The organism is Parabacteroides distasonis, assembly GCF_004793765.1.
In the GTDB taxonomy this organism is placed as follows: domain Bacteria; phylum Bacteroidota; class Bacteroidia; order Bacteroidales; family Tannerellaceae; genus Parabacteroides; species Parabacteroides distasonis_A.
Genome location: NZ_SRYM01000003.1, coordinates 1 through 57,671, shown reverse-complemented (window position 1 = coordinate 57,671; position 57,671 = coordinate 1). Strand labels below are relative to the sequence as shown.

Sequence of the window (57,671 nt, the reverse complement as noted above, 5' to 3'; positions counted from 1 at the left end):
TGTTGTTCCTTGAAAAACGTGGCGTTCTTGCCGCCCACCATATCCAATAAGATCCCGTATTCCGCCGTATAATTAGGGACATGCGGATTTTTAGCCCAGAACTGGGTACCTAGGCACCAGCTATCCGGCGTATAATCGGTTACGAATTCCGGCGTACCATAATCTTCTGCGTCGAAGAAAATAATATCGATACCGATACCCGGGGCTTTTTGTCCGGTTTGGCGGGCGATTTCCAATAAGGCACCTACACCACTACCGCCATCGTCTGCCCCGTCCAATGGAGTCCGGTGCTTGGAGGGATCGGGATCGTGGTCCGAATAGGGACGGCTGTCCCAATGCGCAAATAGTAAAATACGTTTACTATTCTCCGGATCAAACGAGCCTATGATGTTTCTCGCTTCCAGCTTCGTTCCGTCGTAGGCGGTCAGTATTGCTTCTTGCTGGTAGACTTTGGCGCCAAAGCGCTTTAATTCAGACGCTAGGTAATCCCCGCATGCTTTATGAGCCGCTGTATTAGGTACACGAGGACCAAAAGCGACTTGGTTCGCTACATAGGCGTAAGCGCTGTCCGCATTGAAATCGGGAACAGCTGAAGTGGTCGGTTGTTTTTTGATCTCCGGCATATTACCTGTCTCTTTGGTTCCTTTGGCTCCACATGATAAAAGAGCAAAACTCAATAAAGCAAAAAATAATCTGATCATAAATCTGTTTTGTTTATAATGTTTTTACGGAGGCAGCCGCTTGAACCTCGTCTAATACACGCATCAAGTTTCCACCCCATATCTTGGCGATATCTTCTTCTGTATATCCTTTCTCTATTAATTTAACAGTGATCTGTATGAAATCGTTGTCACTTTCGCAACCGATAATTCCGCCACCGCCATCAAAATCAGAGCCGATACCTACATGGTCGATACCGGCGACTTTTACCATATGATCGATATGTTCGATCGCATCGGTAAGGCTTGCGTTTTTATAATCCTCATTGATATAGCGGTCGAGCAAGCAAACTTGCGCTACGCCTCCATTTTGGGCAAGGGCTTTTAGTTGATCGTCGGTCAGGTTACGGTCGTGCTTACACATCGCCATGGATGAGGAGTGTGAGCAGATGATCGGGGCCTTGGACAATTTGATAACATCCCAAAAAGACTTTTCTGAGGCATGAGACATATCCACCATGATACCTTGGCGATTCATCTCTTTCACGACCTCTTCACCAAACGGACTTAAACCGTCCCACTCTTTCTTGGTATGGGTGGATGAGTCGCAAATGTCGTTATCGTAGGAGTGGCAGAGCGTGATATAATTGACACCCATCGCCTTGAACTTAGCGATATTCGCCAAGTCCTTACCTATGCCGTATCCATTCTCTATACCGATAAAGAACGCTTTTTTTCCTTCATTCTTCAAGCGGATGAAGTCTTGGTTCGTAACTGCGATGCCACATAAATCCTTATTCAATTCAGCTTGCTTGCGAATACCCTCGATCAAGCCTGTTACTTTTTGTACGGCTTCTTGTAAAGAGACCTCATCACGTTTACCTTGTCCGATGAAGGCCGCAAGGAACACCCCGTCTAGTTTCCCTTCTTGCATCTTAGGGATGTTTACCCGGTTACGTTCCCGGTCGGCGATACTGAATCCTGCACGTTTAAACCAGAAAGGAGTATCGGTATGTGTATCTACGGAAAGGAAATGTTTGTGCATCTCTTTGGCTTGGTGGAAAGTCTCGGCCTTTCCTATCAGGTGGCGGAATATCTTTAACATCGTAGTGTCGTCTCCGTAAGTCAATGCTTCCGGATGCCATTGAACTCCCATGATGGATCGGTTCGGATAAGCGTCGATAGCCTCGATAATACTGTCGGGCGCATAAGCGGTAGCCTTAAAGATAGGCGCCAACTCCTTGATCGCTTGATGATGAAGAGAGTTTACAGCTAAGGTATCTTTCCCTAGAATAGTGGCTAGCTGTGAGTTCGCATCAACGAAGACACGATGTGAGCCATACGAACTGGGTAAATCTTGCCTATGTTTGACAGAACGATCGCCACGTTGTGAGGGGATGTCTTGGTAAAGCGTACCGCCAAACGCTACATTCAACAGTTGCAATCCTCGGCATATACCTAAGACCGGAATATTTTGGTCGGTAGCCATCTTGATTAGTTTCAACTCATACAAATCGCGTACCGGATCGACTTCTTCCAGCTTTTCCCGAGGCTCCTCCTCATACCATAGAGGGTTTACATCCGCTCCTCCTATAAGAACTAGCCCGTCTAAATTCGATACGATATTCCTGAGTACCTTACCGTCTGTAACAGCCGGGATGATAACCGGAGTTCCCCCTGCCTTTACGATGGATTGGATATAGCTGGCTCCTACTCGGGAAGCCCCATTTGAAATACTGGCAGAGATCCCGATCAAAGGGAAGAATTGCGCCCGCACGTTTACATCGCAAGAGTCTGTCAACTCATATAGCTTTTTTATGTTGGGTACTTCCGATCCGGGTGTCTGTGCCTGTGCTCCACATAAGATGCTGCAGGCACATATTGCTGTGTATAAGATCTTTTTCATAATATGTAGTTGTTTTCGTTTGCTATTTGTTTGGGGAATCTTGTATAGCGGTCATAACCCTTAGCAAGTTTCCACCCCATATTTTCCGTATATCTTCTTCCGTATATCCTTCTTCTAAAAGTCGGACGGTAATGTTAATCAACTCGTTGGTAGCCGAGCAACCGATCAGCTCCCCGTCTCCGTCAAAATCCGAGCCGATTCCTACATGATCGATACCGATTAAATCCACGATATGATTGATATGGCGGATAGCGTCGCTTAAAGAAGCTTTTTCCTCTTCCTTATTGATGAATCCTTTGTATAGGCAGATTTGGGCGACACCCCCTTGAGCAGCCAGTGCTTTCAGCTGATCATCTGTTAAGTTACGGGGATGATCGCAAAGCGCACGTGCGGAAGAGTGGGAGGCTATGATTGGCGTCTCGCTCACTTCCATTACCTGATAAAAGGTACTTTCCGCCGCATGCGAGATATCAACCATGATTCCTAACCGGTTCATCTCTTTTACCACTTCCTTACCGAAAGGACTTAGTCCTTTCCATTCCTGTTTTCCTCTAGCGGAATCACAAATATCGTTATCCCCATTATGGCATAAGGTGATATAAGAGACTCCCATCTCCTTAAACATCCGTAGGTTCTCGATCTGCTTTCCTAAAGCGTACCCATTCTCGATACCGAGACAGATCGCTTTTTTCCCTTGCGCTTTGATTGTTCGGATCTCTTGGGGGGTAGTTGCTATAGCCATCCGGTCCGGATGTAAGGTTTGCTGGCGTTTTACTTGATTCAGCCGTTCTATCGCATACGCTGTCGCTGCCTGTAAGGATGCCTCATCTCGTTTACCTTGCGGGATATAGGCGACCATAAAGGTTGCGTCGATACGCCCTTCTTCCATAAAAGGAAGATTCACTTTCCCACCTTCTTTTTCCCCGATATTAAATTCGCCGGGAAAGATCATTGGGGTATCTGTATGGGAATCGATCGTCATGATCCGTTGATGGATCGTTTTGGCTTTTGCGAAACGGCGGGCATTCTCGATATGGTAAGCGAATAAGGCTTTCATGTCCTCATCCCCTTGCGGAGCCATGGCCTCCGGATGCCATTGTACGCCGAATATCGTTTTCTCCGTATGTTCCATTGCCTCATTGATTCTATCTGGAGCGGTCGCTGTCGCCCTAAAACCGGGTGCGACCTCTTTTACCGCTTGATGGTGGAAAGAGTTGACAAGGATTTGTTCTTCTCCATTGAAAATGGTACGTAGGCGGTTCATTCCCGGTTCGAGTGTTACTGTATGCGACGGATATTCCCGAGCCAATGTCTGGCTATGTTTCAATAGAGCATGATTGGCTTGTGAATGGATGTCTTGATAGACACTTCCTCCGAACGCTACATTCATGATCTGATGCCCCCGGCAAATACCCATGATCGGAATTTGTCGGTTAGCGGCCAAGCGAAGCAAGATCAAATCGTATTCGTCGCGTAACGTATCTACGTCTTGCAATTGCGGGATAGGCTCCTCATGCAAATAGAGCGGATTGATGTCTCCACCCCCGCTCATAACCAATCCGTCTAGTTCGGATACCAGTACGGTCAATGCTTTCAGATCCGTGATCACCGGGATAAGTACCGGAGCTCCCCCCGCATCCAGCACGGCTTGCACGTAGGTCTCGGCTATACAGGAAAGTCCGTCTCTCCGGTTAGCGGATATTCCTATTCGGGGAGGTTGAAGGCTTTCTTTAGCCGGTATATAATTATCAACTTCTTTGTATAGGGTCTCTAGATTCGGACGACGGACTTTCATGATTTTAAGCATCTATGTTAGCATATGTAGCGTTTTCCTCGATAAACTCGCGGCGAGGGCCTACGTCTTCACCCATCAACATGGCGAAGATCTGGTCAGCCTCGGCTGCGTTGTCGATCGTGATTTGCTTTAATGTACGGTTTTCCGGGTTCATGGTCGTATCCCACAATTGGTGGTCGTTCATTTCTCCCAAACCTTTGTATCGTTGTGTATGGATCGAGTTCTCGTTGCCTCCTCCATATTTTAAGATGAACTGCTGACGTTGTTGCTCGGTCCAGCAATATTCCTCAACCTTACCTTTCTTACACAAATAGAGGGGAGGAGTCGCCAGATAAACATATCCGTTCTCGATCAAGGAACGCATACGGCGGAAGAAGAAGGTCAAGATCAATGTGGCGATGTGGCTACCGTCCACATCAGCATCGGTCATGATAATCACCTTGTGGTAACGTAGCTTCTCCATGTTCAACGCCTTCGGATCATCCTCCGTACCGACGGTCACGCCCATCGCACGATAGATGTTCTGGATTTCCTCGCTTTCGAAGATCTTATGATCCATCGCTTTCTCCACGTTCAAGATCTTACCGCGCAACGGTAGGATCGCTTGGAAGTTACGGTCGCGTCCTTGCTTAGCCGTACCCCCTGCGGAGTCTCCCTCGACAAGGAACAATTCGCAGATCGCTGCGTCTTTAGAGGAACAGTCCGCCAATTTACCGGGAAGACCACCTCCTGTCAGCGGAGATTTACGTTGTACCAATTCGCGAGCCTTACGAGCAGCATGACGGGCTTGCGCGGCCAAGATCACCTTGTCGACGATTATTTTCGCCTCTTTCGGATGTTCTTCCAAATAATAGCCTAACGCCTCGCCGATCGCCATATCCACGGCACCGGTAACCTCGCTATTACCCAGCTTCGTCTTTGTCTGTCCCTCGAATTGAGGCTCGGCTACCTTGATAGAGATAACGGCGGTCAAACCTTCACGGAAGTCATCCCCTTGAATCTCCACCTTGGCTTTCTCCAATAATTTGGAATCCTCGGCGTACTTTTTCAACGTACGGGTCAGACCCCGGCGGAAACCGGCCAAGTGTGTACCACCTTCTATCGTGTTAATATCATTTACGTAAGAGAATACGCTCTCGTTGTAAGAAGTATTATAAGTTAACGCCACCTCAACAGGGATACCCTGTTTCTCGGTTACGATATGGATTACGTCTGGAATCAGTTTCTCTTTAGAACGGTCGATATAGCGGACAAACTCTTTCAATCCCTCATCCGAATGGAATACCTCGGACTTGAAAGAACCGTCTTCTTTCTGAACCCGCTTATCTGTCAGGCGTAGCGTAATGCCAGCGTTCAAGAACGCTAACTCGCGCAAACGGGTAGCCAATATATCATACTTGTATTCCGTGACCGAGAAGATAGAACCGTCCGGTTTAAAAGAGATCGTAGTACCTGTCTTATCCGTATCACCGATCACTTGTACGTCGTGCGACGGCTTTCCGCAAGAGAACTCTTGCATGTGTATTTTCCCGTTTCTGCGAACTTCCGCTTTCAGATAAGTAGAGAGGGCGTTCACGCAAGATACACCCACACCGTGCAAACCACCGGATACTTTATAGGTTCCCTTGTCGAACTTACCGCCGGCGTGCAGCACTGTCAATACTACTTCCAAGGCTGATTTACCTTCTTTCTCATGAATATCTACGGGGATACCGCGGCCGTCGTCGGTAACCGTGATCGAGTTGTCCTCATTGATTACCACGTCGATGTATGTACAATATCCGGCTAGCGCTTCGTCTATGGAGTTATCTACGACCTCATACACTAAGTGATGGAGACCTTTCTCGCTGGTATCGCCAATATACATGGATGGCCTTTTTCGTACTGCCTCTAACCCTTCAAGTACTTGAATACTATCTGCGGAGTACTCTGTAGAAGTATTCTTAATTTCTTCACTCATGAGTTTATCTTTCTTTAAAATCTGTAATTATCTATGTCCTCAAAAAAATCTAACAAATGTAGTGGTTTTTATCGAGATAGCGAAGTGGGGGATGTGAAAATAGCGAAAAAAGGACAGGGATAATAAAAAAGGAGAAAGATAAGCCATAAACTTATCTCTCTCCTTTTTAGGTTGGTAGCCCATAGGGGAATCGAACCCCTCTTTCAAGAATGAAAATCTTGCGTCCTAGCCGATAGACGAATGGGCCATTAGGCCTAAAAAGCCGGGCTTGCTGAGAGTCCGGCTTTATACTTGTAAAAGTAATTACCTTCTGCTTATGCTAACGCATTAACGTGCTTAGCCAACTTGGATTTCAGATTGCCGGCCTTGTTCTTGTGGATAACGTTCTTTTTTGCAAGCTTATCCAACATAGAGCATACCTTAGGGAATAAAGCTTGTGCTTCATTCTTGTCTTCAGTAGCGCGCAAAACTTTCATAGCGTTTCTAGCTGTCTTTGCGTAATATCTGTTACGCAAACGTCTTGCGTTTGTCTGTCTGATTCTCTTGATTGATGACTTATGATTTGCCATTTCTAGATCTTCTCTTTATTGTTTTTTAATCCTGTTTATTGTAGCCCATAGGGGAATCGAACCCCTCTTTCAAGAATGAAAATCTTGCGTCCTAGCCGATAGACGAATGGGCCATTAGGCCTAAAAAGCCGGGCTTGCTGAGAGTCCGGCTTTATACTTGTAAAAGTAATTACCTTCTGCTTATGCTAACGCATTAACGTGCTTAGCCAACTTGGATTTCAGATTGCCGGCCTTGTTCTTGTGGATAACGTTCTTTTTTGCAAGCTTATCCAACATAGAGCATACCTTAGGGAATAAAGCTTGTGCTTCATTCTTGTCTTCAGTAGCGCGCAAAACTTTCATAGCGTTTCTAGCTGTCTTTGCGTAATATCTGTTACGCAAACGTCTTGCGTTTGTCTGTCTGATTCTCTTGATTGATGACTTATGATTTGCCATTTCTAGATCTTCTCTTTATTGTTTTTTAATCCTGTTTATTGTAGCCCATAGGGGAATCGAACCCCTCTTTCAAGAATGAAAATCTTGCGTCCTAGCCGATAGACGAATGGGCCAAAATGTCAAAGTTCTCACTTTTAACGTTCTAAGAAAATGATTTCCCGATTGCGTGTGCAAAGATAGACGATCTCTCTGAACTGGCAAAACATTTCGAAGGAAAATTTAATACTACTCACTGTTTTAACTTCTCTTTAGAACTTATATCTTCCAGATAAATTTCCAAGGCCTTAACGGAAATATTTATTTCCCAGATACATACACATAACGACGCCGCTAATAGCAATAAGGCTATGCCGAATATCCATGCGGCGAAAACCTGCCACGATACATAAATGAAGAACATTGCGATCACGCAGAGCAGCAAGCTGAGTATTCCTAATATTTGCATGGAACGGGTCAGATAGAGCCTTTTCCGCAGGTTCGCTATCTGGGCGATATCCTTGGGGTCATGGGTTTGCTGATGCTTTTCTTTCAAGGCACGCACTACGCTGGCGTATGAAAGGAAGCGATTCGTATAGGCCAACAGTATCAATGATATGGCGGAAAACAATAAAGAAGGGGTCGTTAAGTCCAACATAATTCTATACTTTAAATTATATGTATAACGTTAATTTGAGTATCTTTGTTCGTAATCATCGTCGCAAAGATATGAATTATGTTGTGTAAAACGAGGGGGATTGTCTTGCATACGATCCCTTACAATGATAAATATTCTATTATATATATGTATACGGAGGCGTTTGGCCGGGCCTCGTATCTGGTTAGTCGTAGCCGTGGGAAGAAAAGCACGGTATCGAAGGCTTTGTTTATACCTTTGTCCGTTCTGGAGATGGAGGTGGAGCACTTGAATAAGCGGGATTTGCACCGGATTAAGGAGACCCGCATTTGTTTTCCGCTGAATGATGTTTGTTGTGATCCGGTTAAGAATGTATTGGCGCTTTTCCTCTCGGAGGTTCTTTTTAGGGTTCTAAAAGATACGGAACCGGATCCTCGTTTATTTGATTACCTGTACGAGTCTATACATCTATTGGAGTATGCGGATAAAGGTATCGCTAATTTTCATTTGGTTTTCTTGTTAGGTCTTCTCCACTATCTCGGTATTTTCCCGAACGTGGAATCACATCGGGTGGGGTATTATTTCGATATGTTGAATGGGGTGTTTACGGATCATATCCCAATGCATCGGCATTATTTAAATAAGGTGGAGAGTGCTTTCTTTTCCCGTTTGCTTCGTATCAGCTTTGAGAATATGTCGCTTTATGGTTTTTCCCGTCAAGAGCGGGTCCGTATTATTCATCGTGTTCTTGAATATTACCGTCTGCATCTCCCGGATTTCCCGGAAATCAAATCGTTATCGGTGATGCAAAGCTTATTTGATTGATTTATATACATCTTTTGTAACCTTCTTATTTTATGAAGGATAATCGTGTATCCTTCGTTCGCTGTCACCGAACGATCGTTCACCGCCGCTGAATGGTCATTCGCTGGTGGTGAACGATCATTCAGCGGCGGTGAATATAGAATAGATAGGATCGTGATCGAATTTATATAAGGAGGGGATCGTGTTTGAATACGGAATGAATGTGAAATGATATAGGGTCGAGAGAGACAACAATGGTTGCGATGGCAGCTGGCAGATATGTGACCGTTGTTGCCGGGCATATAAAAACATTTGATAACGGTTGCCTATTTGAGGAAAAGATTATACTTTTGCGATCTCAAAAGAGTTGGTCTTGTAGTTCAACGGATAGAATAGAAGTTTCCTAAACTTTAGATCCGGGTTCGATTCCCGGCGAGACTACTTTTGTTTCCTCCCTTTTTTATCAAACTTGCTCAAAACAAGTGAGTTGATCTCCTTATTGTTAAACGTTTTTTTGTCTCTTGTATAAAGAGAGAGTAAATAAGTGTTTTCTTACCGCAGGTTGTTTCTTGTGGTGGGAATATTGTTTATATTTGCGCAAGGTAATCTCTAAAAGATGGAACAACAGCTTAATTAATAAGCTAAGAGGCTTTTTCTTTTTGAATCAATAGAGAAAGCATGGGTGTTTGGTTCCTATTCACGTGGAGAGGAGACGAAGGATAGTGATATTGATATTCTGGTTCGTTTTGACTCCCACGCTCGTATTACATTATTCAAGTATGAGGGTATGGTGGAAGCTCTAAGTCAATTGTCGCATCGTAAGGTTGATTTGGTGGAGGAAGGACAATTGAAGGATTTTGCCGTTTCTTCTGTAGATCGGGATAAAATATTGGTATATGAGAGAGAAGCCTAAAGACAATACACGCCTACGGCATATGCAGGAGGCGATCCAGGAACAAGATATTGCGTTTTGCGATCATCAAGGGATCGCATGGGATGAGGTCATAGGCATGCGCCATGTGTTGGTGCATGGATATATTATCAGATTCGGGATGAGATTGTGTGGGGAACCATTCAAACCGATCTATTTCCGCTTAAGGATAAGATAGAACGGTTACTCTGTAAATAACTCAATGTATTGTTTAGAAAATAACCCTTTATTGGGGGGGCCTATCAAATAAAGATCTATTTAATAGGCCTTAAATGTTACCCGTTCGCCATTATATAGGCATTTAAAAGTCCGGCCACTAATCCATACGTTCTCTAGTGTTGTTCGTCCGTCTTCATAGTCCATATAAAGTATATCGGTATAATAATTGTCCCAGTCCCAGTAGAATGGGATTTCCTCTCGATCTATGCGTCCGCTAGGGTAATGATAAATTCTTGTATCCCATCCTTTTCCATCTGGATTAAATGTAAGTTGCTGCTCACAATCTAAACCGTCTACGACAAACCAATCTGTCCATACGTAATTACATAAATCATAGGTGATTTCCTCATACGGATCATAATACGGATCTTCCTCGCAACTACTGAATCCGCATAAGACGGCGATCAATAAGCATATGTTTATTAAATATCTTTTAGCCATAGCTCTATACCTTAAATACTATTTGGAGGTAAAGATACAAATCTTACGGAAAGGATATTTCTTTTTTAGTATCTTTAGCGCAAAATTTTCGGATATATGCAAAAAATATTACGCATTAAGAACGATATTCATGAGCTTACCACGATGAATCAGTTCTTGGAAGAAGCTGTCTCAAATATAATTTTTTATGCGTATAGGGAAATGCTGAGGATGCCGTAGACGTTTACAAAAAAACGACGACTGCCCAGAAAGAGACTTTACGTTTGGTCGGTATGCGGGGGATGAGGTTCGTGAGACTTTTAGTTTGATGGAGATTTAACGCTCTCTTCAAGATAGAAGATATAAAATAAGTGTGAAGGTTAGGGAAAAGGTAGCTGGTGTGCCAAATTTGGCACACCGGTTTTGTGTTAATCATTTAGATCTTTGTCAATGGGGCTATCCCATTTGCCGCCGTTTAATATATCAAGGGTGAAGGTGTCGTCTGATTCCTTTGGAGCGTAGAGAATCCCGGTATAACGAATAATGTGATTTATGAGAGGCAGGATGTCATTAATCTCTCTTTCCCGGGTTACTTCGTTTATCTGATTTTTGGCCGAGAGGTGTGCTTTGAGCATGAATTCCGGAGCCGGGATAAACGTGAAGAAGGAATGGGTGAATTTTGTTTTCCCGATATCAGAGTCGTTAAAAGTGTTGGTTTGTGTATAAGGCGTGTTTTGCGAAATGCCATTCCCGGAGGTTAAGTCAATCTTGTTTTGATAGTTGGAGACATTTATCGTGAAGCTTTTTAGGGCTTTAGGTACGGTATCGGTGGATATGAACTCTATTTTACCGACAATTCTTTGTAAGGTGATATCTTTAATGATTCTTTCTCCCGCTTGTACCTCTTGAGTTAGAAAAAGATGAAACGTATCTGATACTTTACTGAATAGCGCGGTTTGTCCGGACACGGAGATATTCTTGTCTGAGTGGGCTAAGAAACAAAGATGATAGTTGCCGGAGGGCAGTGAATCATAAATGATTGTGAAATCCTGGTCTTGAGGCGTGAATTGCTTATGCTTTATCAGAATGTCCGGTTTTCCGCTTCGGTATACGATATAATCGATCCGGTTGTATAAATTATCCGGATCGATATCTGGTGTAGAAGGATCTTCCTCGGTATTGGGATTTTGGGGAATAGGCTCAGGGATATCCAACTCGGGGATGCTCTTGGTTACGGGAAAGGGTAATATTTCCTTTTGTAAATCGATCGTAAACTGTATGGGTGATAATTCCTCTTGCAGGTCGGGGCTAGGTATTTCCTTTTCCGTTCTATTACAAGAGCAAAAACAAAGCAGGCAGGCGATAGCCACTAATTCTTTTTTCTTCATAGTTACTGTGTTTGGTAAATGTTTTACGCAAAGGAACGATATATTTTGTGAATTAAAAAATATTAAGCTGTTAAATTGGCGTACACCGGGTTATTTTTCATAGTTTTGTGAATCAACAATGTAATTACCTTAGTTTAATAAAACGGAATAATACCATGAAACGAAAAATCAGAATGGGAATGGTCGGCGGTGGAAAAGGTTCGTTTATCGGGGCCGTTCATCGTATCGCCGCTAATTTGGACGGACAGATTGAATTGGTCTGTGGATGTTTTAGTTCTCGCCCCGATAATTCATTGGCTACCGGACAATCTTTATTTTTACCGGATAATCGTATTTACGCATCTTATCAGGAGATGATAGAGAAAGAGGTCGCCCTGCCTGAAGGTGAACGGATGGATTTTGTGTCTATCGTTACCCCAAATCATGTGCATTTCGGTCCGGCCATGATGGCGTTGGAACATGGTTTTCATGTCGTGCTGGATAAACCGATGACATATACCTTGGATGAGGCGAAACAATTACGTGACAAAGTGAAGGAAACCGGAAAATTGTTTATGCTGACTCATACTTATACCGCTTACCCGATGGTGAAGGAAGCTCGGGAAAGGGTGCGTAAGGGTGATTTAGGTAAGATACGCCGTATTTATGTGGAATATCCTCAAGGTTGGCTGTATAATGACTGCGCTGATGTTAATAAGCAGGCGGCTTGGCGGGTGGATCCCAATCGGTCGGGGAAGGCTGGTTGCATGGGGGATATCGGGACGCATGCGTTTAATCTGGCGGAATATATAACCGGGCTGAAGGCCGTGGAATTGTGCGGTGAATTGAACACCTTTGTGCCGGATCGTCTTTTGGATGACGATGGGGCGGCATTGATCCGTTATGAGGGAGGTGCGAAAGGGGTGTTGACCGCTTGCCAGATCGCCGTAGGCGTAGAGAATGGCTTGAATATTCGTGTGTATGGAGAGAAAGGTGGGTTGGAATGGCGTCAAGAAGAACCGAATACGATGATTATGCGTTGGCCGGATCGTCCGGCGGAGATCGTCCGTACTTCCAATGGATATATGTCGGGTATCGCCGCTCATAATTCCCGTACGCCGGGAGGGCATCCGGAAGGCTATATAGAGGCATTCGCTAATTTGTATCGGAATTTCGCTTTGGCTTTGCAATCGATTCTGGCGGGAGAGGAGCCGGCTCCTGAGACATTGGATTTCCCTTCCGCAGAGGATGGTGTCCGTGGCATGCGGTTTATCGAGACGATTGTAGCTACCGGATCGACAGAGAATAAATGGATAAAAATAATCGACTAAAAATAATACTATTATGGCACGTCCTGTAACATTGTATACCCTCCAGTGGGGAGATCTATCACTGGAAACAGTTTGTCAAAAAGCGAAAGAATTCGGATATGACGGTGTGGAATTGGGACTTCCCGATCACGTGGATGTCCGACGTACGGACACGGCTTATTATCAAGGAATCAAGGATCTGTTAAGGAGATATGACTTACGGCTTTATGCGATCTCTACCCATTTGGTAGGACAAGCTGTTTGCGATAATATCGATGAACGTCATAAAGCGATCTTACCGGATTATATTTGGGGAGATGGTGATCCGGAAGGGGTTCACCGACGGGCTACCGAGGAGATGATCCGGACCGCTCATGCGGCGAAGATGCTGGAAGTCGATACCGTTGTAGGTTTTACGGGTAGTTCTATTTGGCATTATTTGTATTCTTTCCCCCCGGTAACGGACACTATGATACAAAAGGGGTATGACGATTTCGCCCGTCGCTTTACGCCCATCTTGGATGAGTTTCAGAAATTGGGTGTGCGTTTTGCGTTGGAGGTACATCCTACAGAGATTGCGTTCGATACTTTTTCCGCACGCAGGGCATTGGAGGCGGTAAATAACCATCCTGCTTTCGGCTTTAACTATGATCCGAGTCATCTGGGATATCAAGGGGTGGACTATGTGGATTTCATCTATCAGTTCCCGGAGCGTATCTTTCATGTGCATATGAAGGACGTATATTGGAGTGATACCCCCAAGCAGGTGGGTATATTCGGCGGTCATGTTACTTTCGGCGATCCACGTCGATATTGGAATTTCCGTAGCTTAGGACGAGGTAAGATTAATTTTGAGGAGATTATCCGTGCTTTGAATTCAATTGGCTATCAAGGTCCGCTTTCCGTGGAGTGGGAAGATAGCGCTATGGATCGGGAACATGGGGCACGGGAATCTTGCGAACTGGTGAAGAAAGTGGATTTCCAACCTTCCACACATGCGTTCGACGCATGTTTCGGGAAGGAATAAATAATTATTAATTACAAAAAATACGAGATTCGATGAGTGTGAGAAAGTGGATGTTTGTCGGGGCCTTGTTATTGGCCGCCGGCTTGAGTTCTTTGGGATTTGCCCAAAAACCGGGGTTGAAGTTTAATCAGGATAAGAAGTTTAAGATCGTACAGTTTACGGACTTGCATGTAAAATGGCAAGATCCTCGCTCGGACATCGCTTTTGAGCGTATGAACCAAGTATTGGATGACGAGAAACCGGACTTGGTGATTTTTACGGGAGATATTATCTATAGCAAGCCTGCGTTGGAAAATATGCGGAATGTATTGAAAACAGTCTCCGACCGTAAAATACCGTTCTCCATTGTTTTCGGAAATCATGATAATGAGCAGGGGGCGACAAAAGAAGAGTTGCTGAAAGTAGCCGAAAGTCTACCGTATAGTTTGACGGCGGATGAGGTCCCCGAAATCTCAGGTGTTGGTAATTATGCCTTGACCGTACGTTCGTCCGATGGTAAGAAGGATGCTTGCGTTTTGTATTGCATCGACTCGAATACCTATTCAACAATCAAAGGAATCAAAGGTTACGATTATATTAAACGTGACCAGATCGATTGGTATTGTAAGAAAAGCGCTGAGTTTACCCGGAATAACGGGGGAGAGCCGGTTCCTTCTTTGGCTTTCTTCCATATCGCATTGCCGGAGTTTAATCAAGCGGCTTCCGATGAGAACGCTCAACTATATGGCATACGTAGAGAAAAGGCATGCGCTCCGGCCTTGAATTCCGGTTTGTTTACGGCTATTAAGGAGAATGGGGACGTGATGGGTATATTTGTCGGTCATGATCATGATGACGATTATGCGGTTTGCTGGCATGATGTCCTATTGGCTTACGGCCGTTTTACTGGGGGAAACACGGAATACAATCATTTGACGAATGGTGCTAGGGTGATCGAACTGAATGAAGGCACACGCTCTTTTGATACTTGGATTCGCACGAAAGCCGGTGTAGAGCAGCTTACTTCCTATCCGGATTCATTCGTGAAAGAGTGAAGATCTATATCATTCTGAAAATGATATAAAAACTGTATTCCTTATTGTTAAAGCTCTAAATTATATCTAACTTTGCGGTTGGTTGAAAAGTAAAAACTAGAATATGAAGAAAATTAGAGCTGCCATCGTAGGTTATGGCAACATCGGGAAATATGTGTTAGAGGCCCTTGAAGCTGCCCCGGATTTTGAGGTAGCAGGTGTTATTCGTCGTAATCCGAATGATATTCCGGACGAGTTGAAGGCATACACGGTTACTGATAGCGTCACCAAGTTAGATCAGGTTGACGTAGCGGTTTTGGCTACTCCTACACGCAGCGTGGAAGAGCATGCGAAAGAGATTTTGGCTTTAGGCATCAATACGGTCGATAGTTTCGACATCCACGGAGGTATCGTGGACTTACGTCGTTCTTTGGATGCTGTAGCGAAGGCTCATAATACGGTAGCTGTAATTTCTGCCGGTTGGGATCCGGGAAGCGACTCTGTGGTACGTGCTTTGTTAGAGGCGATGGTGCCGAAAGGTATTACTTATACGAACTTTGGTCCGGGAATGAGTATGGGGCATACGGTTGCCGTGAAGGCTATCGAAGGCGTGAAGGCGGCTTTAAGTATGACGATTCCTTTGGGAACGGGCGTGCACCGTCGTATGGTTTATATTGAGGTAGAAGACGGATACGATTTCAAGCAAGTGTCTGCCGCTATCAAGGCGGATGATTATTTCGCTCATGATGAGACTCATGTAATGCAGGTTGAATGTGTCGATAATCTGCTGGACATGGGACATGGCGTGAATTTGGTTCGTAAAGGTGTATCGGGTAAGACTCAGAACCAGTTGATCGAATTCGATATGAAGATCAATAACCCTGCCTTGACTGCTCAAATCTTGGTTTCTGTCGCCCGTGCGAGCTTGAAGCAACAACCGGGTGCGTATACGATGATCGAGTTGCCGATAATCGATATGCTGTACGGCGAGAGAGAGAACTTAATTAGAAGACTCGTTTAAATAATTGAAAATTGAGAATTGAAAATTCCATTTTCAATTCTCAATTAAATAAGGATTATGCTTGATTTTATTACATGGACTGCCGATCCCGCTATCTTTACTATCGGTTCCCGGGAGATTCGCTGGTATGGATTGGCTTTTGCGATCGGTTTCGCTATTGGCTATATGATTGTAGAGCGGATGTGGAAAAAGGAGAGACTGCCGCCCGCATGGATCGATTCCCTTTTGATTTATACGATGCTCGGTACGGTGATTGGTGCCCGTTTGGGGCATTGTTTGTTTTATGCGCCGGAATATTATTTAGCCAACCCTGTCGAGATTCTCAAGATCTGGGAGGGAGGATTGGCTAGCCATGGTGGTACGTTAGGTATAATTATCGCCATTTATTTTTACTCTAAGCGAGTAAGCCATAAAAGTATGTTATGGGCTTTCGATAAGTTGGTGGTTCCGACAGGATTGGTGGCTGCTATGATTCGTTTGGGAAACTTGATGAATCATGAGATTTACGGTCATTCCACTGATTTGCCTTGGGGATTTCGTTTTATCGATAATTTATACGCATGGAGAATGGGGGCTGAACCTATTTTTTCTGCTCCGAGCCATCCGACGCAATTGTATGAGGCCGCTTGCTATCTGGTGACATTCGTTATCTGTATGTGGTTATATTTCAAGAAAGAGGCATGGAAAAAGCAAGGATTTATCTTCGGCGTATTTATGATATGCGTATTCGGGTCTCGTTTCTTCATAGAATTCGTAAAAAATGACCAAGAGCCTTTCGAGGCTGAAATGATGTTGAATATGGGGCAATGGTTAAGCATCCCGTTTGTTTTGGCAGGGTGCTGGTTTGTCTGGAGAGCGCTAAGAAATGGAAAATTAAAAATTGAAAATTGAAAATTAGAGAGCACACGCTTTGTTATTTTCAATTTTTAATTATCAATTATCAATTAAAAAGATGTACAAGTTAAAAGAAATTGCGGATAAAGTTTATTATGTAGGAGTTAATGACCGTCAAAAGGCCCTCTTCGAGAATATGTGGCCGTTGCCATACGGCGTTTCCTATAACTCGTACTTGATCGTAGACGAGAAAACCGTATTGATCGATACGGTCGATGTTTGTTACTCTGATATTTTCTTGAAAAAAGTAGCGGATGCTTTGGACGGACGTTCTTTGGATTATCTTGTGGTAAATCATATGGAGCCGGATCATGCGGGTAGTATCCGTTTGTTGCGTCAGCAATATCCGGACGTGCGGATTGTCGGAAATAATAAGACTTTCGGGATGCTGGATGGATATCATGGCATCAAGGAAGGCTTATATGAGGTGAAAGAGGGTGATACTTTACATACTGGCCGTCATGAGCTTGCCTTTTATATGGCTCCTATGGTGCATTGGCCGGAAGTGATGGTTACTTATGACGTTACGGATAAAATCTTATTCTCTGCGGATGCGTTCGGTACGTATGGCACGTTGGATGGTGGCGTGATCGATGCGGAGATGAATGTAGAGCATTATTGGGAAGAGATGATTCGCTATTACTCCAACATTGTCGGAAAATATGGAAGTCCGGTACAAAGGGCATTACAAAAGCTTTCAGGCTTAGATATCCAGACGATTTGCTCTACCCATGGACCTGTTTGGCGTGAATATGCGTCGAAAGCGATCGATATCTATGATCGTATGAGCCGCTACGAAGGTGAGGAAGGTGTGGTTATTATTTATGGCAGCATGTATGGTAACACGGAACAGATGGCAGAGGCGATCGCCGCCTCTTTGGCTGATAATGGTATCAAGAATATCGTGATGCATAATGTTAGCAAAAGCCCTTCTTCTTATATCTTGAAAGATGTGTTCAAATATAAAGGAGTGATTGTAGGTAGCCCGACTTATAGCAATCAATTATTCCCTGAGGTGGAAGCTGTGTTGAGCAAGATCGAGTTACGTGAGGTGAAAAATCGTGTTTTCGGTTATTTCGGGTCTTTCACATGGGCTGGAGCCGCCGTAAAACGTTTGGCGGCTTTTGGCGAGAAGATGAAGTGGGAGACGGTTGGTATGCCGGTTGAGCAGAAGCAAGGTTTAAGCGCAACTAAATACGAGGAGTGCTTAGCATTGGGTAAGGAAATGGCTGAGAATTTGAAGACTATTAACGACAAATCTAATTTATAAACAAGGAAGTTGATCCAACAACTTTCATTTAAAAAACATAACGTTATGAGACTAATTATCGAACCTAATTACGAGCAACTCTCAAAATGGGCTGCCAATTATGTAGCGGCGAAGATTAAAGCTGCGAATCCAACCGCTGAAAAACCATTCGTACTGGGCTTGCCTACAGGATCTTCTCCGCTGGGTATGTACAAGAACCTGATTGAATTGAATAAGCAGGGGGTTGTATCGTTCCAGAATGTGATCACTTTCAATATGGATGAATATGTCGGTCTTCCGAAAGATCATCCGGAAAGCTATCATTCGTTCATGTGGAATAATTTCTTCAGTCATATCGATATCAAACCAGAGAACGTAAATATCTTGAATGGTAACGCTGAGGATTTGGAGGCAGAGTGTGCATCTTATGAGGCTCGCATGAAAGCGGTCGGTGGCGTAGACCTGTTCTTGGGTGGTATCGGTCCTGACGGCCATATCGCATTCAACGAGCCGGGTTCATCCTTAAGTTCTCGTACACGTGTCAAGACGTTAACTACGGATACGATTATCGCTAACTCCCGTTTCTTTGATAATGACGTGAATAAAGTTCCAAAGACTTCTGTAACGGTTGGTGTAGGTACGGTTCTTGACGCTAAGGAGGTATTGATCATGGTAAATGGTCATAACAAGGCTCGTGCGTTGCAACAAGCCGTTGAGGGTGCCGTGAACCAAATGTGGACAATTACCGCTTTGCAGTTGCATCCGAAAGGAATCATTGTTTGCGATGAGGCGGCTTGCGCAGATCTTAAGGTGGGTACTTATAACTATTTCAAGGATATCGAGAAGGATCATCTTTGTCCTTGTTCATTGCTGAAATAAACGAATCTCAGATAGGGCTTTCTTTGAATGCCCATCATAAGGAGTTAAGAATGCCCATTGTAAGGAGTTTACGATGGGCATTCTTATAACCTTACGATGGGCATCGTTGTTTTAGGGCAATTGGTGGCTGCCGGCTGGCTTCCTCATAGAAGATATACTTCATTGGTTAGAGGAAATATACTTTTCCTGTCAGAGGATATATACTTCATTGACAAAGTCAGTACTACTTACTTTTTTGCGTTCTTGACGTAACGATCCAGCCATAGGTCACATTCATACAATAGATGTAATATGTTCTCTTTGGCGGCGTAGCCATGACTCTCATAGGGCAATACCACATAACGTGCGATCGCCCCGTGCCCTTTTAGGGCACTGAACAGGCGCTCGGATTGGATCGGAAAGGTTCCGGAGTTGTTATCCATCTCACCATGTATGATTAATAGAGCTCCATGTAGTTTATCGGCAGACATGAATGGCGACATGGCATTATATATTTCCGGTACTTCCCAATAAGTACGGGTCTCTGTTTGGAAGCCGAACGGGGTAAGCGTACGGTTGTAAGCTCCGCTACGTGCGATGCCGGCTTTGAACAGCTTGGTATGTGTTAATAGATTCGCTGTCATGAAAGCTCCATAGGAATGTCCTCCTACAGCTACACGATTCGGATCGCCCACACCCATCTCGGAAATAACTTTTACGGCCGCCTCGGCATTCATTGTCAATTGCTCGATGAAATCATCGTTTGGCTCCGCTCCCTCGCTGGTACTAACGATCGGCATTTCAACATTTTCCATTATACAGAATCCCCGTAGGGCCCAATAGACAGGAGAACCATAGTTGATATTCGTAAACATGTATTGAGAACCCCGTACTTGTGAAGCTTCGGCTTTCGTTTTATATTCTCTCGGGTAGGCCCACATTAAGACAGGTAATGGACCGTCTTTCGCTTTATCATATCCGGCTGGGAGATATACAGTCGCTGTTAGATCCAAACCATCCGCACGTTTATATTTAATCTTTTGTTTATTAACGTTTGCCATGGCCGGGTATGGATTGGCGAAATGAGTCAATTGAGCGAATTTTTTCTTTTTCAAGTCACGAGAGCAGAGATTTGCCGGTTCTGTAATGGATTGACGTGAAGTGATCAATTGCAGCTTTTCCGGATTCGCTACCTTTAGGATGGTCTCATAATATCCGTCCTCGCAGCGCCAAAGTTCTGTGTTCTTTTTTGTTTTCAAATTGTAACGGCTAAGGTAAGGCATATCCCCTTTAGGAGAGGCACCTTGGGCAAGCATCAATAACTCATTGTGGGCTTTATTGGTATATACGATATATTTACCATACGCATTTTTAACCGTAAGTGGATTTCCCGGATTGTTGTAATTATCGTCGGTGGATACATCGAATAATAGAACCGGAGACTCAGAAGAGCAAGGCTTAAAAGTAAATGTCCTGTTTTTTCGAGTCTCCCGGGAAGTCTCGATCAATAAAGCGAAAGCATCGTCATTCCACAGGATGTTGCGGAAACGTTTCTCTGTCTTTGCGACTTCCTGTTTCTCGCTGTTGAACGGATAGCTTATTTGGTAGATAATATCCATGAAATCAGTCTTGTTTTGCTTAGGATCTCCTTTATCTTGTGCTTCCGCCCAGTAAACGGTAGCTGGTTTATCCGATCTCCATCCGAATTGGCGGGGATAAGGCGAGGTCGTGTCATATCCCATCGGTATATTAATGGTTGGATTATCCGCTAACGTATAAATGGAATTACCTTGTAAGTCGATAACCTCGAACTTTTGTGGAAAGTTATATACCGGTACTTGATAGGAATACGGACGATGGACTGTCGCGATAAGTAGCAAAGATTTATCCGGGGATAATGAAAGTGTACTGCCGTAGATTGCCGGTTTTCCGATCTCGTACACAGCACCTTCTTTTATGCGTACCAATTGAGCGGTGAAATAATAGTCGAATAGTTGCTCGTCGTACGGATTTTTGAGTAAGTCTTGATAGGTACGGGCGGGCATCACCTTTCCAGTACTTTCTTGAATGATGGGCCCGGATGGGACTGTGGGTTTCTCTGGTGCCTTCTCCCTGTTTTCCGGAACCATAAGCGTAATAAATTCATTGTCGCTAATCCATAAGATCTCCGCTCCACTTGTTGCGTTGATTTTACGGGTACTTACTTTCTGTGCTACGGGCTGTTCCGGGGTACAGATATAAAGGTATACGCCATCCGCTTCTTCCACGAATAGAGCTACCTTATTGGATGAAGGAGAGAATGAGGCTTCTGTGATTACCGCATTGTCAGGAATTCCTTCTATCTTGATTTCTTCTTGAGTAGCGATGTTCATTAAACTGGCACCCGTATATTCGGCTTGCCGGCTCGTATTGAATGTTTCGGGACTGATACGCATTCCCGCTAATTTAAGCTCCGGTTGCGCAAGCTTGGCGATAGACCGGTACGGGGAACGCTCTAACTGGAGTGCCCACTGATTGTTATCACTAATTCGGATGATAGGAGAAAGCTTGGCCAAGGCCACTTCTTCGATAACTGCAGGAGGACGTTGATAATGTGTTTCTTGCGCTATTCCAGGGCATATAAGCGCTAAAGAGAGCAGAGCTGAAAATAAATGATTTGTTTTCATAAATAGTGATATAAGAAATCCCCAAAGATAACCTGTTAAAGTATACTTTGGGGATTGTGATTAATGTAAGTTAACGTAAAAAGAGTGTTAATAGTTCTTTTCGATCAAGTCGTTGAAATCTGTTTCCTTTTTTGGAATCTCGAAGATCCAGCCATCAGCATTCGGATCCTTGTGCAAGAAGCCACAGAAAGTAGCGTCAAAATTAGAACCGGTTCTATCCAATGGCAAACCTAGACGTTTCAAGTCGAACCAACGGAAACCTTCGCCCCAAAGTTCGATACGGCGATGTGTCATGATCTCATCCGCTAGTTTTGCGCCTGTGTTACCCAAATCCTTGTACTCTGGATCACGTTCTTTCAACAAGGCTTGCAAATATTCCTTTGCTTTTGCGTCTTGATTGGAACGAGCGAAAGCCTCGGCTGCTGTCAAGTACATTTCGCTGATACGCATGAAGGCAAAATCACCTACAGCATCAGCTGTAGAGCGTGCCGTGAACTTGCGGTTCTGATAAACACGCTGGTTGTAAGAAGTTGCGGGCACTTCTGCCTTTCCTGTCGGATCCCACCATTGACGGCGAAGATCGGTTGGCGACATTAAGTCGTAAGTACTTTGGCTGATACATTTGATACCTGTGCGGATAGAGCTGGAGTTGAAGTTCCAAGACATATACGCATAGAAAGAGTAGAAATAAACCGTTTGGTCATTCTGCGTCATAGCGGCATACATAGCCTCTTTCGTAGCGGAAGTGATATTAGCGAAACCATTCATCAATTCAGACTGAGACATGATCTTACAGCCATCTTTCTCTGCTTCATTGATAGAATTCACTGCGGCCGTAGCTGCGTCTGCGTATTTCTGTTGAGTCAGAAGAGCACGTGCTTTCAATCCGTAAACCGATGCTAGGCTATAATGATTCTTATCATTTGGCTCATAGTCTGCCAATAAGTTCAACGCTTCGTCTAAGTCCCCGTGAATCTTCGTGTACACCTCTTCTACCGTATTACGTGCCATAGGCTCGATTTCCGGACTCGTACGATAAGGAACTCCCGGTTGAGAGTTGTCCTGTCCGTTACGATATGGTTTCGCATAATATTGTACTAGATTGAAATGACTCCATGCACGAATTGCCAAACACTCGCCCTTGATATGGTTCGCAAGCGCTTTTTCGCTATCTGTGAGTTTTGACTCATCGCTAAAGTTATCATTCAACGCTTTCAAGATGTTGTTTGCATTCAAAATGAACTTATAATAAGTTTCCCACTCACCGGAGTTGTACGAACTTGTTGCGTTCGTTGGATAACTCCAGTTTAAGAAACCTTGATGCCAAGTCTGCGTGTCCCATGTCAAATCATCAGCCAACGCTTCTCGACCGATGATGAAACCGGGTTCACCTCCCAAACCTTGGTTGCCTAAGTCTTGAGATACCATCTTACGATGAATACCGTTCAGTGCAAGATAAAGATTGTCGAGCGAAGTGGATACTGTCGTGAATGAAACGTTCTCGGTTGGGATTGTATCCATATAATCGCTGGAACAGCTTGTGCCGATAAGCGAGCCACTTAGAAGCAGTCCTGCTGCGATGTGTTTGAATAATTGTATATTTTTCATATCTTTTCCTTTGTTTGATGTATTATGAATTTAGAACGATACATTTAAACCGATCGTAAAGTTCTTAGCCGGCATATATTCATTGTAAGATACTCCGGCATAGTTAGCTTGCGGATTCAGACCTTGACGGGCTTTCAACATGAATAAGTTCTCTGCGCTGACATTGACGCGTGCACTCTTGATGTTGATAACGTTTAGGATAGACTTAGGCAAGTTGTAAGCCAAAGTGACAGTACGCAAGTTCAAGTAATTTGCGTTTGTCAACCAACGTGTAGAATAGGATTGTCCAATGCTAGTCGCATGACCTGAGTTATTGTCCAAACGAGGTACATCTGTGATCTGGCCCGGAGTTGTCCATGCGTTATGTAGATCCGGTGACATCGCATAACCGAACTCACCTACATCCATCAATCCTCTATAACTCGAGTCAAGCACCTTGCCTCCTAATGAATAAGAGAATACGGTAGAAAGGTCGAATGCCTTATAGCTCAAATTGATATTGAAACCACCATATACTTTCGGAACGGCAGAACCACTGAAATCATATTTCGCATAGCTATAAGAGTTTGTCAATACTTGACCATCTTTCTCTACAAGTGTCTTTTTTACCGCATCTTTAATATTACCATTCGCATCGGTGTTGTTTTCGGCATCAAAGATATACAATCCATCTCCGTTATCAGGATTAACACCCCACCATTGACGTAACCAGAACTCATAGATTGAATGTCCCTCCATCAATTTCTTAGAGTCTTTGATGATACCATCTTTCCGGTTGGCATCAGGCAGACGAGTCACCTTATTATTGATGAATGTAGCGTTTGCGCCGACTGATAATTTCCAATCTTTTGATTTTAATACTTGGTAGTTTAAGTCGATTTCCACCCCTTGGTTACGAACTTTACCAATGTTTTGTACGATCTTTTCGACACCACTGGATAACGGTTGGCTAACATTGAATAACAAGTCTCTGGAGGCCTTACGGAAGAACTCGACCGTACCATTCAAGCGACCGAACAATCCGAATTCTAAAGCGACATCGGTAGAAACCTGTGTCTCCCATTTCAAATTATTGTTTGCCATAGTCGGGAAGTAGAGACCTGCTTCCAAACCGTTGTTGATACCCAAATTATACAAGGTTTGATAAGGATAGTAATCCTGTTGTGTGTCATCATCTGTATAATAGATGGCATCGTTTCCGGTTTCACCGTAGGATGCCCTCAGTTTCAAATTGTCCACCCAAGTCAAGTTTTCCATGAAATCTTCTTGGCTGATACGCCAAGATGCTCCGAATGACCAGAAGTTACCCCAACGGTTATCCTTGCTAAAGCGAGAGGAACCGTCACGACGATACGAGGCTGTTACATAATATTTATCATCGAAATCATAGTTCAAACGAGCGAAGTATCCTTCTTTCTTATATTCGCGTGTATAAGAATCCATTGAGCTTATGCTTACGAAGTTACTGTACTCATACGTTCCGGAAACGATCTCATTAGTCTTCATACCGTAGTTATATTGTAAACGGTAGCTATAGTTCTCATGGCCTAACAAAGCTTCGATGTTATGCTTACCAAAAGTCTTTGTGTAATTAATCAACTGGTTGAATGTCTGTGTTAAGAAGTTTCTATTTCGGATGTTCAAACGTCCCGGTCCTGCGGTTCCGTCACCTACCTCTGGGTTCTCATATACTCTACGGCGTTCATCCTTATTGTCAAATGCGTAGTTCACTGTTAAATTCAATCCTTCGATCGGAGTGATCGTTACATAAGTACGGGCACTAGAGTTTGTGGTAGACATCAAGCGATCGTTCCACAGGGCCTCAGCGATACCGTCGCGTCCATTGCTGGAGATACGGGCTCCTTCATAATCGTAGGTATATAAAGCCGGATCAGTAACTACGTTTCCTTCTTTATCCAAATAAGCCCCTGTCTCAATATCATGCTTATGTACCGGATAGATCGGTGCCATAGAACGAATGAAACGAGATAAGTTACCATAACCAGCGGAGTTGCTAGAAGTAGAAGTAGAATAATTGGAGTTTGTACGACTTAAACCTAAATTCAATCCACTCTTGAACCATTTCACCGGATAGATATTATAGTTCAAGCGTGCGTTGTAACGCTCAAAGTCTGTCTTAATCATATATCCCTTATCATTCAGATAGCCTATGGAAGCATATGTGTCGCTCTTTTCTGTTTTTGTATTGTAGCTTACATTATATTCTTGGCGATGTCCGGTACGGTAAGCGGCATCTTCCCAATCAAGGTCCTCACCCCATTTTAAAGCCGAGGCTGATGGATTCAATAAACCGTCTGTGCCCACGATCGCATCATTGGCGATTCCTACGAAAGGATTATATTTTAATTTGTTGATAATATCTTTAGAAGCATTAGCGGCAGCGTCGGCAGCACTTTGTCCGAGTGACATATTTGCGTTTCTCAACATTTGCCATTGCAAAGGATAATAATCGTATACACCTACTTTTGCGTAATCGTTATAAGCTCTGCTAGACCAACCTTGTGAGATACTCAAGGTAACACCTGCGCCACTGCTGCTAGAACCTTTCTTAGTCGTGATCAAAACCACACCGTTACCTGCGCTAGATCCATACAAAGATGTAGAAGCGGCATCTTTTAAAATTGTCATTGATTCGATATCAGATGGGCTGATAGAAGAGATATCACCACTGAAGATGGCACCATCCACTACATATAAAGGAGCATTATCTGCGTTTACTGAACCAAAACCACGGATCGTTACCTTGGCAGCTTCTCCCGGTTGTCCGATAGAGGAAGTCATTTGTACTCCGGAAGTGTTTCCTTCTAATGCGGAGAGGGCGTTACTCAATGGACGTTTGTCCATCAAAGCGGCACCCACCGTGGATGCGGAACCTGTAAAAGAACTTTTCTTTGCGGTACCATAAGCTACGACAACAACTTCATCTATAGCTTGAGAATCTGAAGAAAGAACAATTCTCATGTTTTGCTGAGCTGTAGTTTCTTGAGTCCGTAAACCTACATAAGAAATAATTAGCTTAGCATCTTTCTGAGTTTCTAACTCAAATTTACCATCTAAATCGGTAATGGTTCCAATAGTGGTTCCTTTTACTACGATGGATGCACCTATAACAGGCTCCCCATCATCTTCATTAATCACTACACCGGTCACCTTCATTTGCTGGGCGACCATACACTGCACTCCCAGAAAGAATGAGAGTAGTACAAGCGTTAATTTGTGCTTCATAGAATGAATTTGTTTGTTAATTAGACACACAGTATTTTTTCAAGAGACCCATAGTTTGCACAGAACTACAGTTAAAATACTTATCAAAAAAATGTACACACCAAGACTCCTGAAAATCACAGCCGCAAATATACTAATTTTTATTATAAAAAAGCAAACTGTTATAAAACATTCTAAAACTAATATAATATTGATTGATATTGCCAAATTCAATTTAGTTGTACTGGGGATCTTGTTGCATTATGATAACTGGCAGGAGGGTTTTTGGTCTTAGCTATCTGTCTGTTAATTATGCTGTTAAACATAGTTCTGTGCAGACTAAATGCCTTAATGGATGCTGAAAGGGAAGATGTCCATAAAGGACATCTTCCCTTAAACTTTGTGTGTATAATGAAAAAAAGTGCTGTGTTAATTAACGTTTATAGACGGATCGGGTTGCCATTATAGAAATCTAGAATCTTCGTACGGAAGATAAAATCATATTTGGCCTGTGCCTGTTCCGCTAGACTTTGCGCGTATTTTGTTTTAGCCTCATTAAATTCAAAGACAGTGCTTTTACCTGCGTTGTAACGCTCTTGGGCATAATTGAACGCCTCCTTGCTCGCCGTGACGGATTTGTCGGAAGCCGTATATTTCTCTTGGGAAGCTGTTGCGTTGTAGTACGCTTGCTGGATTTCCTTGTATAATGTTTTCTTTGTATTTTCCATCAGCAATTCCCGGTTGATAATGTTGATCCTTGCGGTACGAACGCTATTGCGTACTTGGAAGCGGTTGAAAAGTGGAATACTCAATGAGAATCCGATGATCTTTTGCCCATTCTGCTTAAACTGCTCGCTAAAGGAACGCGTATCGGCAAATTCACCTCCGGAAGTAGAATGATAATATCCATTGCTGTAACTAGCCCCGAAATTTAACTTGGGGTAATAGCCCGCTTGCGCGACACGCAACATTTTCTTTTGGCTCTCTAGCAAATACTGTTGTTCCTTGATCTGAGGCTTGAACGTAACCGCATGATCGTAAATGTTTTCCGGAGGTAGGATACTGCTCATATTATCAGCCACCGCATCTTCAATTACAGGAGTCTGTATATCGAAATTCCGGTCGCTTCGCTCTAGTTCCAGACTTTGCGCCAGATCCAGTAAAGCGAGGTTCACATTGTTTTGCGACTCGGTGAGCGTGACCTCATCTTTCGCTAATTGGGCCTTGATATCATACAGTTGGGAAAGAGGCACCTTTCCGGCGTTCACCATGGCCTCCGTTTTATTCACCTGCTCTTTGTCTAGTTCCACTTGTAGTTGCGCTATTTTCAGTAGCTCTTTATTATAAAGTACTTGCAGGTAGTAGGAAGCTATATTGATGGATAGGTCTTCTCTCGCCTTATTCAAGTTCTCGATAGACGCTTTTAGATCAAGTTTGCGGGCGGCGATATCGTTCGGTATTTTTAACCCGTCGAATAAAGGCATGTCCAGATTGATCCCCAATGTGGAATTGGCGGCGTTCTGGTCCACGATCACCCCGGATTTAGACGTGGAGCGTCCGAACTGGAAGCTCTGTCCAAGACTGCCGTTTAAGGCCGGGAGCCAGCTGTATTTACTGGTATGTAAGTCTACTTTTCGGCTTTCCTGTTCCTGCTCCTTTTGCTTTAAGTCGATATTATGCTCGATGGCATATTGGATGCACTCCTCCAGACTCCATTGCTTCACCGTATCTTGAGCGAAAACATAGTTTCCGGACAGGAGGGAAGCGATTGCCAGCATATATAAATTTCTTCTCATCATACAATCTTTCTTTTATTTCTTATTCGGATCAATTGCTGCGCCCCGGACTTTATCGGTTGCGGCCAATCCTTCTTGAATCTCGATCTTGATACCGTCGGACAGACCTACCTTTACGGGATGTTTCTCGAAGACTTGTTCAGGTTGCTCTTGTTTAACTAACTGAACGAATGCGGAATCCCCTTGGAACTCGACTGTGCTTTCCGGGATCGTAAGCACGTCTTCCGCACGTTTTAGCACGATCTCGGCGTTGGCGCTATAGCCCGCACGGATGAAAGCATCTTCGGGGATCGTTACGGCCGCCTTGATCTCAAATTGAATGGCTCCATTCTTGTCTACTCCCTTGGGCGATACATATTCCAGCAAAGCGTCAAATGAACGGCTTTCCATGGCACCGACGGTCAATTTGATCGGCATTCCCTCGTGGATGCGTCCGATCTCGGTCTCGTCTACGTTTCCTTTGAAGATCATGTCGTTCATGTTGGCTACGGTAGCGATCGTTGTACCATCATTGAAATTATTCGCTTGGATAACCGAGTTACCTACTTTAACGGGGATATCCAAGATCATCCCAGTAATGGTACTACGGATTTGGGTCGTACTGGACACATTGGAGTTCTTGGCTATACCGTCGCGGATAATCTCCAAGGCACTTTGCGCGTTATTTTTTTCCTCCACGGCTTTCAGGTAGTTCGCCTTGGAAAGATCGAAATCTTCTTGGGCGATAACACCTTGCTTAAATAATTGCGTATCCCGCTTATAAGTCTCTTCCACTTGCTTTAAAGAGATATTGGCAAGGTTCACGCGCGACTCGGCGCTGTTGAGCTGTACCATCTCAGGGATTACCTTGATAATGGCGATAATCTCTCCCGCTTGGACCATCTGCCCCGCTTCTTTCTTCAGCTCGGAGATGATACCGGAAATCTGCGGCTTGATCTCCACTTCGAAACGAGGCTCTACGTTTCCGGTAGCGACTGTCTTGGTTTCCACATCTCCTTTTTCAGGGGTTACGATCTCATAAACGGTGATGACCGGTTGCGCTTTCTTCCATAAGAAATAGAATGTGCCGATTACCGCTGCTCCTACAAGTACTAATAAAATGATACGCAGGATCTTTTTTACAATGCGATTCTTCATGATTATATAGTTTTATTAATTGACAATTGTTGTTTATTCTTCTCGTATGGCATCTATCGCCTTGATCTGCATAGCTCGCCATGCGGGGATCAGCCCGGCCAGCAGACCGCTGAATAATAAGATCACCGTGGCCGCTACTGCGATCTGGATGCTTACCTCCGGATGCTCCATCATGGTTCCGTTGGAAGCCGGCTGGGCACTCATGATCTTATCTACCAGATCGAGCAGGAATACCCCGGCGCTTAACCCCAACAAACCCGCTAAGGCCGTAAGTAGCAGACTCTCGCTCATGATCTGCGAGATGATGTTCCAAGGTTTCGCTCCGATAGCCCTGCGTACGCCGATTTCCCGGGTACGCTCCTTGACCGTTACCATCATGATATTACTTACACCGATGATACCCGCCAATAACGTACCCATACCCACGAGCCAGATCAAGATGTCGATACCGATAAATAACATATTGAAGGTCTCGAACTGAGCCGCCAAGTTGATCACCGTCACGGCCTGCGGGTCGGTAGGAGAGATCTGGTTCTGGCTCTTTATGATATCCTTGATCTGCGTGATCACCGGATCGATCTTATAGCCGGGTTTGGCGCTCACGCACAAGAAGTGAATGATATCCCCTTGGTTCAGCGTCTGTTGCATGGTGCTGAAAGGGAGGAATACGCTTTCCTCGGCCCGTCCGCCGATATTGACGCTAGAAGCCCGTTGCTTCGTGACGCCTACCACTTGGTAGTAAATCCCGTTTACCCGGATATATTTCCCGCAAGGATCCTTTCCCTTGAACAATACCTCGTTCACCTTGGCACCGATCAAACAAACCTTACGCTTCTCGATCTCGTCGATCTCGTTTAGCAACCGTCCGTAATAAAGCTGTTGGGTCTCGATCTTGAAATAATCGGGCTGTACCCCTTTTACGTTATAAGTACCGCTTAATTGGCCGAAAACGATATTCTTGTCCGAGCTATTTCCCCAGATGATGGGGGAGACGGCCTCGATGTCCTTCACCTGTTTCCGGATGCTTTCCACGTCCCGATTTCGCATGTCCCATTGGCGTCCCTTGTTAAAGCCTTTGTACGATTCGCTGGTCCGGTCGGAAAAAAAGAAGGCGGAGTTCGTGGCAAATCCGTTGATATTCGAGAACATGGCGTTCTTCATCCCGTTTCCGGCCCCCAATAGAATCACCAACATCAGGATGCCCCAAAATACACCGAAGCAGGTTAACAAGCTGCGCGTCTTGTTTCGGGTGATCGTCACCCATATCTCTGTCCATCTGTCTATGTCAAACATGGTTCTTTTCTTTATTTATTATTATTCCGTTCTCATGGCTTCGATAGCCGTGACTTTTACCGCCTTGCGAGCCGGGAAATAACCCGCCAATACGCCGGCTATGATGATCAAGACCGTAGCTGAGCTAGCTATCGCCAGGTTGACGGTCGGGTTGCGGAAGACCGTTGTGTCCTCTCCCATATTCCCTCCAGACTGGGCCCCGGCTTGGGCCATTTCCATGGCGTGATTGATTAGTTCCGTAATCCCGATCCCCATGATCATCCCGACATAGCCGAAGACGGCTGTTACAAGGATGGACTCGGCTATCACTAATGCCAATATCGAGCCGGGCTTTGCTCCCAAAGCCTTGCGTATGCCGAACTCTCGGGTACGTTCCCGTACGGTGATCAGCATGATGTTGCTCACTCCCACGATTCCTGCCATCAAGGTTCCGATGCCGATAATCCAGATAAATAAAGTAATCCCGTTCAGCATATTGTCGAACATGAGGAACTCATTCGCCATGTTCCACATACCGATAGCGTTCTTGTCTGTCGGATCGAATTGGTGGCGACGTGCCATCCATTTCCGGAAACGTTCCTCGAAGGTCTTATTCTCCTCTTCGGTAGTTACCCCTTTCAAGGTAAACGTTAGCGATCCGAAGCCGTATCCTTTATTATATAGTAATTGGGTTACGGAGAATGGGATGTAAGCGGGAGCGTTATTGCTTTTGTCATCGTCGTTATACACGCCGACTACTTGATACATCATATTCCCGCATTTCACGTATTTACCCAGCGGCTTCTCGTCACGAAACAAGATCTCGGCCATACGGGGACTGATCACGATCACCTTTCTTCGGTCCCTCATGTCCTGTTCATTGATGAAGCGACCGTTACGCGTCTCTACATTCACGTAATTGATGGGGGCATGGTCCGGATATACGCCATTGGTCTGTCCTGTCACATATTCCTCGTTGTAAGTGATCGTGTCATTGTGGGAAATGGTAGCCGAGCAGAGATCTACTTCCTTGAGGTCTCTCTTCAAGGCGCTTAAGTCCTCTTCCTTGAAACTGATGCTACGGTTGGATTGCATACCTTTCCAAGGCTTGGTGGTATAGCGTGTCCATACCTCGACCCGGTTGGTAGACATATTCCTGAAGTTGTACATGATACCATTGCGCAACCCGTTTCCCGCTCCCAGTAACACGATCAACATGAAAATACCCCATGAGACCGAGAAGCCGGTCAAGAAGGTACGGAGCTTATTCTTTTTGATGGTGCTCCATATTTCCCTGAAATTATCAAAGTCAAACATGATTCTCTTCTTTTTCGATACGTTCAATCAACCCGTCCTTAACCCGGATAATCCGGTCTGTAGCCTCCGCTACGGAGGGTTCGTGGGTAACGATCACCATGGTCATACCTTCTAGGTTTACCTTGCGTAGTAGTTCCATTACTTCCACGGTCGTCTTGCTATCCAACGCTCCGGTCGGCTCGTCGGCCAATATGATTTGGGGTTTCGCTATCAAGGCCCGGGCGATCGCTACCCGTTGCTTCTGTCCGCCGGACATCTCATTTGGCATATGCTCCGCCCAATCTTTCAATCCCACCATGTCCAAATATTCCAGTGCCATGGCATTCCTCTTTTTACGGCTGACCCCTTGATAATAGAGTGGGAGGGCGACGTTCTCCATGGCATTCTTGAATGAGATTAAGTTAAAAGATTGGAATATGAAGCCGATCATCCGGTTCCGGAGCTCGGCGGCACGACTTTCGCTGAGATTCTGAATCAACTGTCCGTTTAATTGGTAGGTGCCCGTGTCGTACGTATCCAATATTCCCAAGATATTCAATAAGGTTGACTTACCGGAACCGGACGCTCCCATGATAGATACCATCTCTCCTTTCTCTATATCCAGGTCGATACCTTTCAAAACGTGCAGTGGGGCTCCATTAAAGTACGTTTTGTTTATTCCTCTCAGTTGAATCATCATATTATGTAGTTACTTTAATATATTAGACGTACAGTTTACTAAATAAGTTACGCTGCTGGCGAACACTTTTATCATCTGGGCACAAAGATATGTTTTACTAAGATACCTTGTATCACAAGGTAGTTGTAATTATACAATATTAACAAAAGGTTTTGATAGAATAGGCTTAGCTCTCTTATCAATATCTATTAGGCCATACGAGCCGTCAGTCTAAGTGCCGGGACTATATGTATTCATCTTCTAATGGCTGTTGCATGATCATCCAACGGCTGTTAGAAGATCATCTATCAATTGGTGGATGATCGTCCAACAGTTGGTGGATAATGAATGTCTGTGCTTCTTCCTCTTAATAGATAAAGGGAAAAGCCCTAGGCTATCTTTATCTAAACCCTTACCTTTGTGGCAGAATTCAAATAACAGAAAGATTTATGGTAACAATTGGTACGCCCAAATCGGCTACGGCAACTAAAGTAGTGCTCTGTGGCTCGGGTGAATTGGGGAAAGAGTTTGTAATAGAGTTGCAGCGTTATGGCGTGGAGGTAATCGCCTTGGATAAGTATCCGGACGCTCCGGCCATGCAGGTGGCGCATCGTTCCTATGTGGTCTCCATGCTGGATGGCGATGCCTTGCGGGAGATCATCGAGAAAGAGAAACCGGATTATATCGTGCCGGAGGTGGAGGCGATCGCTACCCGTACCTTGATGGAACTGGAGGAAGAGGGATACCATGTGATTCCTACCGCCCGTGCCACTTGGCTGACGATGAACCGTGAGGGAATCCGCCGCTTGGCGGCCGAGGAGCTGGGCTTGCCTACCTCGCCGTATCGTTTCGCCGAGACCGAGGAGGAATTCAAGGAAGCGGTGAAGGTAATCGGTATGCCTTGCGTGGTGAAGCCGATCATGAGCTCGAGCGGACACGGGCAGAGCGTGGTTCGCAAGGAAAAGGATATCGATCATGCTTGGCAGTACGCCCAAGAGGGCGGACGTGCGGGAGCGGGTAAGGTGATCGTGGAAGGCTTCGTGGATTTCGACTATGAGATTACCCAGCTGACGGTTCGTCATATCGGAGGAACGTCTTTCTTGGAACCCGTGGGACATGTTCAGGTGGATGGTGATTACCGTGAGTCTTGGCAACCGCAAGCCATGAGCCTTGCCGCTAAAGCGAAAGCCCGTGAGATCGCCGGTAAGATCACCGAGGCCTTAGGCGGACGTGGCATTTTCGGCGTGGAATTATTCATCAAGGGAGACGATGTTATATTCAGCGAGGTTTCCCCCCGTCCGCACGATACCGGAATGGTGACGATGATTACACAGGATTTGTCTCAATTTGCTTTGCACGCTCGTGCGGTGCTGGGCTTGCCGATCCCTAATATTGCGTTTCACGGAGCGGGAGCTTCCCGTGCCGTCGTAGTGGAAGGGGATAGTGACCGGTTGGCTTTGGGCAATCTGGATAAGGTCTTGGAGCAACCCGATACGCAGATGCGTTTCTTTGGAAAACCGGAAGTGCACGGACATCGTCGTATGGCCGTCTTGCTGGCCCGTGGTTTGGATGTGACGGAGGCGAGGGAGAAGACTGGAATGATGATGGAACGTTTAAATGTTAAATTGTGATCCTTCCTAGGATAAATGGACGTTTTGGTGTGTGTTGTGAATGAAATGTGAATATTTGCAGGCCTATTTATCTGTCAGAATAGTTTATTTTTGCCTCAGGTTTTTAAAGAGGTATTTGATAATCTATAAACGCAGATTACATATGTTTGTTTCACTAAAGAGTGAAATCTGATTGCCGAGAGTTTGTTCTTATTTTATGAATACAACGAATGGAGATATGGGCGTTGATTTGAAACGCTCTATTTTCATTATCGGTGGCGATAAAAGAGTGAACAAACAGATCATAGCAGGGTGGGTTGATTTAACCAAACAGACATCCTTATCTCCTTTCGCCCACCCTAGCTATTGTTCTTATTTTACATGGATTCCTTTTGTATTTCTCATTGTTTCCATCACGGCATGCGTGTCTATTTGGACCTTTTCTTGTATAAACTCCGGGAGATTGTAAGTCCACAACAGGTCTTTATAATATTTTACGGGATTTCTTTGCGGCAGGAGGAATGGTTTATGGGCCGTACCGCTATCATCGATATAGGTGAAGAACGGACGCGTGTATAATCCATCCAATCTGCGGCTGCTGAATACCATCCAACGGTTGTTGCGGCTCCATGAATGATAGCTTTCTCCTTCGGGGCTGTTCGCCTCGGTCAGCGGGTACGTCTTTCCGTCGGATAGCCGGATCATATATAGTTCGGCATCTTTATGCCAAACACCGAAGCCGCCATATTCCTGTAAGGTGAAAGCCAGATATTTACCATCGGGTGAGATCCGAGGAAAGGATACGCTTTTGTGGTTGGTCCGGCCATTATATAAAGTATCTACTTGCTGGCCTAGAGTACGGGTTTCCGGGTCAAAGTCTACACGACATAGGCTATAGGTCATTTGTCTGAAGTTCTTGGAAATAGAATCTACGGCGGCGGTCGAGCTGAAATAGAGGCTCTTTCCGTCGGGAGAGAATGCGGGGAATATTTGCCACGCGTCTTTGGAATTTAACGCTTCGCAAGAGAATATCTCGTTCTTCTTCACGTCGTAGATCACGATATCGGAGTTATGATCCAACACTTCCAGCGTATTGGGATTATTGATGAAGAAGTTTTGGTAGGTATCGCATACGGTGGCCGCCAGATAGTTACCATTCGGATGCCAATACATGTATACAAAGTTTGAGACAGTCTCGGGTGTCTTGGTATTTATCTTGGTTATTTTCTTTCCATCAATCAGTACGGAACCGGCGTGTTTGCCTCGCATATGGAAAATCATTTTGTCCGGGTTCCCGGAGGAAAACGTGTGGCAGTTTACACAATTATAGTCGGTTAAGCTGTTCTCGTAAATCACGCTTTGGTCATAATTCTCCAAGTTTCGTTGATAGATGCCCATCCTGTTCCACATATCATTGCTCAAGGCTAATAAGCGATAGGCTATATATTTATCAATGGAATCATTTACGATGTCCATATGAAAAGGTATATAGGCATTCCATTGGCCCTGTATGCGTTTAGCGATGGTCAGTTTTATTTGCTTTCCGGCATTCTCTTTCAATAAGGCTTTCCATCTCTTTTGTGGGATCTCAAAGAGCCCCTCATCACTATAAACTTGGAATTGGGTCTTTTCCCCTTTAATGATGAGACAGTGCTCACTGCTATCGGCGATAGAGAAATTGAGTGGGGCGATGTTTACAGGAATGGTTACATCCTTGTAATCCGGATAAATGGTTATTTCCTCATTTAAGCTCTTGGTGATCTGTATGTCACTTTTGGAGCATGAAACCATCAAGGCGATGAGAAAAAGGAAAAAATATCGGTTTGTATTCGTGTAAGTCTGTTTTTCCATATGTGTTTTTATTTTGAGAGTATCAAATAGTACCAAAAAGTAGGTCGATAGTCGGCTATTCCAGCCGCTATATCTTGTCGGGCATGCCTTAGCCCCAATACACGTTGCTTGAATAGCGAGAACTCGGACAGGACTTTATCGGTTACCCCATACTTGCGGCAATAATCCGGATCATGCTCCGCATAAGAGATCACGGCCTGTTGCAAAGGCTCGGGCAATGTAGGGAGTACTTCCGTTCCACTGAATCTTTCAACAAACATTTTTATAGCGGGCAGGTCTTTCGATAATAATAATATGCCGATCGTATAATCCAACGCGGCTTTATTCTGGGGATTCTCTTCCAATATAATCATCAAGTTATCAAACAATCCGATTATATTGGCGAAAAGGTCTTTGTCGCTGGATAGACTTTTTCTTTTTGTCCCTAATTCCGGGTCGTTCTCCACCGCTAGGTCATTATATAAGAACTTTCGTTGCGAGGAGGCCCATTCATGATAGGCCCATGTCTTTTCCAATAGGGATATAAACTTCTCGGCTGCGGGATACTGTCCGTATATCAAATGGGATTTTATTAATAATTTGGTCATGACGGGACTGCCGTGTGTAATTCCCACCGAGGTACCAAAAGCGAAATTGTATGCCAAAGACGTGATTCCTACATGGTAGTATATCTGGCTGAATAGGAAACTTTCTTCTATATGCGCTTGATACTTTGAGACCAAAGATTGTATTCCGCTTTGCGGGTATTTGAATAAATCAGTCTGTATCACCCCTTTATGCGATAAGGCAAGGTTTAGGCAATTCAGGTGTAAGTAGTTATTATAGTTCAGATCGGCGGATGAGATTATGGCGTCCCATTGCTCGGTATCTATGTAATGAAACATTTGCATCAACGTATAGAAATCTTTATTCCTCTGTTGAAGAGCCGTTTGCGTATAATACATACCGGATAAGGCAAGTAGTGCTACGGCTACTAAAGCTTTTAAATAGGTTTTTATGTGATCTAAATAACGTGATAGGAAGAATAGAAACATAACGAGTAGCGCTACTTGCCAAGAGAAGCCGTAGAATGGTTCCAGCTCAATGAAATATTCTACGTAATCTTTCATCCAAAATACATAGTCATAATCGGGTTTACTGCCTCCTAAGACACATAGGGAGCCTACGATAAGTAGCAGCAGCAACGGGATGAAGCTTGCGTACCAACGTTCGCTTTTTTGTAATACGTCAAATAGTAAGCTGCTAAGGACGAATAATATAGCTACAGATCCCATCGTGTAAAACAATCCGATAGCCAGCAAGCAACCAATTAAGGTACGGTACGTCCAATTAAATCTTCGTGCGCTGTAACTATATACGTTAAGCGCCAATGACCAAAACAACATGGCTGTCAGTCCTTCATAATGATAGCTATCTTTCATTAGGTAAAGATATTGGAATAGGATGGGGAGAAAGGCCAAGGGCATAAGATATAATGCCGGATGTATCTTTCGTAAGGTCAGCCAGAATAACCAACCAGAGACTCCACCGATCAAGGCAGTCACCAGCGATCCGATCAGCGGCACCTTGAAGAACTGTATAATAAATTGGGAACAAATCGTAGCCAATCCTCCAATTGTCTTAAGTATATTCAATACATATTCACTATCGAACAGGAAGATCTGCTGTTGTTCCCGGTAGAAGAAGGTTGCTTCTTGAGTGGCTTGTAAATGTAACCCCAGAAGGCAGGTGCACAATAAGAGCAGAAGAATAGGTATGATCTTTTTGCTTGAGTTATTCATGTTCTTTTTACTTTATGTATGTTTCCCAGATTCGATCTATTTATGATAAGTAACGTCAACCCCCTTGCTTTCCTTGGCAAGTTTGCTGATTTTCCGTATGTTAGATGATACTTTTCCCGTGATAAATTCGGGTATGTTATATGATTTCATGAACCGGTGGTAGAAATCCGTATCTTCCTGTGGTAATAGGAACGGTTTGGAGGCATTTCCGTTCTCGTCGATATAGGCGAAATAAGGTCGGGTATATAATCCGTCGATTCGTCGGCTGCTGAAAACGATCCATCGGCTGTTGCTACTCCATGAATGATAACTCTCCGTGTCTGTGCTGTTCGCGTTTCGTAAGGGATGGAAAAAACCACTCTCGATATCCAGAAGATATAAATCAGCGTCTTTATGCCAGATAGAGAAGTTCCCGTAGCCCGATAAGGTGAATAACAAGAATTTCCCGTCGGGAGAGACACGGGGAAAAGAGACACTTTTTCCATTCTCTCGTACATTATATAATGTGTCTATCTTTGATCCGAAACTCCTTGTTACCGGATCAAACGCTATGGAGCAAAGATTATACTTTACCTCCGAATACTCGTGGGGCATCGAACGTGCCTCGGCGGTACAGAAATAAAGCGTTTTTCCGTCGGGAGAAAAGGTAGGGAATGTCTCAAAAGCCTCTTTCGTACGAATGGCGGGAGTACTGATGATCTCATGTTTCTCGGTATCGTATACCACTACATCCGATTGGCTATCGAAAACCTCGATCCTGTTTTTGTCATTGGAATGAAAGCTCTGGCTCGTTTGGTTTACCGAGAATGCCACGTATTTCCCGGAAGGATGCCAAGAGGGATACACCAAGGGGGAAATCGTTTGCTCCGTTTTCGTGTTTAATTTCTCTATTTTACCTCCGTCTATTAAGTAAGTCCCGGCGTATTTATCTCTCATGTGGAATAACAGCTTGTTGGGGTTTTGCATACAAAATGAATGGCAATTCATGCAATTTTGTCCACTGTGTTTATTTTCCATGATGGGACTTTGTTCGTAGGTTTCCAGGCTCCGTTGGTAAATACCCATCTGGTTCCAAAGTTCATATCCGGGCTCTATCAGACGGTAGGCTAGATAGGAGTCCATAGGTTCCTGTGCGATAAACAACGAGAATTCCGGATAGCTCAGCCATTCCTTATCCTTCGCATAAAGTTTTACTTGTATCGTTTTGCCTGTCGCTTTCTTAAGTAGCTTTTTCCAGTTGGCGGCAGGAATATGGAATTGCCCCTTTTTTTCTTTCACCTGCAACTTCACTTCCTCAAAACAGAAAACAGCGAACGCTTCCGTATGTGCATTCTGTATCTTAAAATTCAGAGGAGCGATATTATTCGGTATCGTTACATTTGCGTAATCTGGGTATAATATCGGTTTCTCTGAGGTTTCCTTGCTTACCGGAATCGTGTCTGAACATGAAAATATCCCCAGTACGATAAAGCATACACATATAATATATAGATAGTACTTTTTCATGGCAATGAATCATTTAAGAAGGTAATAAGACCAATAGGTGTCTCCAAAAGAGTTTTTTATCAATTGGGGTAGCTGTGGGTTATTCCGGTTCTGCAATACAAGATTCCTGTAACCTGTGAATTTCCGGATGACATTTTCGGACACGTTGAACCGTCTCCAATAATCCGAGTCTTTCTCGGCTAGTAAAATAACCGCTTCCTGGAAACTCGTCGGAAGGGAAGGAAGTGTAGATGTTCCGTAATATTTCTCAATGAATGTCTGGAAAGATTTCATATCCTTGGATAAAAGGTAGATGGCTCCGGCAAATTGGATGGGAATCTGATTCTCCGGGTTTTGTTCTGCCCGGATCAATAAATCATGTTCTAACCCGTTTACACCGGAAAGGTTGTTACGAAGGGGAAGTCCTTTTCGTTTAAGCCCCAGTACCGGATCTTCTTCTATGGCTTTATCATTATATAGGAATTCCCTATGTCGTTTCGCCCAATCATGATAAGCGTAAGTTTTCTCTAATATATCGATGTACTTCTCTGCGATTGGATATGTACCGTAAATCAAGTTGGTTTGGACTAGGCGTTGTAGGTTCCGGGGATTACCGGCCCCGATCACGGTGACATATCCTTCAAATGCCATCTCTTGCGATAAGGCGATTTCTCCAAGCGTAAAATAGGTGTCGCTAAGTAAGGTCGATACGGAAGAAGTCTTATTCCAAGAGGCTAATAATCCTTGAGGTCCGTGTTGATCGAATGCGAACATTTGGTTTCCTAACTCGCCTTTCTCTGCAAGGGCGTTGTTTAGGTAAGTCAAGTATAAGTAATTCTTGATCGGACCTTGGCAGTTCCGGATGATTTGATTCCATTGTCCGTTTCGGGCATAATAATCTAGTTCCTTTAGTTGATAAGATTTTTGATCATTATATCTTGGTATCCCGAACCTGCAAAGTGCGAGAATTATGATAAGTTGTACGGATACCTCTATCCTATCTCTCTTTTTCGAAGTGCCTTTGGGCCATGTGAATGCGAAGATCAGCGAAAGCGGCAAACTGACCCAGGAAAAATATATGACATTCGGAGCTTGTAAGATCGGATGATAATAGGCATCCGGTAGGAATGCGAAATGATAATCGGTGACGACTGTCGCCCATACGCTACCGGTCGCTATGAGTGTAAACTCGATGGGGATCACCAAGAAGATAACTCCTTGTTTGAATTGGCCGAATAATTCCTTGATGAATGCGCAGACCGTGAATAATCCGGCTATAGGCCCTCCTATCCAGAAAAGTAGAGGTGTGATAAATAGAGCCGTAAATAATCGGAATCGAAAGTTATTGATCCGTATCCACCCATTCAAACAAAGTAGGCAAATTAAAAAGGCCACTGTTCCTTGTAGTAAGTAATTGAAATCGTATTGAGCCAATAATAAGGATAAGACGGGGAGTAAGTAAATCAGATACAATTCTTTTTCCGGGGTGATTTGTCTTACGACAGTCCTCATGGTAAGCCCTATGCCGGTAAGCAATGCGGCAAAGATAATGGGGCCGAGATAAGGGGTGATAAAGAATTGTGTCAAAAATTCCCCGATGACCGAAGATAAACCTCCCGGATAACTGATTTTATCCGCAAGATAGTCTCCGGAAAATTGGAATAGTTGAAGCTGCTCGATATAAAAGAAATGAAACTTGCTGGTTATTTGCAAGAAAAAAACTAATAGGATAAACAGGATCAAACCGAAGAATGTTTGTTTATATCTCATGAGTGGAAAATACTTTTTTAATGATTTAACCTATAACAAAGATAGTATTTTTGTCGGAAATAGGGGCATTAGGAGTCATAAAAACAGGGGAATTGTGCCCAAAAGAATTTCAGTATTCTTTTTGTGGAAGATACTGCCTAGGGCAAGTAATATATACCGACTTGGCTAACGCAGTATATATTACTTGCCCTAGGCAGTAGTACTGCGTTTGGTAATTGTTTTGATTGGTTGCACTGTCTGTGTATGGACTTCGCTAGAAAGTTAAAAAAGCAAGCCGGGCATATCAACATGCCCGGCCGCTTAAAATAGTTAACCTAATTGATTATTTCCAGTTTTCGTTTTGAACCAAAATACCATTCATCAGCTGGATCTGTTTTTGAGGAATGGGTAAAGTTGCCCATTTCGGGTTATAATATTTATTTATGTACTTACCCAAATACTTAGATTCATAAGAGACAAAGTTATTCAGCTCATCTGCGGCGATATTCCAACGTACCAAATCAAACCAACGATGACCTTCCAATGCCATTTCGATTTTACGTTCCCAACGTAAAGCTTTGGTAGCCGATTCTTTGGTAGCGAACTGTGAAGCCGGATATAGACCGATACGATAGTTTGCCGCTGCGTTCACACCTTGTGTTCCACTGATCTTATTATCAAATATATAAGGAGATGTAGCCTCAGCCATTGTTGTCTCATCCGCTGCGTGAACATAAGCTTTAGCCGCACGTTCACGGATTTGATTGATATATTGACCGGCCTCTTGTGGTTTACCTGTCTCTATCAATGTTTCAGCATACCATAATAATACGTCAGCATAACGGATTAAGTGGAAATTCTTGGCCGATGACGCACTTTCAGTCGATACGGATAGACTTCCTTGGTCTGCTTTCCGAGGAATATTTTTCTTGTGCAAATACGGTCCACCGTTAGAAAGCTCACGAATCCAGCCAGAGATGGTTGTAGGAATAGACCAATCCCAATAAGGCACGTTGAAACGCCCTACGGTAAAGTCCAAACGAGGGTCGGTATATACCGTTAGATCTGTGTGAGGTACAGATGCTTTATCTATCGTAGTTAGAGGTGCTACATTTTGATAAGCGTTATTCATTTCTGGTAAACCAGACTCATTTACGATATGAGAGTTGACCATGTCATAAGATGGTTGATAGAATCCCCAACCTCCTGTACCTAATGCTCCTTGGAAACCTACGTGAGGAGCACCGTTAATCGCATTGGTGTTTGTTTGTGTACCTGAAATAGCCATTTGGATGTCAAAAACGGATTCTCCAGTCCAGTCAGACTCGCCGGCGAGATATAATTTCTCGTAGTTTTCCGCTAACTGGTATTTCGTACCGTTATTGTCTTTGCCATTTGTCATAACATCTTCAAGGATGGTTTTTGCTTCGACCCAATGGTTGCTTGTTCCGTTTGTTCCGTTGTAGGGCGAAGATTGGTAGATTCTCAACTTCGCAAGGAAAGCGGCGGCAGCCCATTTGTTTACACGTCCTTTATCTGTAGACCATGTGTTGGGTAGATTTTCATAAGCATATTGGAAATCCTCTGCGATATTATCCCAAATATATATATAATTTCCACTTTCGTCTACGTTGGATACTTGGGGGTTTACGCTTTCGGCCAAATCCTTGTCTGTAACGTAAGGAATAGCTGCTCCAAAGATCTTGACTGCCTCAAAGTGCCAAAACGCACGGAAGAAGCGAGCCTGGGCGATTGTCTCGGTCAAAAAGTCCTTGCTTTCGCCAGCGATGGTAGATAAAGAATTTGCTTCCTCGCCTTTATTTGCTACATTTATCACGTTGTTTGCCATAAAAACACCGTTATAACAGCTTCTCCATTTGTTATTTAAATAACTATTGTCTGTCGTGAACGTGTAAGTCTCCAAACTTGTGAAATCCGGTTGGTCCGTGAAGTTGGATCCTTTATTGGCACTTCCGCCCATAATATCACCGTAGACATAGTTACTAAGACTTTGCCAATAGTCATCTCCAGTGTAATCATGCAGTGTGGCATACATACCCGTCATTAGCTGGGTAACACCGGATTGTGTCAAGAAGTCAGGTTCGCTCACCTTTCCTGCCGGTTCCACATTTAGGAAGTCAGAGCAAGATGTCATGCCTCCCGTTGCCGCAGCGACGATCGCCGCATATATAAATAGTTTCTTCATTGTGTTTAAATTTAATTGTTTTCAATTATCATTCTACTAGAATGTCACGTTTACACCAAGGATGAATTGACGTGGCATACCGTATGAGCCAAAGTCCGTACCCATATTTCGGTCGTTAGAACCTCCGGAACCGTTATCCGTGCGTACCTGTGGATCCAGTCCTGAATATCCAGTGATGGTAAATACGTTTGCGACTTGCCCATAAACACGGATCTTCTCCATCTTGATTTTGTTGAGGATCTTCTTGGGAAGCGTATAACCTAAAGTCAAAGTTTGCATACGCAAAAACGAACCATCTTCGATATAACCCGAGTTGGATTGGTTAGCCGCTAAGTCTCCTTCACCTCCTACGGTAGCCCACATCTGGTAGATTCCGTCCGGATTTGTCTCCGGATGCCAAGAGTTGTCGCGGCGATCCTTTGAATAAGCGGATTGTAATGCTCCATAATGGGTATAATATTTATACATGGCAAAGATGTCGTTACCGATGGAGAAGTATAAATAAGTACTTAAGTCGAAACCTTTCCAGCCTAAACTTAGGTTCAAGCCTCCTGTCAAATCCGGATGCGGATTACCGATGAATGTACGGTCATCAGCATCGATCTTACCATCGTTGTTTATATCTTTTACCTTGTACTTTCCTACGAAATCACTAGCGATCAATTTCTCAGGGTCACTTACCGTGAAAGGTAATACTGTTTGTCCATTGTCGTTCTTATAGTTTCTGACTTCGTCCTCACTCTTATAGATGCCGTCTAATTGATAACCGTGGAACATACCTACCGCATGACCTTTCATCAATACGTTCATGTTTGATATACGTGTACCCGTGAAAATACCTGCGTCTGTACCGATTTCGGTAAGTTTGTTTTTGTAGTGGGAAAGATTTAGACCGATTGAATAGTCGAAGTCTCCTACCTTATCCCTCCAAGTCATGTTCAAATCAATACCTCTATTCTCCATATCTCCGATATTGATCTTGGGCTTGCTGGCATTACCTGCTAAGGCAGACCAGTTTGCGTCAATCAACATACCGGAAGTCTTCTTCAGATACCAGTCGAAGTTGATGTTCAAGCGTTGATCTAATGTAGTTAGATCAAATCCTGTATTTAACATCTTGGAAGTTTCCCATTTTGCTTCGATATCTCCTAGGTTGGTCACGCCGAATCCTTGAGCCACGTCTGTATCAGAACCTGTTATGCTGTATAAGTACTTGTTTGCCGTACCATATTGGAAAGCCCAGTTATAGGGATCGATATTTGAGTTTCCTGTCGTACCGTAACCTGCGCGAATCTTCAAGTCGTCTAACCATGAACGAGTTTTCTCCATGAATTTCTCATCAGACATACGCCAGCCTAAAGAAATAGAAGGGAATGTTCCCCAACGATTTTTTTCGGAGAAGCGAGAAGATGCGTCTCGACGGACGGTAACAGTGGCCAAATACTTACCTTGATAAGCATAATCAGCACGACCGAAGATACCGAACATCGTAGTCGTATTGTTTTTGTTTCCATTATTATCCTTATTGTTGGTAGAGCCATTAGCTATTGTCCAGAAGTTTGGATTATCCTCGAATACGTAATCAATACGGCTCGCCTGGATCCAGCGACCTAGACCTTCACGAATAGCCTCGCTACCTAGTACAACTCCGATTTTGTGATCTTCGTTGATCGTCTTGTTGTAAGTGATCGTGTTTGTCCATTGGTATCCTAGGCGATAGTCAGCGCGTTCGTAGAAACTGTTATTAGAAGCCCCCTCCTTATTCGTCATGATCGTACGTTTGTTCATCCAATAGTCCCAACTGCCCATTAACGTGGCACTGAATTGCGTACGGATCTTCAAGTCTTCTCCAAGGTCTTCTAGCGGCTTGATCTCTCCATAGATCATGGATTGCGCACGTAAGAAACGGCGACGATTGTCTTTTTCGTTGTCTACGGTCTGAACAGCTGTATTAGCACGCCCTCCCTCAGAGTTTTGTGAGCCAGAATAGTCTCCTCCAATCGTATAGATAGGTACCCAAGGTTGGATGGAGAAAGTTTTGCCGAACGTGTTATCATCACCTTGGCGACCACGTTCACCGGAATTCTCAATGATTGCGATATTGGTGTTCTGCCCGATAGAGAAATATTTGTTGGGCATGAAGTTTGTATTGACACGTAAGGAATAACGGCGGAACCATGATTCTTTAATTGTTCCCTCGCGGTTCATATAACCCAATCCCATGGCGTAAGTCGCTTTTTCTCCACCACCGGTTACAGATACTTGATGGTCCTGTACTTTTCCAGTCTGCACAACTTCATCGTACCAATCTGTTCCTTTACGAGCCTCCGCTTCCGAATATCCATCTTCTAACATTTGATAATAAGCGGAACGAGACCATGTGTTCTTTCCATTATCTTTATAAGATGCCTTCCAAGCGTCGATCGAACCGAATTGCTCGATGACTTGTTCTTTTGACAAACCATTTGGCTTAATGGCATAAGGCATTGTTAGATGCCCTAAGCCGTCAGCGCCAATTGTACCAAACTGAGAATGTGAGTAAAGTGTATTTCGGTATTTGAGCGCATTTCGTTGTCCTTCCTCTTGGAACTCCATGGCTTCCCAAGCGTTCAATAGACCATAGCCGTCGTTCGCCATCTTCGCCACGCCGAAGTAACCATTATAAGAGACTTTCACCTTATCGTTTTTCTTTCCTTGCTTAGTCGTGATGATGATAACGCCATTCGCTCCTTTCGCACCATAGATGGCGGAAGCAGCTGCATCCTTTAAGATTTGCATGGATTCGATATCGTTCGGGTTTACGGCATCGATATCTACGCCAGATACACCGTCCACGATCACTAATGGGTCGGAACCATTCACGGATCCTACGCCACGGATACGGATCGTAGTCTCACCCAACGGACCGCCACCAGCCTGTACGAATACACCGGCTGCCTTGCCTTGCAAAGCCTCGGCAAAGTTGGATACCGGCGTCTCTTTCAAGTCGTCTGTAGCGACTACAGCCACGGATCCGGTGATGTCTTTCTTCGCTTGGGTACTATAACCCGTTACGACTACCTCGTCCAAGGCTTGAGAATCTTCCACTAACGTAATTTTGATAGAGGTTTGGTTTCCTTTAAGATGCACTTCTTGAGTTACGTATCCAATATAAGATACTACTAAGACTGCGTTTGCGGGCACATTGTCGATTATGGCACGACCGTCCATGTCCGAGATGTTTCCAATAGTAGTTCCTTTTACGACTACGTTAGCTCCAAGGATAGGACCGGATTTATCTACGATAGTACAGGTTACTTGCCGCCCATTTTGCTGTACGCTCATAAGTCCTGTGCTGGATGTTGGATACAAATGATCCGTTTCTGTAGCTAAAGCCGTTCCGGCTCCGTACAGAAGAAAAGAAGCTCCTAAAAGGAAAGGCTTCCATGATACAACATTGCTCATACAAATTAGAATTTAAGGTGTTATAAACTAAAAAATATAAATTGCTCTATTTCTAAATTCACACTCTATCTGCTTAATAAGCACACTCTCTATTATTTACTTTTTTACTTGGTAAACATGTATGTGTGTTATTAATCGTGTAATTTGTTCGTTATGAGTGATTTGTGGATAGGCTATCTATCCAGTTTTCTCATAATTTCAAAGAAACGACTAGTTTAAACCATCGTTTAAATCTTGCGTTTTCAAAGATCTGCTTTTTTTTTTGATACTTACAACTTTTTTATTAATTTTTTTTGCGTATCCCCTTTTTACAATGCTAGATAGCTTCTGATCTTCTCGTAAATACTATTAGAGTCGATTCTTTCTATTTCCATGAATAAAATGGATTGTTTAAACGATCGTTTAGGTTAGTCATTTCTTAGCGATAAATCCTATTCTGTTAATTCGAACCAGACTGCTCCATAGGATGATTTCCCCGTTGAACTCTATGTCGGTACACTTGATCTTCTTCTCCGTAGGGCTGGAGAGGTGGATGGTTACCGATTCTTCCTAGCATTCAAATTCTACACGAGAACTACTTGATGTGTTATAATTCACGATCACATCTCTTTTTCGAGCATTTGTATAATACATATTGCAAAATGTTACACCTGCTCCTGGATTAAGAGTCCACTTATTATGTGTAATTACTCGCAGGAAGTGCACCTCCTGATTGAAGAACTTGAGCCCACAGCCTCCTAATGTCTTGATGTCTCGTACAAATTCGATAAAATAATATTCTCTCAAACGTATCTGAGAAACCTTTATATATAAGGTATAGATTGTTTCTTGTCATACAAGGGATTTCTATCTATTGCTGTGTGGCGATTTTATCGTACATTTGTAGAAATGACGGTTGTTCCATCCGTGAAAACCAATATGTATATTATATAATGTGGAAGAGAAACCGAATATCGAGGCCATACCTTCTCAATACCTCCTCTGCCTGAACGGCCAATGCTCTAAGGGTAGTAGGTCCGAAGAGCGGAAAGTGATCTTGCTGGTATTAAGACGGCACGGGGTGATGGGGGCGCAGAGTTCGATGATTATTTCTACGCATACGACTAATGATCGCTTGCGATGCCCGATAGAGGGAGGCTTGACATGTCGATGGCAATATATGGTTAATGGAATAAATAGTTTGTTAAGTGTATAGATTTAAATTTTATATAAAGGGATTTACCTCTATGGGTACTGAGAGAAAGAAGAACAAGTGAAACAAAGAATAGGATGAGACTGACATATATTTATCATAGTGGCTTTGTTGTAGAGGCCGAAGGTTTTTCTATCTTGATTGATTACTTCAAAGATACGGATACAGATCTGGCTAGAGCGTTTGTGTGTGGAGAGTTGTTGAGGTGTCTGGGTACATTATATATATTGTCTTCGCATTTCCATCCGGATCATTTTAATCCAGACGTGTTGAAATGGAAGGCAGAGAAAGACGATATCAAATATATTTTCTCCAAGGATATCTTGAAACGCCGCTGTGCAAAAGCCGAGGACGCTTTTTATATGAAGAAGGGAGATGTGTATCAAGATGAGCATTTAATGATTAGGGCGTTTGGATCGACTGATGTCGGTATCTCTTTTTTGATTGAGACGCAAGGTAAACAGATATTTCATGCCGGAGACTTGAATAACTGGCATTGGAAAGATGAGTCTACTCCACAGGAAGTTGCGAAGGCTGAAGGGAATTTCCTGAAAGAACTGGATATAATAGCGAAATATACGCAGGCGATGGATGTTGTCATGTTTCCGGTAGATCCTCGTTTAGGAACCGACTTCATGCGAGGTGCCCAACAATTCATCGACCGGATAAAGACCGGTGTCTTTGTGCCGATGCATTTCTGGGAACGTCCGGCGGAGGTCATGGCTTTTGCTCCGTATGCTGAGTCGAAAGGTTGCCGGTATGTTGTCTTGTCTGTTCCGGGCGAAGGAACCGATATATGATATATTGTTAATGTATAGGTTTTTGAAAACATATAAATTTATTTAGGTATGGAAGTTAAAGGTAGATTTGATCATTTCAACATTAATGTGTTGGATTTGGAGAAAAGTATCGCTTTTTATAACAAAGCGTTGGGGTTGAGAGAGCATTATCGAAAAGTTGCGGAAGACGGTTCTTTTATATTGGTCTATTTAACGGATGAGCAAACAGGTTTCTTGATGGAGTTGACTTGGCTGCGTGATCGGAAAGAACCTTATGAGTTAGGCGACAATGAGAGCCATCTTTGTTTCCGGGTAGCCGGCGATTATGATGAGGTACGTAAATACCATAAGGAAATGGGAGCGGTTTGCTTCGAGAATACCGAGATGGGATTGTATTTTATTAATGATCCGGATGACTACTGGATCGAGATATTACCCTAGCGATAATTCCCCCATTATTATATAACAATGTTGCTTAACATAAGTTTTCGAAAAAAGGAGATAAAATGATAGGAATCTGTAAAATTTTCTTCAAATCGTATTGCAACTTGTGTTAAACCTCTTATATTTGCTACCTAGAAAGAGGAAAATCATTATTAATCCTAAATATAAAATCATGGAGAAGCCTTATGTAGTGGGTATCGATATAGGTGGTACCAATACTGTTTTTGGTGTAGTTGACGCAAGAGGAACAATCTTGTATAGTGGATCAATTAAGACTGGTAAATACGCCGACGTTAATGACTATGTAGCAGAATTGGCTAAAGGGTTGAGATCTGTCATCGATCAGGCCGGAGGCACGGATAAGATCAAAGGTGTGGGAGTTGGTGCCCCGAATGGGAACTTTTTTAATGGTTGCATTGAATTCGCTCCGAATTTGCCTTGGAAAGGTAAAATTCCTTTGGCTCAATTGATAAGCGAACAGATCGATGGTATTCCTGTTGCTTTAACAAACGATGCCAACGCTGCCGCTATCGGTGAGATGACTTACGGAGCTGCTCGCGGTATGAAAGATTTTATTGTAATCACTTTGGGTACCGGTGTGGGTAGCGGTATTGTAGTCGGTGGTAACTTGGTATACGGACATGACGGTTTTGCTGGTGAGTTGGGGCATGTTATCATGCGTCGTAACAACGGTCGGCAGTGCGGTTGTGGTCGCCAAGGATGTCTGGAGGCTTATGCTTCAGCTACTGGTGTGGCTCGTACAGCTCGTGAATATCTGGAGATCCGTAAGGACGAGAGTGTCCTTCGTGATTTAGACCCGGATGAAATCACTTCAAAAGACGTGTATGACGCAGCTATGAAGAATGATAAGATCGCTCTTGAGATCTTTGAGGCTACAGGTACGATGTTGGGTGAGGCTTTTGCTGATTTCGTGGCATTTTCTAGTCCGGAGGCTATTATTTTATTCGGTGGTCTTACGAAAGCAGGCGATTTGATCATGAACCCGATCAAGCGTGCGATGGAGAAGAATATGTTGAAAGTATTCGCGGGTAAGACTAAATTATTATTCTCTCAATTGAAAGAGAGCGACGCAGCCGTATTAGGAGCGAGTGCTTTGGGCTGGGAAGTGAGAGACCAAAGCGCTGGTTTGGAAGTCTAAATTTTATTTTACGTGTAACGTTAAAAATATCAGTAAAATAAGGCAAGCCGCATCTATTTAGATGCGGCTTGTTGTTTTTAATAGAATTTTAATCATAGAAGTATGAGACATCCGTTCTATCAATTTCAGTTTTGCCCGGTTTGTGGGGCAAAGGCATTCGTGGAACATAACGAGAAAGCGAAAAAATGTATGGCATGCGGTTTTGTTTATTATTTCAATCCATCATCGGCTGTCGCTTGTTTTATAAAGAATGCTAAGGGAGAGCTATTGTTGGTTCGTCGGGGGAAAGAGCCGGCTAGAGGTACATTGGATTTACCTGGCGGCTTTGTCGATATGTTTGAGTCGGGAGAGGAGGCCGCTTACCGGGAAATAAGAGAGGAAACGGGGTTGCATATTCGGAATTGCCGTTATTTATTTTCCTTGCCTAATTTATATATGTATTCCGGCTTTGAGGTGCATACGTTGGACATGTTTTATGAGTGCTTGGTAGATGATTTCAATAACGTGCATGCGGAAGATGATGCCGCAGAGATCGTGCTTCTTCGCCCGGAGGATGTGGATCCTGAAGACTTCGGTTTGGGCTCTATTCGGAAGGCGGTACCGATCTATCTTGGTAAATATTAATAGAACTTGCCTTTTGTTTGGCACTTATTACTTATATTTGCGATTTAGAACGAATAGGCACTGATGTAAGTGCTTGTATTAAAAAGCAAATGAGTGATGAAAAGAATACTTATTCCGCTGTGTTTGGTAGTAGGCAGCCACATGGCTAGCGGGCAGAAATCGTATCAATTTGATGCGCCAAACCGTTTGTTTGTCGAAGGCAAGGAGTTGTTTAGTTTGAAGAATTATTCAGGTTGTATCGATAAGCTGGAGGCATATAAACAGCATTCCACGGATGCCGACTTGATTCAAGAAGCCGATTATATGTTGGTCTATTCGGCTTATGAGCAAGGTCGTCCCAATGCCGTTGAGTTATTGAAAGATTATTTGGATGTGTATCCGGCTTCCCGTCATGTGGACGAGGTGAATTTCTTGATTGGGTCTGCCCATTTCGGACGGGGAGAGTATCAGAAAGCTATCTTTTGGTTTAACGAATCTAACATTGATATGTTAAGTTCGGAACAACAGGAAGCCTATTGTTTCCGTTTGGCTTATTCCTTTTTACAAACCGGGGATATGGAGAGGGCCTATGGTTATTTTGCACGGATCGAGCAGATTGGAACGAGGTACCGGGAAGCGTCTACCTATTATGTCGCTTATATTAATTATGCGACAGGTAAATACAACAATGCCTTGGTGGAATTTACCCGCTTGAAGGATTTGCCTGACTATAAGGAGCGCTCTTTGTACTACATCACGCAAATTTATTTTATCCAGAATAAATACGAGAAAGTGATCAGCGAAGGCAAGGAACTGCTTGCCTCTTATCCCGATAGCGAGAACAATAGCGAGGTTTATCGTATCATGGGTAATGCTTACTATCATTTGGAAAATGAGAATCAAGCTATTAATATGCTGAGTAAATATGTATCCTCTACAAGTGATCCGCTGAGGGGCGACTTGTACATCTTGGGGGTATGTTATTATAACAAGGGTAACTACAGCAGTACCGTGAACGCTTTGGGGCGGACTGTACGTGAGAACGATGCCCTTTCGCAGAACGCTTATTTGTATCTGGGACAAAGTTATCTAAAATTGAAAGATAAGAACAACGCCCGTATGGCCTTCGAGGCTGCCGCTACCTCTTCTTTCGATAAGCAAGTGAAAGAGGCGGCTATGTATAATTACGCTTTATTGATTCATGAGACCGCTTTCACTGGCTTTGGTGAGTCGGTGACAATCTTCGAGGAATTCTTGAATGATTTTCCGAATTCCAAATATGCCGATAAGGTAAACGATTATTTGGTAGAGGTTTATTTGACTACCAAGAATTATCAAGCAGCTCTGAACTCTATCGATAAGATCAAGCACCCGAGTACGAAGATATTGGAGGCAAAGCAAGATATCTTATTTCAGTTGGGAACGCAGGCGTTCACGAATATGGAATTGGATAAGTCGGTTGATTTTTTCAGCCGTGCGATTTCATTGGGTGCTTATAATCTAGAATCTCGTAACGACGCTTATTTCTGGCGTGGGGAATCTTATTATCGCCAAGGTGAGTATAACAAGGCGATTTCCGATTATCGCACGTATTTAAATAATACCCGCCAACGTAATACGGATATGTATGCCTTGGCACATTATAATTTAGGTTACAGCTACTTCAAATTGAAAGAGTATGGCGAGGCGTTGAATCGCTTCCGTCAATACGTGAATCTGGAAAGCAATCAGCAGGCTCCGGCTTATGCGGACGCTTATAATCGTATCGGCGATTGTTTATTCCATAACCGTCAGTTCGCTATGGCAGAGGAGAATTATACCCGTGCGGCGCAATTGCAACCGTCCGCCGGAGATTATTCGGTGTATCAGAAGGGTTTCTTGCTGGGATTACAGAAAGATTATAAGGGAAAGATCAGCGTGATGGATCGCTTGATCCGTGAGTTCCCGGAATCACAATATGTAGATGATGCCTTGTTCGAGAAAGGACGTTCTTACGTGTTATTGGATAATAATCAAGCGGCTGCGGCAAGCTTTGAGCAATTGATGCGTGATTTCCCGCAAAGCAGTCTGGCTCGTAAGGCCGGCGTACAGCTTGGTTTGATTTATTTCAACGACAATCAACCGGAGAAAGCGGCCGAGGCTTATAAGAGCGTGATTAGCAATTATCCGGGTAGCGAGGAGGCGAAAGTGGCCTTGCAAGACTTGAAGTCCGTATATATCGAGTTAAACGATATCAATTCGTTTGCCGCCTATGCAAATACATTAGGTGGAAATGTTCGTTTCGAGGTGAGTGAGCAAGACTCCTTGACCTATTTGGCGGCCGAGAAGTTATTTATGCGAGGCGATAATGAGGGCGCCCGTCGTAGTTTGACGAATTATTTGCAAACTTTCCCGCAGGGAGCGTTTAGCTCGAACGCTAATTTCTATTTGGCAAGTATCGCTTTTGCCAAGAAAGATCTGGAGGAGGCGAAACGTCTGTTCTCGTTGGTATTGGAGAGCGGTGATACGAAATTCAGGGAAGAGTCTTGGGCTCGTAAAGCTGAGATCGAGTATCTGGATAAGGATTACGCCTCCGCTATGGAAAGTTTCAAACATCTACAGACGGTGGCGGAGAATCCTGAGAATAAAGAGGCTGCTAAATTGGGTTTGATGCGTTGCGCCGAGTTGACAGGCCAGCCGCAAGAGGCTTTGCTTGCTGCCAACGATTTGCTGAAGGAACCGAAGCTATCTCCCGAGATTATGTCCGAGGCCCGTTATGTCCGTGCGAAGGCTTATATTAGCTTAAAGCAGGAGAACAAGGCGTTGGCCGACTTGAAGGAGATCAGCAAGGATACCCGTACGATACACGGGGCGGAGGCTAAATATCTATTGGCTCAATTGTATTATGATAATAAGGATGATAAGAATGCTGAGACTGTCTTGATGAACTTCATCGAGAACGGTACGCCTCACCAATATTGGTTGGCACGGGGCTTTATCTTGTTGGCTGATATTTATATCCGCCAAGGTGATGATTTCCAAGCTCGTCAATATCTGACCAGTTTGCAAAACAACTACAAGGGCGATGATGAGATCGCCGCGATGATCGAAGACAGATTGGGTAAACTAAAGAAATAAAAGAAAGCGATGAAGACTATATATAATGTAAAGGTGTTGTGTGTGGTAGCTTTGCTGGGTTCGGCTGCTGCTGCGAGTGCGCAAGAGGATGTTACGAAAGAAAAGAACCTGAACCGAGAGATGACGCTTGAACGGGAGTATGATCCTTCCGTGCAGGACGCTAGCAAGGTAAATACGCTTCCCGTGGTGAAAGAGCCGGAGGTTCGTAAGATCCCGATCGATTACTCGAATTATACGATCGCCGCCGATCCTCAGAAGGAGATTAGCTTGTTGCCTTCTGGAAATATCATGACGCAGATGGATTACAACAAGCGCCGGGGATATTTTAACTTTGGTATCGGTACCTATCTAAATATAAATGGTGATTTGGGATATCATATCTTGAGTACCGAAAAGGATAAGTTGAATATTTGGTATTCACATCGTTCTACGAATGGAAAGGTGAAATATATCCAGATGGACGATGAGAAGGTAAAGGCGAAGATCAACGATAATCTGGGAGGCATCAATTTCAAGCATGTTTTTGATAAGACGATATTTAGTATCGGTGCGAAGTACGGGTATTCGGCGTTTAATTATTATGGGCTGCCTATTGATGTAACATCAAGTGCTACAAACTCGGATTTATTAAATAGAGCGGATCGAGAAACAAATCAAGTAAACCAGACGATAGCTGCTAATATCGGATTTGAGTCGAAGGAAGACGCACCGTTCGGGTACTTACTGGATTTGGGCTATATAAATTTCTCGCATAAATACGGGTTGGGCAAACCAGCGGATGGTCCTACGGAACATACTTTTGACGCTAAATTCGATTTGAATGCCGGTTTTAACGGGAATATGCGGATTGGCTTGGGTGGACAGGTAGAGTATTTCAACTATAGTTTACCCGGAAAAAAAGAAACTACATCAGGTACCTATTATACTTATGAGTTCGAGAATCATGCGGAAGTAATCCTTTCCCCATATTATAAGGTGGAGGGGGATAGCTGGAACTTGAAATTGGGTGCTAATGTGATGTTGGTGACCGGTGATAATAGTAAGTTCATGGCTTCACCCAATATTGCGGCAGACATAGAGGTGGCAGATAAGACCTTGCTTTACTTAAACGCTGGTGGTAAGTTATATTCCAATAGTATGTATGAGACCTCTTTGGTGAATCGTTATGTAAATCCTACAGAAGAGATCGCCCCCTCCCGTAATTGGTTGGATGCTACTTTAGGTATAAAGAGTGGCGTGGCTCCTGGTTTTTGGTTCGATGTGTTCGCCGGTTATAAGATAACGAGTAGCGATGTGCTTTTCTTGCCGTCGAGAATTTATGATAGAGATCACTTCGGGAATTTCAGCGAGGCTATGTCTGATATTGATACGAAACAGCTTTTTATTGGCGCTAACTTGAAGTATAGTTATCAACAATTGTTCGATGTGTCTTTAAAGGGAGTATATAATAATTGGAAAGCGAATTTTGGTGATACATGGATTGGTGGGGAAGCTAACGGGGAACTAGCCCATGCTTGGGGCAAACCTGAGATGGAAGTGACGGCAGGCTTGACGGTTCGTCCGGTAAAGAATGTCTCCGTATTGCTGGACTATTATTTGGCTACTGGACGTTATACCCAATTAGGTGGAGCGGGCGAGTATAAGATGAACAACATCAACGAGCTAAACCTAACAGGTACCTATACCTTCAACGATACCTTTGGTGTTTACGCAAAATTGAATAATATCCTTTGCCAGAAGTATGAGGTATATTACGGATATCCTTTGCAAAGCTTTAGTGCGATGATTGGCGTAAATATCAATTTCTAACACTTGAAATAGGAAGGATGGGTGACATAAATATCAAACAACTGGAAAGCCTTCGCTGGAGGATGCGGGTGATCGAGACGCTGACCGTGATCGGGACGGCGTGGATCGCCTTGGCGGTTTACCAGAAGAAGGAAGAACTGGTTTATTATTTGGTGGGAGCCGTAGTCCTTCTATTCTTGTTAAAGTATTATACGCAATTCCGTCTGCGAAAAAGACAGTTCGTCTCTAATCTCGTGGAGCAGCGGACGATGGAATTGCGTTTCCAGCGGGATGCGATGCAAGCGGAGTCGGAGAAACTATCCCGTGCCCTTTCTGCCTTGGCGGACGCTCAAGACGAGTTGGTTCGTAAGGAACGTCTGGCATCGATCGGCCAATTAACGAAAGGTCTGGTGGATCGTATCTTGAATCCCTTGAATTATATCAATAACTTCGCTCATTTGTCTGCTGCATTAGCGAAAGATATCAAGCAGAATATCGATGAGGACGAAGAGACCGGTAAACACGATAATTATAATGATACGCAAGAACTGCTGGTTCTTTTGACCGGCAATCTGGATAAGATCGCCAAGCATGGTGATAACACGGTGCGAATCGTAAAAGCGATGGAAGAATTGCTGAAAGATCATTCGGCGAATCGAACCTGCGTGGATATTAATGATTTATGTAAGGTCAATCTGGATATCTTGCGAAAGAATTACGCGAAGGAGATCGAGAAGAATCAAGTAGATCTATCATTCTCCGGGCTTTCCGTACCGTTGACAATCGAGGTGAATATCGATCAGATGGGAAAAGCCTTGTCGCAGATATTGGATAATAGTATATATGCGGTCTTGAAAAAGCTCGGGGAACCGGGATATCAACCTTCTGTCTCGTTGGTATTGCGTATTCAAGCGGATAAGTTGCAAGTGGTTATCCGTGATAATGGCGTCGGTATAGAAGAAACGATAAAGACGAAAGTCTTTTCTCCGTTCTTTACCACCAAACCGACCGCGGAAGCGGCAGGAACAGGTCTTTACTTGAGTCGGGAGGTCGTTTTGAACCATAAGGGTACGATCGCTATCGAGTCGGAGAAAGATAAATATACGGAAGTTACGATTACGTTGCCTATTTATAGTTAGGAAAGGAGGTTCATCATGATACAGGATTTACATACCGAGATCGATCGGTTAAAAAGGCGGATTAAACTTTGCGAGCGGGTTACGCTGGGTAGCTTGGTCGGTATTTGTGTATCTGTGAAGTTCGGTCATCAAGAATGGATCGGATTGCTTTTCTTGATTCTGTTTTGCCAGATCTCTAAGTTGGTTTTCAAGCGGAAACTCAAACAAAAAGAGTATTTGGTAAAAGAGGTAGAGGAGCGTACGCAGGAGATCCGTTCGGAGAAAGACGCGATCCAAGAGGAATCCGAGAAATTGGCGGCCGCATTGAAAGCCTTGGGTGAGGCGCAGGACGAGCTGGTCCGTAAGGAACGGATGGCTACCGTAGGACAATTGACTCAAGGTTTGGTGGACCGTATCTTGAACCCTCTGAATTATATCAATAACTTCGCGAATCTGACATCGGGGTTGGCCAAGGATCTCCGGGAAAATCTGGATAGTCAGAAAGAGCATCTGAAACCGGATGTGTATGACGACTCGGTTGATTTGTTGAATATGATGACCCATTAGTGTCCCATAAAAAATAGGGACTAGTTAAACATTAAATAAATTTGGCCCA

At 43.8% G+C, this 57,671-nt stretch carries 43 protein-coding genes, 4 tRNA genes and 1 pseudogene (1 of these 48 running past the window's edge); 22 read left to right on the top strand and 26 right to left on the bottom strand.

What is annotated here, in order from left to right; genetic code table 11:
• The 10 genes from E5342_RS01770 to E5342_RS01725 form a co-directional block, all read right to left on the bottom strand.
• On the bottom strand, positions 1 to 701 hold the 5' portion of the coding sequence (locus tag E5342_RS01770; RefSeq protein WP_135958694.1) for a M20 family metallopeptidase. Its footprint begins 289 nt before the window's first position; 701 of the gene's 990 nt are visible here — the first part of the coding sequence; its start codon is at positions 699 to 701; the stop codon falls past the left edge of the window.
• Between the two features lie 13 nt (positions 702 to 714).
• Positions 715 to 2,565: a membrane dipeptidase gene (locus E5342_RS01765; protein WP_121736948.1), complete on the bottom strand. Its 1,851-nt coding sequence runs from the start codon at positions 2,563 to 2,565 to the stop codon at positions 715 to 717.
• A gap of 22 nt (positions 2,566 to 2,587) precedes the next feature.
• Complete coding sequence (locus E5342_RS01760; RefSeq protein WP_121736949.1) at positions 2,588 to 4,372, bottom strand: gamma-glutamyl-gamma-aminobutyrate hydrolase family protein; 1,785 nt, start codon at positions 4,370 to 4,372, stop codon at positions 2,588 to 2,590.
• Complete coding sequence (gene gyrB / locus E5342_RS01755) at positions 4,365 to 6,320, bottom strand: DNA topoisomerase (ATP-hydrolyzing) subunit B (protein WP_121736950.1); 1,956 nt, start codon at positions 6,318 to 6,320, stop codon at positions 4,365 to 4,367. The genes E5342_RS01760 and gyrB overlap by 8 nt, the downstream gene beginning before the upstream one ends.
• A 172-nt stretch (positions 6,321 to 6,492) precedes the next feature.
• A tRNA-Glu gene (locus E5342_RS01750) sits at positions 6,493 to 6,567 on the bottom strand.
• 67 nt (positions 6,568 to 6,634) lie between these two features.
• Positions 6,635 to 6,889, bottom strand: coding sequence for a 30S ribosomal protein S20 (rpsT, locus tag E5342_RS01745; RefSeq protein ID WP_005859369.1), 255 nt, complete (start codon positions 6,887 to 6,889; stop codon positions 6,635 to 6,637).
• Between the two features lie 41 nt (positions 6,890 to 6,930).
• A tRNA-Glu gene (locus tag E5342_RS01740) sits at positions 6,931 to 7,002 on the bottom strand.
• 67 nt (positions 7,003 to 7,069) lie between these two features.
• A complete protein-coding gene (gene rpsT / locus E5342_RS01735) occupies positions 7,070 to 7,324 on the bottom strand; it encodes a 30S ribosomal protein S20 (RefSeq protein ID WP_005859369.1) in 255 nt (84 codons plus the stop codon).
• A 41-nt stretch (positions 7,325 to 7,365) separates the two neighbouring features.
• Positions 7,366 to 7,437, bottom strand: a tRNA-Glu gene (locus E5342_RS01730).
• Positions 7,438 to 7,553: 116 nt separating this feature from the next.
• Positions 7,554 to 7,958, bottom strand: a complete 405-nt coding sequence (locus E5342_RS01725) for a DUF2721 domain-containing protein (RefSeq protein ID WP_121736951.1) — start codon at positions 7,956 to 7,958, stop codon at positions 7,554 to 7,556.
• 78 nt (positions 7,959 to 8,036) lie between these two features.
• On the opposite strand from E5342_RS01725, the gene recO reads away from it, so the two are divergent.
• From recO to E5342_RS01705, 4 genes and pseudogenes are all read left to right on the top strand, one after another.
• The gene (recO, locus tag E5342_RS01720; RefSeq protein WP_121736568.1) at positions 8,037 to 8,762 is read left to right on the top strand and encodes a DNA repair protein RecO; all 726 of its coding nucleotides are present in this window, start codon (positions 8,037 to 8,039) and stop codon (positions 8,760 to 8,762) included.
• Positions 8,763 to 9,110: 348 nt separating this feature from the next.
• Positions 9,111 to 9,182 (top strand) — tRNA-Arg (locus E5342_RS01715).
• Between the two features lie 164 nt (positions 9,183 to 9,346).
• Positions 9,347 to 9,654: pseudogene (locus tag E5342_RS01710) on the top strand (nucleotidyltransferase family protein).
• Positions 9,638 to 9,850, top strand: coding sequence for a hypothetical protein (locus E5342_RS01705; protein ID WP_236651456.1), 213 nt, complete (start codon positions 9,638 to 9,640; stop codon positions 9,848 to 9,850). The pseudogene E5342_RS01710 and the gene E5342_RS01705 overlap by 17 nt, the downstream one beginning before the upstream one ends.
• An 80-nt stretch (positions 9,851 to 9,930) precedes the next feature.
• On the opposite strand, the gene E5342_RS01700 is transcribed toward E5342_RS01705, so the two are convergent.
• Positions 9,931 to 10,332 (bottom strand): hypothetical protein, encoded by a 402-nt coding sequence (locus tag E5342_RS01700; protein WP_135958693.1) that lies wholly within the window; start codon positions 10,330 to 10,332, stop codon positions 9,931 to 9,933.
• 96 nt (positions 10,333 to 10,428) lie between these two features.
• On the opposite strand from E5342_RS01700, the gene E5342_RS19965 reads away from it, so the two are divergent.
• Positions 10,429 to 10,551 (top strand): hypothetical protein, encoded by a 123-nt coding sequence (locus E5342_RS19965; RefSeq protein ID WP_259463434.1) that lies wholly within the window; start codon positions 10,429 to 10,431, stop codon positions 10,549 to 10,551.
• A gap of 188 nt (positions 10,552 to 10,739) precedes the next feature.
• Here E5342_RS19965 and E5342_RS01690 read toward each other — a convergent pair whose 3' ends face one another.
• Complete coding sequence (locus tag E5342_RS01690) at positions 10,740 to 11,699, bottom strand: FimB/Mfa2 family fimbrial subunit (RefSeq protein ID WP_135958692.1); 960 nt, start codon at positions 11,697 to 11,699, stop codon at positions 10,740 to 10,742.
• A gap of 155 nt (positions 11,700 to 11,854) precedes the next feature.
• Between E5342_RS01690 and E5342_RS01685 the strand changes: the two genes are divergently transcribed.
• The 7 genes from E5342_RS01685 to nagB all read left to right on the top strand — a co-directional run bounded on the left by E5342_RS01685 (position 11,855) and on the right by nagB (position 19,071).
• A complete protein-coding gene (locus tag E5342_RS01685) occupies positions 11,855 to 13,009 on the top strand; it encodes a Gfo/Idh/MocA family protein (protein ID WP_135958691.1) in 1,155 nt (384 codons plus the stop codon).
• A gap of 13 nt (positions 13,010 to 13,022) precedes the next feature.
• Complete coding sequence (locus E5342_RS01680) at positions 13,023 to 14,015, top strand: sugar phosphate isomerase/epimerase family protein (RefSeq protein ID WP_135958690.1); 993 nt, start codon at positions 13,023 to 13,025, stop codon at positions 14,013 to 14,015.
• 32 nt (positions 14,016 to 14,047) lie between these two features.
• Positions 14,048 to 15,049 (top strand): metallophosphoesterase family protein, encoded by a 1,002-nt coding sequence (locus E5342_RS01675; protein ID WP_135958689.1) that lies wholly within the window; start codon positions 14,048 to 14,050, stop codon positions 15,047 to 15,049.
• 103 nt (positions 15,050 to 15,152) lie between these two features.
• On the top strand, positions 15,153 to 16,049 hold the full coding sequence (locus tag E5342_RS01670; protein ID WP_135958688.1) for a diaminopimelate dehydrogenase: 897 nt from the start codon (positions 15,153 to 15,155) through the stop codon (positions 16,047 to 16,049).
• 57 nt (positions 16,050 to 16,106) lie between these two features.
• Positions 16,107 to 16,940 carry a prolipoprotein diacylglyceryl transferase gene (gene lgt, locus E5342_RS01665; RefSeq protein WP_135958687.1) on the top strand — a complete coding sequence of 278 codons (834 nt, stop codon included), beginning with the start codon at positions 16,107 to 16,109 and terminating at the stop codon, positions 16,938 to 16,940.
• A gap of 61 nt (positions 16,941 to 17,001) precedes the next feature.
• Positions 17,002 to 18,213 carry an FprA family A-type flavoprotein gene (locus tag E5342_RS01660; protein ID WP_135958686.1) on the top strand — a complete coding sequence of 404 codons (1,212 nt, stop codon included), beginning with the start codon at positions 17,002 to 17,004 and terminating at the stop codon, positions 18,211 to 18,213.
• Between the two features lie 45 nt (positions 18,214 to 18,258).
• Positions 18,259 to 19,071 carry a glucosamine-6-phosphate deaminase gene (gene nagB, locus E5342_RS01655; protein WP_121736560.1) on the top strand — a complete coding sequence of 271 codons (813 nt, stop codon included), beginning with the start codon at positions 18,259 to 18,261 and terminating at the stop codon, positions 19,069 to 19,071.
• Positions 19,072 to 19,298: 227 nt separating this feature from the next.
• Here the strand turns inward: nagB and E5342_RS01650 are convergent, their stop codons facing one another.
• The 8 genes from E5342_RS01650 to E5342_RS01610 all read right to left on the bottom strand — a co-directional run bounded on the left by E5342_RS01650 (position 19,299) and on the right by E5342_RS01610 (position 32,747).
• Positions 19,299 to 21,716 (bottom strand): alpha/beta hydrolase family protein, encoded by a 2,418-nt coding sequence (locus E5342_RS01650; RefSeq protein WP_135958685.1) that lies wholly within the window; start codon positions 21,714 to 21,716, stop codon positions 19,299 to 19,301.
• Between the two features lie 87 nt (positions 21,717 to 21,803).
• On the bottom strand, positions 21,804 to 23,324 hold the full coding sequence (locus tag E5342_RS01645) for a RagB/SusD family nutrient uptake outer membrane protein (RefSeq protein WP_005859319.1): 1,521 nt from the start codon (positions 23,322 to 23,324) through the stop codon (positions 21,804 to 21,806).
• A gap of 30 nt (positions 23,325 to 23,354) precedes the next feature.
• A complete protein-coding gene (locus tag E5342_RS01640; protein ID WP_121736559.1) occupies positions 23,355 to 26,570 on the bottom strand; it encodes a SusC/RagA family TonB-linked outer membrane protein in 3,216 nt (1,071 codons plus the stop codon).
• 419 nt (positions 26,571 to 26,989) lie between these two features.
• Positions 26,990 to 28,348 carry a TolC family protein gene (locus E5342_RS01630; RefSeq protein ID WP_135958684.1) on the bottom strand — a complete coding sequence of 453 codons (1,359 nt, stop codon included), beginning with the start codon at positions 28,346 to 28,348 and terminating at the stop codon, positions 26,990 to 26,992.
• A 12-nt stretch (positions 28,349 to 28,360) separates the two neighbouring features.
• On the bottom strand, positions 28,361 to 29,482 hold the full coding sequence (locus tag E5342_RS01625; RefSeq protein ID WP_121736557.1) for an efflux RND transporter periplasmic adaptor subunit: 1,122 nt from the start codon (positions 29,480 to 29,482) through the stop codon (positions 28,361 to 28,363).
• 33 nt (positions 29,483 to 29,515) lie between these two features.
• The gene (locus tag E5342_RS01620) at positions 29,516 to 30,775 is read right to left on the bottom strand and encodes an ABC transporter permease (protein WP_121736556.1); all 1,260 of its coding nucleotides are present in this window, start codon (positions 30,773 to 30,775) and stop codon (positions 29,516 to 29,518) included.
• A gap of 21 nt (positions 30,776 to 30,796) precedes the next feature.
• The gene (locus tag E5342_RS01615) at positions 30,797 to 32,071 is read right to left on the bottom strand and encodes an ABC transporter permease (RefSeq protein WP_135958683.1); all 1,275 of its coding nucleotides are present in this window, start codon (positions 32,069 to 32,071) and stop codon (positions 30,797 to 30,799) included.
• The gene (locus E5342_RS01610) at positions 32,064 to 32,747 is read right to left on the bottom strand and encodes an ABC transporter ATP-binding protein (RefSeq protein WP_135958711.1); all 684 of its coding nucleotides are present in this window, start codon (positions 32,745 to 32,747) and stop codon (positions 32,064 to 32,066) included. Before E5342_RS01610 ends, E5342_RS01615 begins: the two co-directional genes overlap by 8 nt.
• 431 nt (positions 32,748 to 33,178) lie before the next feature.
• Here E5342_RS01610 and purT point away from each other — a divergent pair, with 431 nt between their 5' ends.
• Positions 33,179 to 34,360, top strand: a complete 1,182-nt coding sequence (gene purT / locus E5342_RS01605) for a formate-dependent phosphoribosylglycinamide formyltransferase (RefSeq protein ID WP_135958682.1) — start codon at positions 33,179 to 33,181, stop codon at positions 34,358 to 34,360.
• A 351-nt stretch (positions 34,361 to 34,711) separates the two neighbouring features.
• On the opposite strand, the gene E5342_RS01600 is transcribed toward purT, so the two are convergent.
• The 6 genes from E5342_RS01600 to E5342_RS01575 all read right to left on the bottom strand — a co-directional run bounded on the left by E5342_RS01600 (position 34,712) and on the right by E5342_RS01575 (position 46,855).
• A complete protein-coding gene (locus E5342_RS01600) occupies positions 34,712 to 36,190 on the bottom strand; it encodes a TolB family protein (RefSeq protein ID WP_121736553.1) in 1,479 nt (492 codons plus the stop codon).
• 8 nt (positions 36,191 to 36,198) lie between these two features.
• Complete coding sequence (locus tag E5342_RS01595; protein WP_135958681.1) at positions 36,199 to 37,971, bottom strand: DUF6057 family protein; 1,773 nt, start codon at positions 37,969 to 37,971, stop codon at positions 36,199 to 36,201.
• Between the two features lie 36 nt (positions 37,972 to 38,007).
• Entirely contained in the window at positions 38,008 to 39,477 is a 1,470-nt protein-coding gene (locus tag E5342_RS01590) for a TolB family protein (protein ID WP_135958680.1), read from the bottom strand.
• A 9-nt stretch (positions 39,478 to 39,486) separates the two neighbouring features.
• Complete coding sequence (locus E5342_RS01585; protein ID WP_135958679.1) at positions 39,487 to 41,226, bottom strand: DUF6057 family protein; 1,740 nt, start codon at positions 41,224 to 41,226, stop codon at positions 39,487 to 39,489.
• A 322-nt stretch (positions 41,227 to 41,548) separates the two neighbouring features.
• Positions 41,549 to 43,411 carry a RagB/SusD family nutrient uptake outer membrane protein gene (locus E5342_RS01580; protein WP_135958678.1) on the bottom strand — a complete coding sequence of 621 codons (1,863 nt, stop codon included), beginning with the start codon at positions 43,409 to 43,411 and terminating at the stop codon, positions 41,549 to 41,551.
• A gap of 36 nt (positions 43,412 to 43,447) precedes the next feature.
• Complete coding sequence (locus E5342_RS01575; RefSeq protein ID WP_121736548.1) at positions 43,448 to 46,855, bottom strand: SusC/RagA family TonB-linked outer membrane protein; 3,408 nt, start codon at positions 46,853 to 46,855, stop codon at positions 43,448 to 43,450.
• A 934-nt stretch (positions 46,856 to 47,789) separates the two neighbouring features.
• Here E5342_RS01575 and E5342_RS01570 point away from each other — a divergent pair.
• From E5342_RS01570 to E5342_RS01530, 9 genes are all read left to right on the top strand, one after another.
• Entirely contained in the window at positions 47,790 to 48,050 is a 261-nt protein-coding gene (locus E5342_RS01570; RefSeq protein ID WP_135958677.1) for a hypothetical protein, read from the top strand.
• 74 nt (positions 48,051 to 48,124) lie between these two features.
• Positions 48,125 to 48,847, top strand: coding sequence for an MBL fold metallo-hydrolase (locus E5342_RS01565; protein ID WP_135958676.1), 723 nt, complete (start codon positions 48,125 to 48,127; stop codon positions 48,845 to 48,847).
• 48 nt (positions 48,848 to 48,895) lie between these two features.
• A complete protein-coding gene (locus E5342_RS01560; RefSeq protein WP_121736545.1) occupies positions 48,896 to 49,267 on the top strand; it encodes a VOC family protein in 372 nt (123 codons plus the stop codon).
• Between the two features lie 175 nt (positions 49,268 to 49,442).
• Complete coding sequence (locus E5342_RS01555) at positions 49,443 to 50,429, top strand: ROK family protein (protein ID WP_121736544.1); 987 nt, start codon at positions 49,443 to 49,445, stop codon at positions 50,427 to 50,429.
• A 102-nt stretch (positions 50,430 to 50,531) separates the two neighbouring features.
• On the top strand, positions 50,532 to 51,053 hold the full coding sequence (locus E5342_RS01550; protein WP_121736543.1) for an NUDIX domain-containing protein: 522 nt from the start codon (positions 50,532 to 50,534) through the stop codon (positions 51,051 to 51,053).
• A 96-nt stretch (positions 51,054 to 51,149) separates the two neighbouring features.
• Positions 51,150 to 54,149 (top strand): tetratricopeptide repeat protein, encoded by a 3,000-nt coding sequence (locus E5342_RS01545; protein ID WP_121736542.1) that lies wholly within the window; start codon positions 51,150 to 51,152, stop codon positions 54,147 to 54,149.
• Positions 54,150 to 54,158: 9 nt separating this feature from the next.
• Positions 54,159 to 55,958, top strand: a complete 1,800-nt coding sequence (locus tag E5342_RS01540) for a TonB-dependent receptor (protein ID WP_121736541.1) — start codon at positions 54,159 to 54,161, stop codon at positions 55,956 to 55,958.
• Between the two features lie 17 nt (positions 55,959 to 55,975).
• Positions 55,976 to 57,076: a sensor histidine kinase gene (locus tag E5342_RS01535; protein WP_135958675.1), complete on the top strand. Its 1,101-nt coding sequence runs from the start codon at positions 55,976 to 55,978 to the stop codon at positions 57,074 to 57,076.
• A gap of 15 nt (positions 57,077 to 57,091) precedes the next feature.
• Complete coding sequence (locus tag E5342_RS01530; RefSeq protein ID WP_246867037.1) at positions 57,092 to 57,622, top strand: hypothetical protein; 531 nt, start codon at positions 57,092 to 57,094, stop codon at positions 57,620 to 57,622.
• The last annotated feature ends 49 nt before the right edge of the window (positions 57,623 to 57,671 follow it).

What these genes read in the sequence shown, in the direction of transcription:
- E5342_RS01765 (WP_121736948.1), bottom strand. Translation starts at nt 2,565, where the DNA reads ATGAAAAAGATCTTATACACAGCAATATGTGCCTGCAGCATCTTATGT.
- E5342_RS01760 (WP_121736949.1), bottom strand. Translation starts at nt 4,372, where the DNA reads ATGCTTAAAATCATGAAAGTCCGTCGTCCGAATCTAGAGACCCTATAC.
- gyrB (WP_121736950.1), bottom strand. Translation starts at nt 6,320, where the DNA reads ATGAGTGAAGAAATTAAGAATACTTCTACAGAGTACTCCGCAGATAGT.
- rpsT (WP_005859369.1), bottom strand. Translation starts at nt 6,889, where the DNA reads ATGGCAAATCATAAGTCATCAATCAAGAGAATCAGACAGACAAACGCA.
- rpsT (WP_005859369.1), bottom strand. Translation starts at nt 7,324, where the DNA reads ATGGCAAATCATAAGTCATCAATCAAGAGAATCAGACAGACAAACGCA.
- E5342_RS01725 (WP_121736951.1), bottom strand. Translation starts at nt 7,958, where the DNA reads ATGTTGGACTTAACGACCCCTTCTTTATTGTTTTCCGCCATATCATTG.
- recO (WP_121736568.1), top strand. Translation starts at nt 8,037, where the DNA reads ATGTTGTGTAAAACGAGGGGGATTGTCTTGCATACGATCCCTTACAAT.
- E5342_RS01705 (WP_236651456.1), top strand. Translation starts at nt 9,638, where the DNA reads ATGAGAGAGAAGCCTAAAGACAATACACGCCTACGGCATATGCAGGAG.
- E5342_RS01700 (WP_135958693.1), bottom strand. Translation starts at nt 10,332, where the DNA reads ATGGCTAAAAGATATTTAATAAACATATGCTTATTGATCGCCGTCTTA.
- E5342_RS19965 (WP_259463434.1), top strand. Translation starts at nt 10,429, where the DNA reads ATGCAAAAAATATTACGCATTAAGAACGATATTCATGAGCTTACCACG.
- E5342_RS01690 (WP_135958692.1), bottom strand. Translation starts at nt 11,699, where the DNA reads ATGAAGAAAAAAGAATTAGTGGCTATCGCCTGCCTGCTTTGTTTTTGC.
- E5342_RS01685 (WP_135958691.1), top strand. Translation starts at nt 11,855, where the DNA reads ATGAAACGAAAAATCAGAATGGGAATGGTCGGCGGTGGAAAAGGTTCG.
- E5342_RS01680 (WP_135958690.1), top strand. Translation starts at nt 13,023, where the DNA reads ATGGCACGTCCTGTAACATTGTATACCCTCCAGTGGGGAGATCTATCA.
- E5342_RS01675 (WP_135958689.1), top strand. Translation starts at nt 14,048, where the DNA reads ATGAGTGTGAGAAAGTGGATGTTTGTCGGGGCCTTGTTATTGGCCGCC.
- E5342_RS01670 (WP_135958688.1), top strand. Translation starts at nt 15,153, where the DNA reads ATGAAGAAAATTAGAGCTGCCATCGTAGGTTATGGCAACATCGGGAAA.
- lgt (WP_135958687.1), top strand. Translation starts at nt 16,107, where the DNA reads ATGCTTGATTTTATTACATGGACTGCCGATCCCGCTATCTTTACTATC.
- E5342_RS01660 (WP_135958686.1), top strand. Translation starts at nt 17,002, where the DNA reads ATGTACAAGTTAAAAGAAATTGCGGATAAAGTTTATTATGTAGGAGTT.
- nagB (WP_121736560.1), top strand. Translation starts at nt 18,259, where the DNA reads ATGAGACTAATTATCGAACCTAATTACGAGCAACTCTCAAAATGGGCT.
- E5342_RS01650 (WP_135958685.1), bottom strand. Translation starts at nt 21,716, where the DNA reads ATGAAAACAAATCATTTATTTTCAGCTCTGCTCTCTTTAGCGCTTATA.
- E5342_RS01645 (WP_005859319.1), bottom strand. Translation starts at nt 23,324, where the DNA reads ATGAAAAATATACAATTATTCAAACACATCGCAGCAGGACTGCTTCTA.
- E5342_RS01640 (WP_121736559.1), bottom strand. Translation starts at nt 26,570, where the DNA reads ATGAAGCACAAATTAACGCTTGTACTACTCTCATTCTTTCTGGGAGTG.
- E5342_RS01630 (WP_135958684.1), bottom strand. Translation starts at nt 28,348, where the DNA reads ATGATGAGAAGAAATTTATATATGCTGGCAATCGCTTCCCTCCTGTCC.
- E5342_RS01625 (WP_121736557.1), bottom strand. Translation starts at nt 29,482, where the DNA reads ATGAAGAATCGCATTGTAAAAAAGATCCTGCGTATCATTTTATTAGTA.
- E5342_RS01620 (WP_121736556.1), bottom strand. Translation starts at nt 30,775, where the DNA reads ATGTTTGACATAGACAGATGGACAGAGATATGGGTGACGATCACCCGA.
- E5342_RS01615 (WP_135958683.1), bottom strand. Translation starts at nt 32,071, where the DNA reads ATGTTTGACTTTGATAATTTCAGGGAAATATGGAGCACCATCAAAAAG.
- E5342_RS01610 (WP_135958711.1), bottom strand. Translation starts at nt 32,747, where the DNA reads ATGATTCAACTGAGAGGAATAAACAAAACGTACTTTAATGGAGCCCCA.
- purT (WP_135958682.1), top strand. Translation starts at nt 33,179, where the DNA reads ATGGTAACAATTGGTACGCCCAAATCGGCTACGGCAACTAAAGTAGTG.
- E5342_RS01600 (WP_121736553.1), bottom strand. Translation starts at nt 36,190, where the DNA reads ATGGAAAAACAGACTTACACGAATACAAACCGATATTTTTTCCTTTTT.
- E5342_RS01595 (WP_135958681.1), bottom strand. Translation starts at nt 37,971, where the DNA reads ATGAATAACTCAAGCAAAAAGATCATACCTATTCTTCTGCTCTTATTG.
- E5342_RS01590 (WP_135958680.1), bottom strand. Translation starts at nt 39,477, where the DNA reads ATGAAAAAGTACTATCTATATATTATATGTGTATGCTTTATCGTACTG.
- E5342_RS01585 (WP_135958679.1), bottom strand. Translation starts at nt 41,226, where the DNA reads ATGAGATATAAACAAACATTCTTCGGTTTGATCCTGTTTATCCTATTA.
- E5342_RS01580 (WP_135958678.1), bottom strand. Translation starts at nt 43,411, where the DNA reads ATGAAGAAACTATTTATATATGCGGCGATCGTCGCTGCGGCAACGGGA.
- E5342_RS01575 (WP_121736548.1), bottom strand. Translation starts at nt 46,855, where the DNA reads ATGAGCAATGTTGTATCATGGAAGCCTTTCCTTTTAGGAGCTTCTTTT.
- E5342_RS01565 (WP_135958676.1), top strand. Translation starts at nt 48,125, where the DNA reads ATGAGACTGACATATATTTATCATAGTGGCTTTGTTGTAGAGGCCGAA.
- E5342_RS01560 (WP_121736545.1), top strand. Translation starts at nt 48,896, where the DNA reads ATGGAAGTTAAAGGTAGATTTGATCATTTCAACATTAATGTGTTGGAT.
- E5342_RS01555 (WP_121736544.1), top strand. Translation starts at nt 49,443, where the DNA reads ATGGAGAAGCCTTATGTAGTGGGTATCGATATAGGTGGTACCAATACT.
- E5342_RS01550 (WP_121736543.1), top strand. Translation starts at nt 50,532, where the DNA reads ATGAGACATCCGTTCTATCAATTTCAGTTTTGCCCGGTTTGTGGGGCA.
- E5342_RS01545 (WP_121736542.1), top strand. Translation starts at nt 51,150, where the DNA reads ATGAAAAGAATACTTATTCCGCTGTGTTTGGTAGTAGGCAGCCACATG.
- E5342_RS01540 (WP_121736541.1), top strand. Translation starts at nt 54,159, where the DNA reads ATGAAGACTATATATAATGTAAAGGTGTTGTGTGTGGTAGCTTTGCTG.
- E5342_RS01535 (WP_135958675.1), top strand. Translation starts at nt 55,976, where the DNA reads ATGGGTGACATAAATATCAAACAACTGGAAAGCCTTCGCTGGAGGATG.
- E5342_RS01530 (WP_246867037.1), top strand. Translation starts at nt 57,092, where the DNA reads ATGATACAGGATTTACATACCGAGATCGATCGGTTAAAAAGGCGGATT.